This is a genomic window from Lentzea sp. NPDC005914, from assembly GCF_040629405.1.
GTDB lineage: Bacteria > Actinomycetota > Actinomycetes > Mycobacteriales > Pseudonocardiaceae > Lentzea.
The window spans coordinates 230,687-288,357 of the sequence record NZ_JBEXVQ010000005.1 but is presented as its reverse complement, the minus strand read 5'-3'; the positions used below and the strand labels follow the sequence as shown (position 1 = coordinate 288,357).

Genomic DNA, 57,671 nt, shown 5'->3' with positions numbered 1-57,671 from the left:
CGCTCGAAGGCCTCCCACGCGGTCTCCAGCAGCAGGCGTTGCTGCGAGTCCGTGGCCAGGGCTTCGCGTGGCGACATCCCGAAGAACGCCGGATCGAACTCGCCCGCGTCGTGCAGGAAGCCGCCGAGCCGCGTCGCCGAGGTGCCGATGTCGTTGCCGGAGAACAAGGTGCCGAGGTCCCAGCCGCGGTCGGACGGGAACTCGGAGATCGCGTCGGTGCCGTCCAGCACCAGCTGCCACAGGTCCTCGGGCGTCGACACCCCGCCCGGGAACCGGCACGCCATGCCCACGATCACGATCGGGTCGTCGTCCGAAACAGTTCGCGTGGCGACGACCGAACCGCCGTCCGCGCCGAACAGTTCGTCACGCAGGAATGTCGCCAGAACATGCGCGGTCGGGTAGTCGAACACGAGCGTCGCGGGCAGTCGCAGCCCGGTCACCGCGGTGAGACGGTTGCGCAGGTCGACAGCAGTCAGCGAGTCGAAGCCGAGATCGCGGAACGCCCGTCCCGCGTCGAAGTTCTCCAATCCCAGCACCGCACTGACCTGTGCGCGGATCAGCTCGAGCAGCGCGTCGAGGCGTTCGCTGGAACCCAACGACCGCAGCTTCGCGGCCAGGCCCGTCGCCGTGTCCGATCCGGCCACTGTTCGCCGTGCTCGGGTCCGGATCAGGCCTCGCAGCAACGCAGGAACCTCACCCTGCGCTCGCAACGTCGCGAGGTCGAGCCGTGCGGGCAGCAGCACCGCCTCGCCGCTCGCGATCGCCGCGTCGAACAGGGCGGTTCCCTGCGACGGCGTGATCGGCGGCATTCCGGCCCGCACCAGGCGTTCCCGGTCGGCGTCGGTCAGCGACCCGGTCAGGCCGACCGTGGCTTCCCAGGTGCCCCACGCCAGCGACACGGCGTTCGGCCGGTGCTGGGCGAGGGCGTCGAGGAACGCGTTGGCCGCCGCGTAGTTGCCCTGCCCGGCGCCGCCGAGAATGCCCGCGGCGGACGAGAACAGCACGATCCTGGCGTCAGGCAACAACTCGTGCAGGTGCCACGCGGCGTCGACCTTGGGCCGCAGCACGGTGTCGAACTGCTCGGGCGTCAGCGACTCGATCACGCCGTCGTCCAGCACGCCGGCGGTGTGCACGACCGACTTCACGGTGTGCTTCTTCAGCAGTCGCTGCAACGCCTTGCGGTCGCTGACATCGCACTTGACGACCTTGACGGCCGCGTCCACCTGCCAGTCCGGCTTCTTGCCGCTCCGGCTGGCGAGGATCAGCTCCGTGACGCCGTGCTCGGCGACGAGGTGCTGCGCGATCACACTGCCAAGCCCGCCGGCGCCGGTAATCAGCACCGGGCTTTCCCAGACGGTCTCCTGCGCGGCCGCCGCACGAGTCAGGCGCGGCGCTTGCAGCTGTCCCTGCCTGATGCGCAGCTGCGGCTCGTCCGCCGCAAGTGCCTGCGGCAACACGGCGTCGTCGTCGATGTCGACCAGCACGAAACGGCCGGGGTGCTCGGTCTGCGCCGACCGCACCAGGCCCCACACCGCCTGTCCGGCCAGATCTCCTTCGCGGGTGACGAAAGCCAGCCGCTCGGCGCGTTCGCCGGAGATCCACTCCTGGAGCTTGGCCAGCACGCGCGACGTCAGCGCCCGTGTCGACTCGATGACGTTGCCGTCGCCGACGACGTGCTCTACAACGACGTTCTCCGCGGCGGCTTCGGGCAGTGCGACCGGCGTCCACTCGAGCCTGAACAGCGAGTCGCGCTCAACCTCGTTCCGTGGCGACGCGACCGGCCGCACGACGAGTGACTCGACCGTGGCGACGGGCTGTCCGGTGGTGTCGGCGAGCGCGATCTCCATCGCGTCGCCGTGGGAGCGCAACCGCACGCGCAGCTCGGTGGCACCGGTGGCGTGCAGGGACACGCCTTCCCACGAGAACGGCAGCCCAGCGCCCTCCTTTGCGAGCAATGCGGCGTGCAGCGCGGAGTCGAGCAACGCCGGGTGCAGGCCATATCCCGCCGTGCTCTCGGTCGTGGTGACTTCGGCGTACACGTCGTCGCCGTCCCGCCACACCGCCCGCAGGCCCTGGAACGCGGGCCCGTACTCGAAGCCCATCTCCGTGAACCGCTCGTAAGCTCCTTCAACGTCAACGCTTTCCGCGTTCGGCGGCCAGGTCGTCGCGTCGAAGTCACTGGCAGCACTGCCCTGCGAGAGGCTTCCGGAGGCATGCTCGATCCAGGGAGCGTCGTCGTCGGTGCGCGAGTAGATCACGACCGCACGACGGCCGTTCCCGTCCTCGCCCCGCACCGCGACCTGCAGCTGCACCGACCCGTCGAGCACCAGCGGCGCGGAAATCGTGAGCTCGTCGAGCTTCTCGCAGCCGACCTCGTCTCCGGCCCTGACCGCCAGCTCGACGAACGCCGTGCCGGGCAACAGAATCCTGCCGCCGACCGCGTGATCGGCGAGCCACGGGTGCGAGCGCGTCGACAGCCTCGACATGAACAGCGCGTCCTCGCTGCCCGCGACGCTGACAGCCGCGCCGAGCAACGGGTGCTCGACCGCGCTGAGGCCCAGCCCGGACGGGTCACCGCTGCGGACCTGCCCGGCGGGCCAGAACCGCTGACGCTGGAAGGCATACGTCGGCAGGTCGACCAGCTTGCCGCCGCTGAAGTCCCAGGTGACGTTCAAGCCGCTCACGTGGGCCTGGGCCAGCGCCGTGAGCAGTTGCTTGCGGCCGCCTTCGTTGCGCCGCAACGTTCCGAGCACCACGGCCTCGGTGTCCGCGGCCTCGGCGGTCTGCTCGACACCAATCGTCAGCACGGGGTGGGCGCTGGGCTCGACGAAGAACTGGAAACCGTCGCGCAGCAAGGCGTTCGTGGCGTTCTGGAACTCGACGGTCTGCCGCAGGTTGGTGAACCAGTAGGCGGCGTCCATGATCGCGGTGTCGACCGGCTCGCCGGTGACCGTGGAGTACAACGCGATCGCGCTGGTGCGAGGTTCGATGCCCTTGAGGTCGTTGAGCACCCGCTCGCGAATCGCCTCGACCTGCGGCGTGTGCGAGGCGTAGTCCACGGCGATCATCCGCGCCCGGACATCTCGCTCGACGCACTCGGCCACGATCTCCGCGAGCGCCTCGACCTCACCCGCGACCACCGTCGACCGCGGCCCGTTGACCGCCGCGACCGCTACCCGCTCCTCGTAGCGCGCGATCAGCGGCCGCACCTCGTCGACGGGCAGCGACACCGACAACATGCCACCGCGCCGCGACAACGCCTCGTCGACCGCCTGCGACCGCAACGCCACCACGCGCGCCGCGTCTTGCAGGCTCAACGCCCCGGCGACCGCCGCCGCAGCGATCTCGCCCTGCGAGTGCCCGACGACCGCCTGCGGCTCAACGCCGTAAGAGCGCCACACTTCGGCCAGCGACACCATGACCGCCCACAGCACGGGCTGCACGACGTCGACCTGGTCCAGTTCCAGCTCGTCCCTCAGCACCTCGACCAGCGACCAGCTGACGAACGGCCGCAGCGCCGCGTCACATTCTGCGATCTTGCTGGCGAACACCTCGTTGCTCGCCAGCAGTTCGCGCCCCATGCCGACCCACTGCGAGCCCTGGCCGGGGAACACGAACACGGTCTTGCCCGCGGTCGTGACCCGCCCGGTGACCACGTCGTGCCCGATGATCACCGCGCGGTGGTCGAAGCTCGCCCTGGCCGCCAGCGTGAACCCGATGTCGACCGGGTCGGCCTCGACCGCCCTGATCCGCTCGACCTGGGCTTCCAGGGCCTCCGCCGACTTCGCCGAGACGAGCCACGGCACGCCGTCACCCGCGAGATCACCGTCGCCCGCGAGGTCGCCAGCACCCGCAAGGTCGCCGTCACCTGTGAGGTCACCGGCACCCACGAGGTCGCCGTCGTCTGCGAGGCCACCAGCACCCACGAGGTCGCCGTCGTCTGCGAGGCCACCAGCAGCCGCGAGGTCGCCGTCGCGCACGAGGTCGCGGTCGCCACCGCTCTGCTGAATCGATCCGGGTTGGCTGGCCCCCTGGGGGGATCCACCCCCCATCCCAATCATCTCAGGCAGGTCTGACAATTCCGGACCGCCCGGAGCCTCCAAGATCACGTGCGCGTTCGTGCCCGAAACGCCGAACGACGAGACGCCCGCGCGGCGCGGGCGGGACACAGAAGGCCAGGCACGGGTCGAGGTCAGCAGCTCGACGGCGCCGGCCTCCCAGTCGACGTGCGACGACGGTTCGGTGATGTGCAAGGTGCGCGGCAGCACACCGTGGTGCAGCGCCTGCACCATCTTGATCACCGACGCGACACCGGCGGCGGCCTGCGAGTGGCCGATGTTCGACTTGACCGAACCGAGCAGCAAAGGCGATGGGCGGTCCTGGCCGTAGACGGCGAGCAGGGCCTGAGCCTCGATCGGGTCGCCCAGCGGAGTTCCGGTGCCGTGCGCCTCGACGGCGTCGACATCGGCGACCGACAGGCCGGCCGACGCCAGCGCCGCGCGGATCACCCGCTGCTGCGATGGGCCGTTCGGCGCCGTCAGACCATTCGAAGCGCCGTCCTGGTTGACCGCGGAACCACGCACGACCGCGAGGATCCGGTGGCCGTTGCGCACCGCGTCGGACTGGCGTTCCAGCACGACCTGACCGATGCCCTCGGCCCAGCCCACGCCGTCGGCGGAGTCGGAGAACGCCTTGGAGCGGCCATCCTCGGAAACACCGCGCTGCCGGGAGAACTCGACGAACGTCGACGGCGTGGACATCACCGTCACACCACCGGCGAGAGCGAGCGAGCACTCCCCCGACCGCAGTGACTGGATCGCCCAGTGCATCGCGACCAGCGACGACGAGCACGCGGTGTCGACCGTGACCGCGGGGCCCTCGAAGCCGAACACGTAGGACACGCGGCCCGACGCGACGCTGCCCGCGCTGCCCTGTCCCTGGTGTCCTTCCATGTCGCCGCCACCGACTACGGACTGGTAGTCGTTGTACATCAAGCCGGTGAACACGCCGGTCGCGCTGCCCCGCAACGAGGTCGGGTCGATGCCCGCGCGTTCCAAGGCCTCCCACGCGGTCTCCAGCAGCAGGCGTTGCTGGGTGTCGGTCGCGAGCGCTTCCCGCGGTGACATGCCGAAGAACGACGGGTCGAACTCGGCCGCGTCGTGCAGGAAGCCGCCCGAACGCGTGTAGGAGGTGCCGATGTGGTCGGGATCCGGGTGGTAAAGGCCTTCGAGGTCCCAGCCGCGGTCGGCAGGGAAGCCGGTGACCGCGTCGACCTCGTCCATCACGAGCTGCCACAACTCTTCCGGCGTCGTGACTCCACCGGGGTAACGGCAGGCCATGCCGACGATGACGATCGGATCGTCCGAAGTGGACACCAGCGCAGGCAGCGACTCCACCGGGGAAGCGGCGCCGAGCAGCTCGTCACGCAGGTAGGAGGCCAGCGCGGCCGACGTCGGATAGTCGAAGATCAGCGTCGCGGGCAGGCGGATACCGGTCGAGGCCGTCAGCCGGTTGCGCAGCTCGACCGCGGTCAGCGAGTCGAAGCCGAGATCCCGGAACTGGTGCGCCGGGTCGATCGCCTGCACACCACCGTGACCGAGCACGCCCGCGACCTCGGTGCGGACGACGTCGAGCAATGCCGCCACCCGGTCGGCCTCGGACAACGCCGACAGCCGCGCCACCAGCGTGACCGCGGTGTCGGAACCCGCCACCGAACGCTTCGACCGCGTCCGCACCAGGCCGCGCAACACCGGCGCCACCTCACCCTTGGCCCGCAACACCGCGAGGTCGAGGCGGAACGGTGCCAGCGCGGCGCCGCCGTGCGCGATGGCCGTGTCGAACAGCTCGATGCCCTGATCCACCGAGATCGGCGGCATACCGGCGCGGCGCATGCGTTCGACGTCCACTTCGGACAGATTCCCGGCCATGCCGCCTTCCCAGGCACCCCAGGCCAGTGAGACGGTGTTCGGGCGGCCCTGAGCGAGAGCGTCGAGGAACGCGTTGGCCGCCGCGTAGTTGCCCTGTCCCGCGCTGCCGAGCGTCCCGGCGACGGAGGAGAAGAGCACGAACCGGTCCAGCTCGCCGGCCAGCTCGTGCAGGTTCCAGGCGGCGTCGACCTTGGGGCGCAGGACGTTCGACACCCGCTCGGGCGTCAGCGACTCGATCACGCCGTCGTCCAGCACACCCGCGGCGTGCACGATCGACCGGACCGGGTGCTTCTTCAGCAGCTTCTGCACCGCCTTGCGGTCACTGACGTCGCATTTCGCGACGGTGACCCGCGCGTCCAGCTCGCCGGCCCACGTGGGCTTCTCGCCGCGCCGGCTGACCAGCACCAGCTCGTCAACGCCCTGCGCGACAAGATGTTTCGCGATGACGCCGCCCAGCCCGCCGGTGCCGCCGGTGATCAGCACCGGCCCCTGCCACGTGACCTCGCGCCGCACCGCGGTCGCCCGTACGAGGCGAGCGGCCTTCACGACGCCGTCGCGAATGATCAGCTCGGGCTCGTCGACACCCAGCGCCCGCGGCACGAGCTCGCCGGAGTCGGTGTCAATGATGCCGAACCGGCCGGGGTGCTCGGTCTGCGCCGACCGCACCAGACCCCGCACCGCCGCACCCGCCAGACAGCCCATGCCGGTGACGAACACGAGCTTCTCTTGCCGTTGTTCGGAAATCCACTCCTGCAGCCGCGCCAACGCTTGTGCGACAAGGGTGTGCGTGGCTTCGACGACCTCACCCTCGGCGACGACGTGCTCCACCACGACGTTCGAGGCAGGTTCTGCGGGCAGCTCCACGTCGGCCCAGTCGAGCTGGAACAGCGAGTCGCGGTCCACCGTGCTCAGCTGCTCGGCCGAGACCGCGCGCACGACCAGCGCGTCCACCGAGGCGACCGGCGCACCGGCGGTGTCGGCCAAAGCGATCGCGATGCTGCTCCCGTTGCGGATCAACTTGACGCGCAACGCCGTCGCGCCGGTCGCGTGCAGCGACACGCCTTCCCACGAGAACGGCAACCCGGCACCGTCGTCCACCAGCAACGCCGCGTGCAGCGCCGAGTCGAGCAGCGCCGGGTGCAACCCGAACCCGCCCGCGGCAACGCCCTCGGGCAGCGCGACCTCAGCGAACACGGTGTCGCCGTCCCGCCACGCCGTCCGCAGCCCCTGGAACGCCGGCCCGTACTCGAACCCGCTCTTCGCGAACCGCTCGTACGCATCCGCGACGTCGACCGGCTCCGCACGCGGCGGCCACTCGCCCACCTCGGCGATGTCCCCGCCGGATCCGAGCACACCGGTGGCGTGCTCCGTCCACGGCTCGTCGACCGCCGTCTCAGGCCGGGAGTAGATGGTGATCGAGCGCCGACCGTTCTCTGGGACACCCACGATCAGCTGGACCTGAACACCACCGCTCTCCGGCAGCACCAACGGTGCCGCGAGCGTCAGCTCCTCGACGCGATCGAGGCCGACCTCGTCCGCCGCCCGCACCGCCAGCTCGACGAGCGCCGCGCCCGGCACGAGCACCGCGCCGTGCACGGTGTGGTCGGCCAGCCACGACCGCCGCGACAGCCTCGCCGTGAACAGGTAGCCCGCTCCTCCGGCGAGCTCGACAGCCGCGCCGAGCAGCGGGTGCTCCACCGCACCGAGGCCCGCCGACCGGACGTCCGACTTCGTGGTGCTCTCCGGCCAGAACGACTGGTGGTCGAACGCGTAGGTGGGCACGTCGACTCGTCGACCGCCTGTATACAGCTGTGTCCAGTCAACATTGATTCCGTCAACATGTACTTGACTCAATGCAGTCAACATTGATTCAACATCAGACTTGACGCGCGTCAACGTCGGAATCAACCCGTCAACCATCGCCGTCAACTGCGCATCCGGCCCCACCTCAAGCAAAGTCACGTCACCCAGCCGAGTGACGTTGTCGTGGAAGCGCACCACGTCACGCACGTGGTTGACCCAGTAGTCGACGGTGGCGACATCGCCGGATGTTGACATTCCGACAACCGGTTCGCGGAGTTCGATGTCCGCGATCGCCGCACGGAAGTCGTCCAGCATCGGCTCCATCAACGGCGAGTGGAACGCGTGGCTGACCTTGAGCCGCTTGTTCTTCCACTTCTCCGCGATAGCGAGCACTTCTTCTTCGACGCCCGCGATCACCACAGACCGAGGCCCGTTGACGGCGGCAATGGACACGCCAACAGTCAGGTGCGCGCGCACCTCTTCTTCGGACGCGATGACCGACACCATCGCGCCACCAACCGGCAACGCCTGCATGAGGCTGGCGCGTGCCCGGACGAGCTTCGCCGCGTCCGCGAGGCTCAGCAACCCGGCGACGTGGGCGGCCGCGATCTCGCCGATGGAGTGCCCGGCGACCTTCGCGGGCTTCAGCCCGAACGACTCCAGCAACCGGTACAGCGCGACCTGAACGGCGAAGATCGCGGGCTGCGTGTTCCCGGTCTGGTTCAGCGCCTCGGCGTCGTCACCCCACATGACCTCGCGCACGCCATCGAGGTGTTCCAGTACCTCGTCCAACGCCTGCGCGAATCCTGGGAACGCCTCATATAGCTCACGCCCCATGCCCAGCCGCTGCGACCCCTGCCCGGAGAACACGTAGGCCAGCGGCTTTCCACTCACCGCGCCCTGGGCGACGACCTTCCCGCCGAGCACCACAGCCCGGTGGTCGAACTGCGTCTTCAACGCGAGCGAGTACCCGATGTCCCGCCGGTCGCCAGCCAGCTCCAGCACCCGTTCGACCTGCGCGTCCAGCGAGACCGCCGACTTCGCCGACACCAGCCACGGCACGCCAACACTCGCGAGGTCACCGTCGCGCGCGAGATCTCCAGCACCCGCGAGATCGCCGTGGCCCGCGAGGTCGCCAGCACCCGCAAGGTCGCCGTCGCGCGCGAGGTCGCGGTCGCCGTCGCTCTGCTGAATCGATCCGGGTTGGCTGGCCCCCCGGGGGGAACCACCCCCCATCCCAATCATCTCAGGCAGGTCTGACAATTCCTGAAGGCCCGGAGCCTCCAAGATCACGTGCGCATTCGTCCCCGAAACGCCGAACGACGAGACGCCCGCGCGGCGCGGGCGAGAGACGGCGGGCCAAGAGGTGGCGGCGGTGACGAGGGTGATGTCTCCGGCCTCCCAGTCCACGTGGGTGGAGGGCTCGTCGACGTGGAGGGTCGCAGGGACCAGGCCGTGGCGCATGGCGTGGACCATCTTGATCACGCCCGCGACACCCGCGGCGGCCTGGGAATGACCGATGTTCGACTTGATCGAGCCGAGCAGCAGAGGCGACGGCCGATCAGCGCCGTAGGTGGCGAGCAGGGCCTGGGCTTCGATCGGGTCGCCCAGAGTCGTGCCGGTGCCGTGGGCCTCGACCACGTCCACATCTGACACGGACAGGCCCGCCGAGGCGAGGGCGGAGCGGATCACGCGTTGCTGTGACGGGCCGTTCGGCGCCGTCAGGCCGTTCGAAGCGCCGTCCTGGTTGATCGCGGAGCCGCGGACCACGGCCAGGACGGTGTGGCCGTTGCGCAGCGCGTCGGACTGGCGTTCCAGGACCAGCAGGCCCACGCCTTCGCCCCAGCCCACGCCGTCGGCGTTGTCGGAGAAGGACTTGCAGCGGCCGTCTGCGGACAGGCCGCGCTGGCGGGAGAACTCGACGAACGTCGACGGCGTGGACATGACGGTCACGCCGCCGGCCAGGGCGAGGGAGCATTCGCCGTTGCGCAGGGCCTGGGAGGCCAGGTGCAGGGCGACCAGGGAGGACGAGCAGGCGGTGTCGACGGTGACGGCCGGGCCCTCGAAGCCGAACGTGTAGGACACGCGGCCGGACGCGAACGTGCCGGCGCTGCCCATGCTCTGGTAGCCCTCGAACTCGCTGCCGCTGATCACGACCGAGTAGTCGGTGTACATGACGCCGGCGAACACGCCCGTCGCGCTGCCTCGCAACGAAACCGGGTCGATGCCCGCGCGTTCCAGGGACTCCCAGGCGGTTTCCAACAGCAGGCGCTGCTGGGAGTCAGTCGCCAATGCCTCACGCGGGGACATGCCGTAGAAGGCCGGGTCGAACAGCGGGGCGTCGTGCAGGAAGCCGCCGGAACGCGTGTAGGAGGTGCCGATGTGGTCGGGATCCGGGTGGTAGAGCGAGCCGACGTCCCAGCCGCGGTTCGTCGGGAAGTCGGTCACGGCGTCGACGCCGTCGACCACGAGACGCCACAGGTCTTCCGGCGACGACACGCCTCCGGGGTAGCGGCAGGCCATGCCGACGATCACGATCGGGTCGTCGGAGACCGCCGAACGCACCTCGGCGGACGGAACGATCGTGTCGGAGCCGAAGAGTTCGTCACGCAGGTACGAGGCCAGCACGCCCGCGTTCGGGTAGTCGAAGATCAGGGTGGCGGGCAGGCGCAGGCCTGTCACGGTGGTGAGCTGGTTGCGAAGTTCGATGGCGGTCAGCGAGTCGAAGCCGAGGGACTGGAAGGCGCGGCCGGGGTCGATCTCGTCGGTGCCCGCGTGGCCGAGGACCGTGGCGACCTGGCCGCGCACGAGGTCCAGCAACGCTTCCAGGCGGCCGTTCTCGTCGAGGCCGGCGAGGCGGCTGGTCAGCGAGACGGCCGAGGAGGAACCGGCGACCACGCGGCGTGGACGGGTCTTGATCAGGCCGCGCAGCATCGGCGGGATGTCGCCGCGGCCGCGCAGCACCGGCAGGTCGAGGCGGACCGGGACGGCGTTGCCGGCGCCGAGAGCCGCGTCGAAGAGCTCGACGCCCTGCTCGACGGTGATGCCCGGGATTCCGGTGCGCGCCATGCGTTCCGCGTCGGCGCCCGAGAGCATGCCCGCGATCCACGGGCCCCACGCGAGTGAGGTGCCGGGAAGACCGTTCGAGCGGCGGTGTTCCATCAGGGCGTCGAGGAACGCGTTGGCAGCCGCGTAGTTGCCTTGACCGGCGGTGCCGATCGTGCCCGCGACGGACGAGAACACCACGAACGCGTCGAGGTCGGTGGTCAGCTCGTGCAGGTGCCAGGCGGCGTCGACCTTGGGGCGCAACACGGTGTCGACGCGGTCGGGCGTCAGGGACTCGACGATGCCGTCGTCGAGAACGCCCGCGGTGTGCACGACGGCGCGGACCTCGTGCCGCGACAACAGCGATTCCAACGCCGATCGGTCGGAGACGTCGCACGCCTCCACGATCACGCTGGCGCCCAACGATTCCAGCTCCGCGACGTCGGCCTCACCGCGCCGGGAGACGAGCAGCAGGTCACGGACGCCGTGGGTGGCGACGAGGTGGCGGGCGATCACCAGGCCGAGCCCGCCGGTGCCGCCGGTGATGAGAACCCTGCCCTGCCAAGAGAATTCGTCAGCGGGAGCCAGACGAGCCAGGCGTGGCACGAACGCTTCACTGTCACGCCACCGGATCTGCGGCTCGTCCAGCGCGAAGATCTTTGCCGGGACGTCGCCGTCCGACTCGACCAGCACGAAGCGACCGGGGTGCTCGGTCTGCGCTGACCGGACCAGGCCCCACACCGCGGCCGCGCCCAGGTCGCCGGGGCGGGTGACGAAGGCGAGACGGTCCTGGCGCTCGTCCGCGATCCACTGCTGCAGGCGCGCGAGGGCCTGCGACGTCAGGGCGTGCGCGGACGCTACCGGCGAGCCATCGGAAACGACGTGCTCCAGCTCGACTTCGGTGGTCTCGGTGGGCAGCGCGACGGGCGTCCAGTCGACGTGGAACAACGCCTCGCGCGCGATGCTCGAGTCGTCAGTGGGAATGGGGCGGGTGACGAGGGAGTCGACCGACACGACCGGCGTGCCGCTGGGGTCCGTCGAGGCGACCGCGAACGACTCGCCCTGGGGACGGATGCGTACTCGCAGCTCGGAAGCACCCGTCGCGTGCAGCGAAACACCCTGCCAGGCAAAGGGCATGCCGCCCTCGGACGTGCTGAGGTCGGCGGCGTGCAGGGCCGCGTCGAGCAACGCGGGGTGCAGACCGTAGCGGTCGGTGTCATCCGCGATGGCGACCTCGGCGTAGACGTCGTCGCCGAGCTTCCACGCCGCGCGCAGGCCCTGGAACGCCGGCCCGTACGCGAAGCCGTTGTCCGCGAACCGCTCGTAGAACCCTTCCAGCGCAACCGCTTCCGCGCCGGCGGGTGGCCAGACCGTGGTGTCGAAGCCGGAAGCGGCTCCAGACGCGAGGAAACCTGTGCAGTGCTCGAGCCACGGCGTGTCCGGGTCGAGACGCGAGTAGATCGCGATGGAGCGGCGCCCAGTTCCGTCGAGCGCGCCCACGGCGACCTGGAGCTGCACCGGCTCGTTGAGGACCAGCGGCGCCGACAGCGTCAGCTCGTCGAGGCGGTCGAGGCCCAGTTCGTCGGCTGCCCGCAACGCGAGCTCGACGAAAGCCGTGCCGGGCAACAGAACCCGGCCGCCGACGACGTGGTCCGCGAGCCACGGCTGCGTCGTGACCGACAGCCTGCTGGTGAACAGCACGCCCTGCCCGCCGGCGAGCTCGACCGCCGCGCCGAGCAGCGGGTGACCGACCGCGGTGAGGCCGAGGCCGGACGCGTCGGCGTTCTTCGCGGTCGAGGGCCAGAAACGCTGCCGCTGGAACGCGTACGTGGGCAGGTCGATCCGGGAGGCGCCTGCGTAGAACGGCGTCCAGTCGACGCCGGTGCCTTCGACGTGCAGGCGGGCGAGCGCGGTGACGAGGGCCTGAGGTTCGGGGCGGTCCTTTCGCAGCGTCGGGATGGCGCCGCCGACCAGCGCCGACAGCACGCCGTCCGGGCCGATCTCGAGGAACCTCTTGTCTCCCAGGCTAGTGACGGTGTGGTGGAAGCGGACTGTGTCGCGGACGTGACGGACCCAGTACTCGGCGTTCGCGACGTCACCCAGGCCGGGAATGGCTGGAGCGTTGAAGGTCAGGTCGCTGATCGCGGCGCGGAAGTCGTCCAGCATCGGGTCCATCAGCGGCGAGTGGAACGCGTGGCTGACCTGGAGCTGCTTGGTCTTGCGGTCTTCGAAGTTCTTGACCAGCGCGCGGGCTTCGTCTTCCGCGCCGGCGATGACGAGCGAATCGGGTCCGTTGATGGCCGCGATGGAGATGCCTGGTGTGAGGTGCGGTCGGACTTCGGCTTCGGTGGCTTGGAGTGCGATCATCACGCCGCCGGTGGGCAGGGCCTGCATGAGGCGGGCGCGTTCGCGGACGAGCTTTGCGGCGTCTTCGAGGCTGAACACGCCCGCGATGTGCGCGGCGGCGATCTCGCCGATCGAGTGGCCGGCGAGATGGTCGGCCTTGACGCCGAACGACTCGAGCAGGCGGTAGAGGGCGACCTGCAGCGCGAAGATCGCGGGCTGCGCGTGGCCAGTCTGGTGCAACGCTTCGGCGTCGTCGCCCCACATGACCGCGCGCACGTCCAGGTGCTGGGCGACCTCGTCGAACGCCTGGCGGAACGCCGGGAACGCCTCGTACAGCTCGCGCCCCATGCCGAGCCGCTGCGAACCCTGCCCGGTGAACAGCATCGCCAACTGCTTCTCGGCCGCTGTGCCTCGCGCGATCTCCGCACCGTCGAGCACCACCGCACGGTGATCGAACAGCGTGCGCGCGGCGAGCGAGTACCCGACATCCCTCGCATCCGCCGACACGTCAGCAAGCTGTGCGATCTGCGCGTTCAGCGCCGTCTCGGTCTTCGCCGACACCAGCCACGGCACGCCACCGCCCTGAATCGATCCCGACTGGGGGCCCCGGGGGGAGACCGAGGTCCCCACTCCAAGCGTCCCACGGAGGTCTGACGATTCCGGACCGGCAAGATCGACAACTGTCGAGTTGTCCACAGGCGCCGAGCTGTCCACAGATTTCGGCGAGCCCGGTTGGGGCGGGCTCGAAGTCGATACGCTGGAAATCGGGGGGATCCCCGGCGCCTCCACGATCAGGTGCGAGTTGGTGCCGGAGACGCCGAACGAAGAGATGCCGATTCGGCGCGGCCGATCAACGGACGGCCAGGAGGTGGCCGAGGTCAGCAGGGAGACGGAACCCGCGGACCAGTCGACGTGCGAGGAAGGCGACGTGACGTGGAGGGTGCGCGGCAGGACGCCGTGCTGCATCGCCTGCACGACCTTGATCACTGAGGCGACGCCCGCCGCCGCCTGCGTGTGACCGATGTTCGACTTGACGGAGCCGATGTAGAGCGGGACCGCGCGGTCCTGGCCGTAGGTCGCGATCAGCGCGGCGGCCTCGATCGGGTCGCCCAGCGTCGTGCCGGTGCCGTGCGCCTCCACCGCGTCGACGTCGGACGGAGCCAGGCCGGCGGAGGCCAGAGCCGCGCGGATCACGCGTTGCTGTGAAGGGCCGTTCGGGGCGGTCAGGCCGTTCGAGGCGCCGTCCTGGTTGACCGCCGAACCGCGCAGAAGGCCGAGAACGTGATGACCGGACGCGACGGCGTCGGACAACCGCTCCAGCACCAGCATGCCCGCGCCCTCGGACCAGCCCACACCGTCGGCCGAGTCCGAGAAGGCCTTGCAGCGGCCGTCGGCGGCGAGACCGCGCTGCAGCGTGAACTCGATGAACGAGTTCGGCGTGGCCATGATCGTCACGCCGCCGGCCAGCGCCAGAGAGCATTCGCCGGAACGCAAAGCCTGCATCGCCAGGTGCATCGCGACGGACGAAGAGGAACAGGCGGTGTCGACGGAGACCGCGGGGCCCTCGAAGCCGAACGTGTAGGAGAGACGGCCGGAAAGCACGGACGCGATGAAGCCGGTGGAGGCGTGCCCGTCGCCGTCCACCGACACCAGATCCGCGTAGTCCTGGCCGTTCGTGCCCACGAAGACGCCAGTGGAGGAACCCCGCAACGAAGCAGGGTCCAGGCCCGCGCGCTCCAGGGCCTCCCACGTGAGCTCCAGCATCATGCGCTGCTGCGGGTCCATGCCGAGGGCCTCGCGCGGCGAGATGCCGAAGAAGTCCGCGTCGAACGAGGCCAGATCCGCCAGGAACCCGCCCTCCTGCGCCAAAGAGCTACTGCGCAACGACGACAGGTCCCAGCCGCGGTCCGCCGGGAACGGGGAAACCAGGTCCCGTTCGGAGACAACGGCGTCCCACAGCTGCTCGGGAGTGACCACCCCACCGGGGAGGCGGCACGACATGCCCACGATCGCGATGGGCTCGCTGTGCTTCTGCTCCAGCTCGAGGACGCGTTCACGAGTCCGGCGCAACTCGACCGTGACTCGCCTCAGGTAGTCGGCAACCTTGTCCTGCTGCTCTTCCTGCACTGGTCCGTCCTCATTTCGTGCGGGCAACACGGCTTCTACGAGAGGTCGAGCAACTCGTCGTCGATGATGTTCAGGAGGTCCTCGACGGAGACGTTGCGGATGTCGTCGTCCGAAGTGGACACAGGCTTCTTCAAACGCCCGAGCAGCTTCTCCAGCCGCTCGCGGATCACCTCGTGGTCGTCGGAGGAAGCCGACGCCACGGCGGTCTCGAACCTGGTCAGCTCGGCCAGCGCGGAGCCGTCCACCGACGAGGACAGGCCGGACAGCAGGTGTTCGGCGACCAGACGCGGCGTCGGGTAGTCGAAGACCAGCGCGGACGGCACGGGCAGTCCGGTCGCGGACTTGAGGCGGTCGCGCATCTCCACGGCGGTCAGCGAGTCGAAACCCTGGTCGCGGAACGCTTTCTCCGCGTGGATCGACTCGACCCCGGAGTGCCCCAGCACCGCCGCGGCCTCGGAACGCACGAGGTCCAGCAGCACGCGCGACCGGTCAGCCTCGGACAACCCGGCGAGCTTCTCCTGCAACGCCAGCTCGGCACCGGCGACGTCCCCGTCCGAGGCGAGAGCGGCCACGACTTCCGGGATCGCCGAGAACAGCGGCGACGGGCGCGACGCGGTGAAGCCCGGCGCGAAACGGGCCCAGTCGGTGTTCGTGACGGTCAGCACCGTCTCGCCGTCGGACACCGCCTGCACCAACGCGGTCAACGCCAGCTCGGGGTCCATCGGCAGCACTCCGTGGCGGCGCAACTGGTCGTAGGCCTCCGGATCGGTCGCCATACCGGCCTCGGCCCACGCACCCCACTGCACGGACGTCGCCACCAGGCCCTGGCCACGGCGAAGCTGAGCCAGGCCGTCCAGGTAGGCGTTCGCGGTCGAGTACGCGGGCTGTCCGCCGCTGCCCCACGCCGCCGCGCCCGACGAGAACAGCACGAACGCGTCGAGGTTCCCGGTCAGCTCGTGCAAATGCCGCGCCGACACCATCTTGGCGCGCAACAACTCCCCGAGCTGATCAACAGTCAGATCGACCAACGGCGCGTCACCACTGTCGACCCCTGCGCAATGCACAACAGCCGTCAGATCAGGAAAACAGCTCAACAGCTCCTCGACAGCAGCGCGATCAGCGACGTCGCAGGCCTCGACCGACACCTCGGCACCGAACCCTTCGAGCTGCGCCACGAGGTGCTCGACGCCAGGAGTCAGCGGACCTCGGCGCGAGGTCAGAACGATGTGCGAGGCGCCACGAGCAGCAACGGACCGCGCCACGAAACCGCCCAGAGCACCGGTACCGCCGGTGATCAGGACCGTGCCCGAGGGCGCCCAGTCCTCGCCGTGCTCACCACGCGGCGCGGGCACCAGACGACGGGCGAAGACACCGTTGCCGCGCACCGCGATCTGGTCCTCGCCCTGCGAGTTCACCAGCGCCGCCTGCAAACCCTGCGCGATCTGGGTGTCCACGCTGCCCGGCAGGTCGATCAGCCCGCCCCACCGGCGTGGCAGCTCCAGAGCGGCCACGCGGCCCATGCCCCACAACGCTGTCTGCACCGGCGACGTCACGACGTCCCCGTGGCCCGTCGACACGGCGCCCCGCGTCACCGTCCACAACGGAGCATCGATGCCTTCCAATGCCTTCAGCAGCGACAACGTCCCGGACAACGGGTACGGCACGTCATCCGAGTCGTCCGCGACGCCCAGCAGCGACACGACGCCGGTGAACTCCCGGCCGGCCAGGGAAGCGACCTTGTCCAACGGGACCGCGACCCCGCCGAGGATCTCCACGACGTCGCGCGTCCACGTGTCCTGCTCCCCCGGCGGCACGACGACCAACCAGGACCCGAAGAACGCGCCGGACAGCGACAGCCTGGTCCACGACTCGCGGAACCGCCACGAATCCACAATGGACTGCGACCGCTGCCGAGTCCGCCACGACGACAGAGCGGGGACGACGGCGGCGGCCACCTCGGGATCGAGATCCAGCACCGAAGCCAGCTCGTCGTTCTCCACCAGCTGCCAGAACGCCGCGTCCAGCGGATCCGCCTTGCCGACCGCGACCTCGGGCTCGGGCCAGAACCGCGAACGCTGGAACGCGTAGGTGGGCAGGTCGACGCGAGCCGCGCCGGTGCCCTCGAACAGCCGGGACCAGTCCACCGGCACACCCACGACGTGCAGGCGCGCCAACGCCGACACCGCCGAAGCCTCCTCTGGCCGTTCGCGGCGCAGCACCGGCACCACAGCGGCGTCCAGCGGCACCGCGCCCGTCTCGGTCATCTCCGCCACCAGCGCCGACAGCACGCCGTCGGGGCCGAGCTCCAGGAACGCCGACACACCCTGACGGCCCAGCGCCCGCACGCCGTCGGAGAACCGCACGGCCTCACGCACGTGCCGCACCCAGTACTCGGGCGAGGTGAGTTGTTCGCGCACGGCGAGCTGCCCGGTCACGTTGGACACGACCGGGATCTGCGGCTCGGAGAACGACAGGCCCTCGACGACCGCGCGGAACTCGTCCAGCATCGGGTTCATCAAGGGCGAGTGAAACGCATGGCTCACCGTGAGACGCTTAGTCTTGCGGTCCGCGAACCGATCCACGACCGCCAGCACCGCCGCCTCGGTACCCGCGACCACCACCGAACGCGGCCCGTTCACAGCCGCCAGCGACACCTCGGGACCGAGCAGCGGCACCACTTCTTCTTCGGTGGCCTGCAGCGCGACCATCGCGCCACCGGAAGGCAGCGCCTGCATCAACCGCGACCGCGCGTCCACCAACCGGCACGCGTCCTCCAGCGAGAACACCCCGGCCACGTGCGCGGCGACGATCTCGCCGATCGAATGCCCGCCCACGAAGTCCGGCCGCACACCGAAGGAAGCGGCCAGCCGGAACAGCGCCACCTCGATCGCGAACAACGCCGGCTGCGTGTACCGGGTCGCGTTCAGCGCGTCGGCGTCGTGGCCCCACATCACGTCCCGCAGCGCCACGTCCAGGTGCTCCAGCACCGCGTCGAAAGCCGACGCGAACAACGGGAACCGCTCGTACAGCTCACGTCCCATGCCGAGCCGCTGCGACCCCTGCCCGGAGAACAGCACCGCCAGCGGCCGCTCGGACGCCACCCCGCGCGCGATCTCGACGCCGTCGAGGAGCACCGCGCGGTGCTCCAACTGCGCCCGCGTCGACACCAGCGACGCGCCGATGTCGAGAGCCGGTGCCTCGACGGCCCGGATCCGCCTGATCTGCGCGTCCAACGCCGTCGCGGACTTCGCCGACACCACCCACGGAATCGATCCCGATTGGCCGGCCCCCTGGGGGGATCCACCCCCCATCCCAATCATCTCAGGCAGGTCCGACAATTCCTGAACGCCCGGAGCCTCCAAGATCACGTGCGCGTTCGTGCCCGAGACACCGAACCCGGACACCGCCGCACGCCGTTCCCGCGGCACCGAGGGCCAAGGCTGATTCGACGTCAACAGCTCGACCCGGCCCGTCCCCCATTCGACGTGCGAGGACGGCGAGGTCACGTGCAGCGTGCGCGGCAGAACACCGTGCCGCAAGGCCATCACCATCTTGATCACGCCCGCGACACCGGCAGCGGCCTGCGTGTGGCCGAGATTCGACTTCACCGACCCCAGCCACAGCGGCCCAGGGGAATTGGATCCGGTCCGGCCCTGGCCGTAGGTCGCGAGCAACGCCTGCGCCTCGATCGGGTCGCCCAGCGTCGTGCCGGTGCCGTGCGCTTCGACCGCGTCGACGTCCGAAGTGGACAGACCGGCGGACGCAAGCGCTTGCCGGATCACTCGCTGCTGCGACGGACCGTTCGGCGCGGTCAGGCCGTTCGACGCGCCGTCCTGGTTGATCGCCGAGCCGCGCAGCACCGCCAGCACGGTGTGCCCGTTGCGGCGAGCGTCCGACAACCGTTCCAAAACCACGAGGCCGGCGCCTTCGGACCAGCCGGTGCCGTCAGCGGAATCGGAGAAAGCCTTGCAGCGGCCATCGGCGGAGAGCCCGCCCTGCCGCGAGAACTCCACGAAGGTCTGCGGCGTCGACATGATCGTCACACCACCGGCCAACGCGATCGACGACTCACCGGAACGCAACGACTGCGCCGCCCAGTGCAAGGCGACCAGCGACGACGAACAAGCCGTGTCCACGGTGACGGCCGGCCCCTGCAGACCCAGCGTGTAGGCGACGCGACCGGACACGACACTGCCCGCCGTACCGGTCGTCCAGTACCCCTCGGTCCCGGCGGGCGCGTCCAGCAGGCCGGCGCCGTAGTCGTGGTACATCACACCGGCGAACACGCCGCCGTTGGTGCCGCGCAACGACGCCGGGTCGATGCCCGCCCGTTCGAGAGCCTCCCACGACACCTCCAGCAGCAACCGCTGCTGCGGGTCCATCGCGAGAGCCTCCCGCGGTGAGATCCCGAAGAACTCCGCGTCGAAGTCGGCGGCGTCGTGCAGGAAACCGCCCGAGCGGGTGTGCGAGGCGCCGTCGAACAGCTTCTCCAGGTCCCAGTTGCGGTCTGTGGGAAACGACGACACGACGTCCGCGCCGGACATCACCAGCCGCCACAGGTCCTCCGGCGACGCCACCCCACCGGGATAACGGCAGGCCATGCCGACGATCGCGATCGGCTCGTCCGGCAACGCCCGCACGACCTCGGGCGCCACGGCCGCGCGCTCCCCCAGCAGTTCGGCCCGTAAATGACGCGCCAGCACAACAGGAGTGGGGTAGTCGAACGCGACCGGCGCGGACAGGTGCAGGCCCGTCGCCGCGGTCAGCCGGTTGCGCAGGTCGACCGCCGTGACCGAGGTCAGGCCGAGCTCGCGGAACGTCTTCTTCGACTCCGCCCGCTCGGCGCCGGTCAGCCCGAGCACGCCCGCGACCTCGGTGCGCACCAGGTTGAGCAGGAAGATGTCCTGCTCCTCCGGCGACATCGCCACCAGTCGCTGACGCAGCGCGGACAGGTCGCGCTCATCCGGCGTGGCGAGCCGCGCCGACACGTCGATCAGGCCGCGCAGCAACGCCGGCACCTCGGTCGACGACGTCTGTTCGCGGAGAGCGGCACTGTTGATCCGCATGATCACGGCCTGCGCCAGCCCCGCGGACGTCGCCACGTCGAACATCGCGGCGAACTCCTGCGTCGACAGCTCGCCCACCCGCGACGCCGTCGTCGGCGCGTCCGTCGAACCGACAGCGAGGAACGTCGCGGAAAGCTCGCGTTTGCGGCGGTAGCGGGCCAGCGCGTCCAGGAACGAGTTCGCCGCCGCCTGCTCCCCCGACCCGACCAGGCCGAGTGCGCCCGCGACCGTGCAGAGCATGACGAACGCGGTGACCTCGCCGCTCTTCGTGAGCTGGTGCAGGTTCACCGCACCATCCACAACGGACCGGAACACGTCCGCCCGAGGAACGTTCGGCGACGGTTTCGCCGGGTGCTCGCCCTCACCGTGGATGACGGCGGTGATCGGCCGCTTCAGCTTGCCCAGCACCTCGGCCAGCGCGGCGCGGTCCGCCACGTCGCAGGCCGCCACCGCGACCCGCGCACCGAGCTCCGACAGTGCGGACTCCAGGTGCGCGGTCGCCTCGTCGGCCCGGCCGCGCGAGCTGATCAGCAGCAGGTGCCGTGCACCGTACGCGGCAACGAGATGCCTGGTCAGAGCCGCGCCCATCGTGCCGTCCGCGCCGGTCACGACGACCGTGCGCTTGGGGTCGATGCGCAGCACCTCGTCGCTGTCCACGGACGCCGACACGCGCTTGAGCCGCGGCGTCAACGCGATGCCGGAGCGGATGGCCAGCTGTGGTTCGCCCGCGGCGACCGCGAGCGGCAGCACCCCGGCGGACGGGGGCAGGTCGTCGATGTCGATCAGCGTGAACCGGTTCGGGAACTCGACCTGCAACGAGCGCAGCAGCCCCCACACCGGCGCGTGCACGAGGTCGCGCACGTCCTCGACACCCGCCGCGACCGCGCCCCGGGTCAGCACGACCAGCCGGGAGTGCGCGAACCAGTCGTCGTTCACCCACGTCCGCAGCACGCCACCGACCTTGCGCAACGCCTCCTGCGCGGCCGTGGTGAGCTTGCCTCCGGTGTCCATGTCGTCCGGGCAGCACAGCACCGCCACGTCCGGGGCCGGTTCACCGTCCACAACGGACACGTGCAGCGACGCGGCGTCCACGTGCGTCGCCACGTGCACACCGGCGGACACAAGAGAAGCAGTCAGGCCGAAGGCGTCCGGGCCGACGACCGCCCAGCGCTTGGCCAGTTCGAGCGACGCCGTGCGGACCGACGACATCGGCGCCCAGTCCATGCGCAGCAACGACTCGTGCTGCCCGCCGCTCGCGGCCCGAAGCCGGGCCGGACGGTCGAGCAGCACGTGCCGCGTGATCTTGCCCGAGGTAGTGCGCGGGATGTGGTCGATCTCGTACAGCTCTTCGGGCACCTTGAAGTTCGACAGCTGCTCGCGGCAGGCGTCGTACAGGCGCACGGGATCGAGGCCCTGCTTGCCGGGCACGACGAACGCGATCGGCACCTCGCCGAGGATGTCGTGCGGCTTGCCGACCACCGCGGCGTCGGCGACGCCGGGGACCTTGAGCAGCACCTCCTCCACCTCGCCGGGGTGGATGTTCTCGCCGCCGCGGATGATGAGCTCCTTGACGCGGCCGGTGATCGTGACGTAGCCGTAGAGGTCGCGGCGCGCCAGGTCGCCCGTGCGGTACCAGCCGTTCGGCATCGCCTGCGCGGTCGCCTCCGGCTGGTTGTGGTAGCCCGTCATGAGGCTCGGGCCGCGCACCCAGACCTCGCCCTCGGCCTCCGCGTCGACGTCGACGCCGGTGTCCGGATCGACCAGCCGCACCGCGAGACCCGGCACCGGCAGGCCGCAGGAGCCGGGAACCCTGGTGCCGTGCGCCCAGTTCACCGCGATCAGGCCGCACGTCTCGGTGCTGCCGTAGCCGTCGAGCAGCGCGACACCGAACAGCGCCTCGAACTCGACGCGCAACGCCGGCGGGCACGCCGACCCCGCGGTGAGGCACCGGGTCAGCGCGCTCGACGGAACCTCGCGTGTACGCGCGACTTCCAGAAGATGGTGGTACATGGCGGGAACACCGCACATGAACGTGTAGTCGTCGCCTTCCAGCGCGGCCAGCACCTCGTCGGCCGCGAACCCGTCGAGGATGCGAGCGGTGGCGCCGACCGCCGTGACACCGACGACACACAGCACGTGCGCGAGAGAGTGGTGCAACGGCAAGGGCCACAACACCTTGTCGTCGTGGTTCAACCCGATCACCGGGGCGTAGCAGGCGGCGACCGACCACAGGCACGCGCGCTGCGTCGACAGCACGCCCTTCGGCTTGCCGGTGGTGCCGGAGGTGTAGAGCATGAACGCCACGTCGTCGAGGCCCTGGTCGTCGCGCGCGGGAACGGCCGGGTCGTTCGTGGTCAGTTCCTGGTACGACACAACGGAACTGCCGCGCGGGAGAGGTTCGTCGCCGCTGACGACCACCTTGAGATAGGGGCGGCCCGGCAGCAGCTTGCGGACCTGGTCCAGGTGCGCGAAGTCGGTGATCACGACGCGGGCGCCGCTGTCGTCCAGCACGTAGGCGAGCTCGGCGTCGGCGGAATGCGGGTTGAACGGCACCGCGACCGCGTTCGCGCGCGTGACACCCAGGTAGCTCTCGATGATGTCGACGCTGTTGCCCAGGAAGATCAGCGCACGGTCACCCGGTTGCAGCCGCAGTTCGGCGAGGTGCCCGCCGAGCCGTCCGGTGCGCTTCTCCAGCTCCGCGTACGTGACCGTGCGCCGCGAGTCCGCGAACGCGACCTTCTCCGGGACGTTGGCCGCGTGGTATCGCAGCAGGTCGGACAACGGCCGGATCAGTTCGGTTCGAAACATCCCGACGGCGCTCCCTAATTACTGGCGACGTGGCTTGCACCTCGAGCGATGCTAGCCTCGGCATCATCGGTCCAGTAAGTAGGAAATCCCCTAGCACCCCCCTAGGACCCCCCTATCATCCCGCCCGAAAGTGCTTTCCCCGGCGGAGCAGTTTTGCGGAGCGCGCCCAGTGGCTAATCTTTGATCACCGGCCCGGAAGAGAAGCTCGAAACAAAAGCCCGATCTCATTCCGCAAAACGTTTCACCTACTCCTCGGAGGGGCATTCCCATGACTCAGGCGCAGCAGAAGGTGAACCTCCCCAGCTCGGTGTTCACCGGCCTGACCGAAGTCAGCAACGTCGCGGCCACCGGAAACGTTCTCGGAGTCATCAACTACACCACCGAGTGCACCGACCCGCGCGTGGAGAATGGTCTTCTGACGCTGGACCTGCACATGGCGGCCGACCTCGGCGAGGCATTCGCGGAGGTGTGGACGACCGGGCGCGAGGTCGAGACCGGGGAGCACCACGGCGTCGTTTACGCCCACGACGGCGAGTACCTCCTCGTCGCGGGCCGCATCGCCCCGACCGGCCGCTACACCGAGGACACCCGCGTGGCCTACGTCGCGGCGCTGGACCTGATGGACACCCTCGGCTACAAGAACTGCTTCCGCATGTGGAACTTCATCAACGACATCAACGCGGACAACACCGAGGGTCTCGAGATCTACCGGGACTTCTGCAAGGGCCGCGCGGAGGCGTTCGAACTCTTCCACTTCGGTGACAAGGAGGTGCCGAGCGCGACCGGAATCGGGTCGCAGGGCGGCGGGATCGCGTTCTACTTCCTGGCCTCCCGCTCCGCCGCGCTGACGTCGGTGGAGAACTCCAAGCAGATGGCCGCCTACCACTACCCGAGGCAGTACGGCCCGCGCCCGCCCAAGTTCGCGCGGGCCACCTACCTCGCCGCCACGCACACCGACCGCAGGTCAGGGCAGATCTACGTGGCCGGGACGGCCAGCATCCGCGGGCACGAGACCCTGCACGACGGCGACATCGCCGCGCAGGTGAAGTTGTCACTCGACAACATCGAGCACCTCATTTCCGACGAGAACCTGGCGGACTACGAGATCACGCAGGGCAATTCCTTGCTGAACCTCGACAACATCAAGGTCTACGTCCGTCACCGGTCCGACATCCCCGTCGTCCGCGCGATGTGCGAAGAGCGTTTCTCCCCGAACGCCCGCGTCCAGTACCTGAACGTCGACGTCTGCCGTGCCGATCTCCTCGTGGAGATCGAGGGCATCGTCGCCTGAAACGTCCAGCCGAACCAGAAACAGGAGTGAGCACAATGCCACAGACGGTGAAGCTGACGGAGTTCACGTACACGCAGACCGCCGCCCCGTGGATGACGTTGCCGGCCACGCAGCAGCCCCACTGGCACCACCACCCCGAGTACGACCTGATCGAGGCGGAACTGTCCGGTGCACTCCCCCTGGTCGCACATTCCGAAATTCGCGAGGCGAAGCGCGCGCTCGGTCTCGCCGCGCTCGGTGAGGCGCGCGTGCTGCAGCTCGGCGACTGCGCGGAGTCCTTTTCCGACGTGGATCCGCTGACAACTTCCCGAAAGGTACGGAACATCCAGCGCGTGGCCGCCCGCATGGCGGAACGGTCGGGTCAGGAGGTGGCACGTTTCGGACGGATGGCGGGCCAGTACGCTAAACCTCGTTCGAGCAACTTCGAAACTGTCGGCGGGATCGACGTGCCGTCGTTCCGGGGTGAGCTGGTCAATTCGTTCGAGGCCGACAATGTCGCCCGCCAGCACGACCCCGAGCGAATGCTTCAGGCCTACGACGCTTCTTCCGCCGTTATCCGAGAAGTGCGCGCCCATTGGGCGGGAAGTGCCGAGGAACTCTCCGGTGGACCGTGGGTAGCTCACGAGGCATTGGTGCTGGATTACGAGAACGCGCTCATCCGCACGGACGAGCGCACCGGCGAGCAGTTCCTCACCTCGACGCACTTCCCGTGGATCGGCGAGCGCACCCGCCAGCTCGACCACGCGCACGTCTCGATGTTCTCCGCGATCTCGAACCCGATCGGCGTGAAGGTCGGCCCGACCGCGGACCCGGAGACCGTCGTCCGCCTGTGCCAGCTGCTCGACCCGCACCACACGCCGGGCCGGCTGACGTTGATCATCCGCATGGGCCGTGAGGACATCCACGTCGCGCTGGCGCCGATCGTGCGGGCCGTGCAGCGCGCCGGCCACCCCGTCGTCTGGATCTCGGATCCCATGCACGGCAACACGGTCAGCACCGAGACTGGGCGAAAGACTCGACTTGTCTCCCATATCATCGAGGAGGCCACGGCGTTCCGGCACATCCTCGAGACCGAGGGCGCGCACGCGGCAGGCCTGCACCTGGAAGCGGCCGCGACCGACGTGACGGAGTGCGTCGGCGGGCCTGTCCCCGACGAGAAGGCTCTCTCCGAGCGCTACGAGACCCTCTGCGACCCGCGGTTGAACCCCGAACAGGCGCTCGGAGTGATCGACTCGTTCTTCTGATCCCTTCGCAGACAGGGAAACCGATGGCGTCTCCTTCCTCGGCCGACCGGGCCGCAGCTCTGACCGCCGACGTGGCGGTCGTCGGCTGCGGCCCGGTCGGCCTCGTTCTGTCCATCCTCCTGGCGCACAAGGGATGGCGGGTCGTCATCCTGGAGAAGTACCGCGGCCAGTACCCGTTCCCGCGCGTCGTGGCGTTCGACGGCGAGACCGCGCGCTCGTTCGCCTCGGCCGGCATCGGCGCTCAGTTGATGGAGCTCGGCGAACCCCTGGGGCAGTACATGTTCCAGAACGCCGAGGGCCGCGAGCTGTTCTCGTTCGAGGCGCCGTACGAGCCGGGCCGTGACGGCTGGCCGATCGCGACCGTGATGCACCAGCCGACGTTCGAACGTGCGCTGCGCGAGCACGTGCTGACCTTGCCGAACATCACCACGTTGTTCGGGCACAAGGTGGAGGCGATCACTGATCACGGCTCTCACGTGTCGCTGACCGCTCCGGGGCCTGATGTCTCCGGTGACGTCACGGCTTCCTGGGTGATCGGCTGCGACGGCGCGAACAGCTTCGTGCGCGACGTCATGGGCACGCGCATGATCGACCTGAACTTCAAGCACGACTGGCTGCTGGTCGACGTCGTCTTCCACGAGAAGCGCGCGTTCCGCCCCAACGACGTGCAGGTGTGCGACCCGGCCCGCCCGACGACGATCGTCGCGTCCGGGCGCGGGCACCGGCGGTGGGAGTTCATGCGGCTGCCCGGCGAGTCGATCGAAGAGATGTCCACTGTGGAGCGCATGTGGGAGCTTCTCGCGCCGTACGACGTCACGCCCGCCAATGCCGACCTGACGCGCAACATCGTCTACACGTTCCAAGCCGCGATGGCCGACAAGTGGCGAAACGGACGTCTTCTGCTCGCCGGGGATTCCGCGCACCTGATGCCGCCCTTTGCCGGGCAGGGCATGTGTTCCGGTATCCGCGATGCCGCCAACCTGGCGTGGAAGCTCGATCTCGTGCTGCGGGAGCTCGCTTCCGACGCCCTGCTGGACGCTTACCCGGCCGAGCGCGCCGTGCAGGTGCGGCACACGATCGAGATGTCCATCGAGGTGGGCAAGATCGTGTCCGAGCTCGACCCCGTCGCCGCCGCTCGCCGCGACGCGTTCCTGATGGCGATGCAGGCCAAGCCCGAGGGAGTCGACCTGGCTCCTTCGGCTTACGCGCTGGAGGACGGTGTTGTCCGCCGCGGTACCGACGGGATTTCGTTGCCGGACGGTGAACTGTCACCGCAGGGTGTGGTGGCGCGCGGAACCGTGCGGGACCGGTTCGACGAGGTCGTGGGGCGCGGCTGGCAGCTGATCACCACGCTGGATCCCTACGAGGCGCTGGGTGAGGACGAGCTCGAGTTCCTCAAGACGCTGGGCGCGCAGCTGGTTCGGATGATGCCTGCCGGGATTCCGCCGAAGATCGCTCGCGCGCACGAGGTCGTGGACGTGGAGCGGTTGTACCTGCCGTGGCTCGCCGGGCACAGGAAGGTGGCGGCGCTGGTGCGGCCGGACTACTACGTGTTCGGGTTCGCGAAGGACCGCGCCGACCTGCCTCAGCTGGTGCGCGATCTGAAGGACCAGCTGCCGCTGCTCTGACCGCAGCGCTGACCGCCGAGCTGACGCAGGGGTCCCCCGGCCAGGGGTACCCCTGCTTTCAATTGTCCCAGCCGGGTCTGACAGTCCGCGTTGCCGCAGGTCAGGCCGTGCTCGGCAGGTACGAGTGCAGATCCGCCGGCAGGTCCTTCCGGTACTTCACCTTGAGCTTCCGGTACACCCTCGTGAGATGCTGCTCGATCGTCGAAGGCGTGATGTACAGCTTCGACGCGATCTCCCGGTTCGTGTACCCGACAGCCGCCAAAGCAGCCACCCGCCGCTCAGCGTCCGTCAAAGTGGCGATCGGATCGACGGGCTTCTCCTCCGCCGGCGCGTCCTCCGCGTCAGCCTTGCCCCGCGAGGGCAGCAACTCCTCGCACAACTCGGCCGCGTCACACACGTTCGCGACGTGCCAGGCCCGGCGCGCCACCGTCCACGCCCGCCGATGCTCCCGCAAAGCCTGATGCGCCTTGGACAGGTCGGCCAGGGCACGGGCGAGCTCGTACTGGTCCCCGTACTCCTCCAGCACGACCACCGCGTCCTGCAACAGCTGCGGCCTGTTGTGCGGCTGGTTGGTGGCGGCCAGCAACCGCAACGCCACCCCGCGAGTTCGAGTCCCCTCAGGTCCCAGCCGCGCCAGCTGTTCGTTGATCAGCCGCTTCGCCTCGTCCCGGTTCGCGCCGTGCAGCAGCCAGGCCTCCGCCGCCGACGTCCGCCACGGCACCACGCCCGGCTGGTCCACGCCCCAGGACGTCATCAGCTCGCCACAGGAAAGGAAATCCGCCAGCGCCGCGTAGTGCCGCGACGTGGCCAGGTAGTGGTGCCCGCGCGCGTACAGGTAGTGCAACCCGTACCGCGACTGGAACATCGCCTCGGGCACCGGCTGCTCCAGGAACGTGGCCGCGTCGTCGTGCCGTCCCATCTTCGTGGCCGCGTTGATCAGGATCCCCAGCGGCATCCCCAGGGCCACACCCCACCCACCGGCGGGCATGAAGTCGAGAGCGTTCTGTGCGTGCTCGAAAGACGAAGTCAGGTCGCCGCGCCGCAACGACACCTCGGCCCGCACGCACGAGAAGAACGCCCGTGCTACACCGAGGTTCTTGACCCGTGCCTCTTCCAGCAGCCGGTCGCACCACTGCGCGGCCACGTCGAGCCGGTCCGCGTACACCAGGGCCTGCAACGCCAGCATCGCCGACTCCGGGCCCCACGACCCGCTGTCGGACGGCCGGGCGGCTTGCAGCACGTGCTCGGCGTCGGTCGCCGACGCGTCGCTGGGCCCGTAGGTCAGCACGTTCGCCAACGCGGTGACGGCCTTGATCATCGGGCCGGACGTCAGGCTCACCATCCGGGTCTTCGGCGACTCCGGTGCGGTCGTGGTGCGCCGGGCCAGCGTCGGGTGCGAGCACGCGAGCCACAGCTCCATCGCCCGCAGCCCGGTGCTCGACGTCGCGGCGCGCCGCACCCGTTCCAGCGCCTCGGTGGCCTCGTCGACCTGGCAGTTCCACAGCATCGGCTGCACGAGTGAGTTCACGTCGCGGTCCGACAGCTGTCCCGCCCGCATCGCCGGCACCACCGTGGCCAGCCGGCGTCCTGCCGCGGACGGGTTGACCCGCCACTCCACCCGCACGAGCTTGGCCGCGATCGCCGCCCGCCCGTGCACCTCGACGCACGCCCGGTGCGCCAGTTCCAGATACCGCAACGCCGTGTCGATCTGCTCGTCGCGAAGAGCGTGCTCGGCGGCCTCTTCGAAGACCGGCACCATCCACGGGTTCTCGGAGTGGTCCGCCATCACCAGGTAGGGAGCGACCTCGGTGGCGGGCGCGCCCTCGTCGTGCAGCAGCAGAGCCGCCCCGAGGTACATCTCCTTGCGGTCCTGGGCAGACAGGTCGTCCAGCACGGCACCGCGGGCGGCGGGGTCGCGGAACCAGCCGTCGTGCAGCAACCCGGCCTCGTTCATGACGTCCAGCGCGGACGCGACCGTCTCGGTGTCGGCGCGGGCCAGGCGTCCCAACGACTCCCGCGTCGCGCCCTCGCCCGTCACGGCCAGGGCACGGGCGACCGGCAGCACGTGGTGATCAGAGCGGTGCAGGCAGCTGACCAGGGCACGCCGGTAGCTCGGCCCGATGACCAGGCCGCCGTCGTCGCGCGGCTTGCACAACCGTTGGTCGTCGAGCAAGGACCGCACGAGCAACGGGTTTCCTCCCGTCAGCACCATCGCGTCCTCGGCATGCGGCTGCGTCTCGAAGATCTCGTCCAACGCACCCAGCGGCGCCAGCTGGACGTCGCGGCAGTGCGGGTGCCGCAACAGCTCGGTGTGCAAAGCCGTGTGGGCCGCCCGCGGCGACGCGGTCTCGCTCAGCATCAGCAGCACCTTGACCTGACCGAGCCGCCGGATCAGGTACAGCAACCAGTGCAGCGACGACGAGTCGGCGTGCTGCACGTCGTCGATGCCGATCACCAGCGGCGTCTCGGCCGTCAGGTCCATCAACGCGATGCACAACGCGTGCAACTGCCGTGCCGAAGGACCGTCGGCGGATCGCGCGGCCGCGTCGAGCAGCTCGCCGACCTCGTCGGGTGCGTCCAGGGGGTGGAAGATCTGGCCCACCACACCGAAAGGCAGGTCGCGCTCGAACGCCGAGCAGGTCGCCTTCACGAAGTTGACGCCGCAGGCCTCGCCAAACGCGTGCAGCAGCTCGGTCTTCCCGCTCGCCACCGGACCCGTGAGCAGCGCGACCCTTCCGGATCCTGACAGAGAGTCCGTCAACAGTGTCTCCAGGGCCGCCCACTGGTCGTCGCGCTCGATGAGACCCGCGCGTCGTGCCCTGCTCATGCTGTTGTCGGACGTCCCGGTCATGATGATGTACCTCTCGCCAGGAAGCCGCCGTGCCGCAACGCGGTGAGTGGTGATGAGGCGCCACCGCGTGTCCCCCAGGATCGCGGGCACGACGAGTCGACACCGAGGGTGTCAGCTGAGCACGTCCTCAGGAAAACGATACGTGCCAGTTCTAGGTGTTCTCCTGGACCTGGGGTGCGTTGCAACACTAGGGCTTCTTCTGGAGAAGACTGTCTCCCCGGGACACACCACCGCGCCGTCCGGCAGGCTCGCCGTCATTAGGCGTCAGCCCGAAGGGTGAAGTCCATGAGCCAGCGGCCGATCCTGTTCGTCAGTCTGCCGGAGAGCGGCCTGCTGAACCCGATGCTCGTGCTAGCGGAGGAACTGTCGCGCCGCGGTGTCGAGAACCTGTGGTTCGCCACGGACGACAAGGGCCGCGAGGAGGTCGAGGCCGCCGCGGTCGGCTCGCCGATCGAGTTCTTCTCGCTGGGTGAGGTGATCCCCGAGATGTCGTCGGTGACGTGGCCCGACGACATCTACGCGAAGGTGACGCAGCGCTCGCGGTTCAAGGCCCGCAAAGCCGTCATCGAACAGACACATCGGCCCTTGCTGCGCATCCCCAAGTACCGCAGGCTTTCCGAGCTCGTCGACGAGATCGAGCCCGCGCTGATGATCGTCGAGTCGATGTGCATGTTCGGTTACGAGGTCGCGATCACCAAGGGAATCCCTTACGTGATCAGCAATCCGTTCGTGCCGTCGAACCTCGTGACGTCCGCGGTGCCGATCGGCCCGTCCTACACGCCGAAGGACTTCCCGCGCCCGCACACCGGCCTGCCCGCGGACATGACGTTGACCCAGCGCTGGGCCAACAGGCTCTTCGGGTGGCGCACGCTCGCGATGGCGTTCTCGAAGCAGAACAAGGAACGCAACGCGGAGAACGAGAAGGTCGTCGCCGAGCTCGGCATCTCCCCCGAGGCGCGCGGCCAGTTCGCACGGGTCGAGAAGTCCGAGCTGGTGCTGTGCTACTCGATCCCGGAGATGGACTACGAGTTCGACATCCCGGACAAGATCCGCACGGTCGGCGCGCTGGTGCCGCCGCTGCCCCAGGCCGAGCCGGGTGCGCTGGGCGAGTGGCTGGACGCGCAGAAGTCCGTGGTCTACATGGGTTTCGGCACGATCACCCGGCTGACCCGCGACCAGGTCGAGGCGTTCGTGCAGGTCGCGTACCGGCTGGAGGGCAAGCACTCGATCCTCTGGAAGCTGCCGCGAGACCAGCAGAAGTTCCTGCCGGCCACGCTGCCGCCGAACCTGCGCGTCGAGACGTGGGTACCTTCGCAACTCGACGTGCTGGCACACCCGAGCGTCAAGCTGTTCTTCACGCATGCGGGCGGAAACGCTTATACCGAAAGCATCTACTTCGGCAAACCGATGGTGTCGCGGCCGCTCTGGGTCGACTGCTACGACCAGGCCGTGCGCGCCACGAGCTTCGGTGTGGGGCTGACGCTGGACAAGCCGCACACCGTCGACCCGCGGGACGTCGTGGACAAGCTCACCCGCGTCCTGGACGACCCGGAGTTCCGCGAGAACGCCGAGCGCCTCGCCGCGCTCCAGCACGCCGCCGGTGGCCGCAAGACCGCCGCGGACCTGATCCTGTCCCTGCCCGCGCTCGCCTCGAAGTGAGTTGATGATGAGCTACCGCTACCCCGTGTCGATGCCTTCGCTGCGCGGCAACGAGCTCGAGTACACGACGAAGGCCGTGACGGACGGCTGGATCTCCTCGCAGGGCCCGTACGTGCCGCAGTTCGAGGAGGCTTTCGCGGCCTACAACGGTGTCCGGCACGGCGTCGCCTGCTCGTCCGGCACGACAGCGCTGACGCTCGCGTTGCGCGCGCTGGGAGTCGGGCCGGGCGACGAGGTCATCGTGCCCGAGTTCACGATGATCGCCTCGGCGTGGGCCGTGACCTACACCGGTGCGACGCCCGTGTTCGTGGACTGCGGCGACGACCTGAACATCGACGTCACCAAGATCGAGGAGAAGCTCACCCCGCGCACCAAGGTGATCATGCCGGTGCACGTCTACGGCCGCCAGTGCGACATGGAGCCGATCCTCGAACTCGCCTACGAGTACAACCTGCGGGTCGTCGAGGACTCCGCGGAGGCGCACGGCGTCAAGCCGACCGGGGACATCGCGGCGTTCTCGCTGTTCGCCAACAAGATCATCACTTCGGGCGAGGGCGGCATCTGCGTCACCAACGACCCGCACCTGGCCCGGCAGATGGCACACCTGCGCGGCATGGCGTTCACCAGAGACCACAGCTTCCTGCACAAGAAACTCGCCTACAACTTCCGCATGACCAACCTGCAGGCGGCGGTCGCGCTCGCGCAGACCGAACGCCTCGACGAGATCATCGCGACGCGCGCCCAGATCGAGAAGCGGTACGACGAGGGCCTGCGGGGCATCGAAGGCATCGCTCTCATGCCGCCGCGCGACGTGTTGTGGATGTACGACCTGCGCGCGGAACGCCGTGAGGAGCTCATGAGGTTCCTCGCGGAGAAGGGGGTCGAGACCCGGCTCTTCTTCAAGCCGATGAGCAGGCAGCCCGGCTATCTCGACCCGGTGTGGCCGTCGCTGAACGCGAACCGGTTCGCCGAGGACGGGCTCTACCTCCCCACCCACGCCGAGCTGACCGAAGACGACCAGGACTACATCGTGGGGCAAGTCCGCCAGTTCTACGAGGTATGACATGACGAGCACTGACGCCGACCTAGTCCCGTTCATGATGCGCCGCCCCGGCGCGCCCTTCCCTCCCCCCGAGTACGAGGAGTTCCGCACCAAGCCCGGCCTGGTGAAGGCCGCGCTGCCGTCCGGTGAGATCGTCTGGCTGGTCACGAGGCACGAGGAGGTGCGCGCGGTGCTCACCGACCCGCGCATCAGCTCGAACCCGAACCACGCCGGCTTTCCACGTCCGTCACGCACCGTGGGCGCGCCGTCCGCGGACGACGTGCCCGGCTGGTTCGTGTCGCTGGACCCGCCCGACCACAACAGGTTCCGCAAGGCGCTGATCCCCGAGTTCACGGTGCGCCGCATCCGGTCACTGCGCCCGGCGGTCGAGGAAATCGTCGACCGTGCAATCGACCAGATGCTGGCGAACGGCAACACCGCCGAACTCGTCGAGGACTTTTCGCTGACAGTGCCGTCGCTCGTGATCTCCTCCCTGCTGGGAGTGCCCAAAGTGGACCGCGACTTCTTCGAGGAGAAGACGAAGGTCCTGGTGACGCTGAAGTCGACCGACGAGGAACGGGACAAGGCGTCCGAACACCTGCTCCGCTACATCAACAGGCTGATCACGATCAAGTCCAAGCGCCCCGGCGACGATCTGATCAGCAGGCTTCTCCAGTGCGGTCTGCTGACGCCCCAAGAGCTTTCCGGCGTCTCGATGCTGCTGCTCATCGCGGGTCACGAGACGACTGCGAACAACATCTCGCTCGGCGTCGTCACGTTGCTGCAGCAGAAGCAGTGGATCGACGAGGACGGCATGATCGAGGAACTGCTGCGCTACCACTCGGTGGCCGATCTGGTGGCGTTGCGCGTGGCGATCGAGGACGTGGCGATCGGCGGGCAGCTCGTCCGCGAGGGCGAGGGGATCGTGCCGCTCGTGGCCGGCGCGAACCACGACCCGGAGATGTTCGAACGGCCGCACGAGTTCGACCCGTCCCGCTCGGCAACGGGACATGTCGCGTTCGGGTACGGCGTGCACCAGTGCCTCGGCCAGAACCTGGTGCGGCTGGAGATGGACGTCGCCTACCGCGGCCTGTTCCGGCGGATCCCGGCCCTCGAGGTCGCGGTTCCGCTGGAAGAACTGCAGTTCAAGTACGACGGAGTCCTCTTCGGACTCCACGCACTCCCCGTGCGTTGGTAGAAAGGGACGTCATGGCTCGGATCAGTGTGGACACCGGCAAGTGCATCGGCTCGGCTCAGTGCGTGCTGGCCGCGCCGGACGTGTTCGACCAGGACGACGACGGGTTCGTCACCCTGCTCGACGACAGCCCGTCAGGTGAGGCGGAGACGTCCGCGCGCACTGCTCGGGGCATCTGCCCGGCGCAGGCGATCACCGTCCACGACTAGCGGCCGCCGCGGCGGGGTTTCGCGCGCTTGGCGGGCTGCTTCTTCTGCTGAGGCGCCGGGCCCCGTCGCTGCTGCTGCTTGGGTGCTTGCTTCTTGACCGGCTCCGGGCCGCGGGTGCTGTTGACCGTGCGGCCACGGACGATGCCGATCATGTGCTCGACCAGCTCGGGGTTCTCGTCGCGGATCGGGAACGCGAGCGCCACCCGTGACTGCGGGGCGTCGCTCAGCGGCACGTACTTGAGGTCCTTGCGGTGGTGCAGCCGCGCGAGCGACTGCGGCACGACCAGCAGGCCCACACCGGCGGCGACGAGCTCGATCGCGTCCGCGGTGGTCTGCGGCCGTTCGACGGGCGGCTGACCAGGCATCGCGTCCCAGTCGAGAGGGTCGTCGAGCGGCTGCCACAGGACGTGCGGCTTCAGGTCCTCAAGGGACAGTTCGTCGGCCGCCGCGAACTCGTGGTCCTTGGGGAACACGACGACGCTGACCTCGGTGTAGAGCGGGATCGCGTGCAGGTCCTCGCGGTCGCCGGGCAGCCTGAGCAGCGCGGCGTCGGCCTCGCCGGACCGCACTTTGCCAGCGGCTTCGGCGATGGTCACCTGTACGAGGGTGAGCTCGGTCTCCGGCAGGCGTTCCTGCCAGACCCGTGCCCACTTGCCCGGCGTCACACCTGGGACGAACGCGAGCGTGAACGATCCGGTCACGTGCTGAGGCTACCGGACGAGCCGGTTACTCTTTCTCGCATGAAGTCGCAGCAGACCATGAAGCCCGCCACCGCCGCCAAGAAGCTCGGCGTGTACCTCGAGGCCACGCCCGAGGAGTTCCAGGCGGGGGTCGTGTCGCGCGACGAGCTGAACGAGCTGCAGGCCAACCCGCCGCAGTGGCTGGCGGACCTGCGCCGCAACGGCCCGCACCCCAAGCAGCTCATCGCGCAGAAGCTGGGCATCTCGACGTCGGCCCTGGTACGCGCCGGCATCACCGAGGCGCTCACCACCGACCAGATCAACGCGATCAAGGACGAGAACCCGGACTGGCTGGTCCACGAGCGCACCACGTACAAGGAGTTCAAGGCCGAGGAGGCGCGCCTCGCGGAGAAGGCGCGCCTCGACGAGCAGGAGTGACTCAGCAGCGCTGTTCGGTCTCGCCCGCCCAGGTCACGTCGCCGCCGACGCCGGCCGCGCCGTAGCCCCTGGTGCACTTGTCGACGGTGGCGAGACCGTCGGACCACACCTCGCGGTCGTTCGCGCGGTCGACGTTGTAGCCCTTGAGGACACCCTCGACGTAGAGGCCGGCGCCCGCGGTGAAGCCGCGGTGCGTGCTCGCCCACGATTCCCAGACCCAGGTGTAGCCGTAGTTCTTGTTGCAGCCGAGGAACTGCTTGATCGACATCACGGTGTTGCCGTGGTTGTCCTTGACCTGCTTGGTCGCGCCGATCTGCGTGACGCGCGCGCAGCCCGGTGCTGTCTCGGCCATCGCCGGGGTGCCGCCCAGCAGCGCGATACCGGCGGCCAGTCCGACGGTGAGCACGACGCTCTTCAACTTCGTTGCCATGGTTGAGCACCGTGCCAACGCGCGCTGACACGGTGCTGACAGGTGACGGCGGTCACCAGGTGAGCGGAAACTTCTCCAGTCCGCCTGCCAGGCGCCCGCCGGGGTGCGACTCGAGCTCGGACTCCGGTACCGCGAGCCGCAGCGTGGGCAGGCGTTCGAACAGCGTGGTGAACGCGACGGCGAGGATGATCCGCACGAGCGGCGCGCCGGTGCAGTGCCGCATGCCGTGGCCGAACGTGAAGTGGTGGTTGGGCGAGCGGGTGACGTCGAAGCGGTGCGGGTCGTCGAACGCGCGCGGGTCGAAGTTGGCGAGGCTGAAGTCCAGCATCACCAGGTCGCCCTCCTTGATCGTGACGCCGCCGACCTCGATGTCCTCGCTGGCGTAGCGGGGCAGGACGGGCGAGCTGATCGTGGCGCGCATGACCTCGTCGACGGCCTGGGCCATGACCGCCGGGTCGGCCATCGCCTTCTCGCGCTCCTCGGGGTTGCGCAGGAACAGCAGTACGCCGAAGTCGAGGTGGCTGGCGAGGCCCGCGAGGCCGGTGAACAGCAGCGTGACGACGTGGAGCCCGATCTCCTCGTCGGACAGGCCTGCCTCGACGAAGCGGGAGATGACGTCGTCGCCGAGGTCGTCGCGGCGGCGTTGACCGATCTCGGCGGCGAAGGAGAACAGCGGGTCCATGCCGGCCTCGGCGGACTGCTGGTCGGACGCGCCGACCGTGTCCATCATCTCGAGCAGCTTGGCCCGGTTCTCTTCGGGGATGCCGACCATGTCGCACAACGCCTGCTGCGAGTAGTCCATCGAGTAGGCGTCGTGCAGGTCGACGGGCGGGCCGGCGGCGATGATGGCGTCGAGCTTGGCGTTCGCGATGGCCTCGACGCGGACCTTGCGCTCGATGACGCGGCGGGCGGCGAAGCTCTTGGTGTAGAGGACGCGCTTCTTCTCGTGACGCTCCTTCTCGACCTCGATGTCGTCGCTGGTGACGAGCATGTCGAGCATGGGGTTGCGCATGAACCGCGGCGCGCTGGCGGGGTCCTTGTGGCTGCGGCCGAGCTTGTTGTTCTGCAGCAGCGACTTCACCTCGGCGTGGCGGGTGACGAGCCAGCCCTCGTCGCCCGCGGGCGTCCGGATGCGGCACACCGGCGCCTGCTCCTGCAACCGCAGCCGGAGTTCGCTGAACGTCAGGATCGACGGCAGTTCGACCCCGATCAGGGGCAGTTCCTGGGACGTGGTCATCGGGCGCCTTCCAGTTTCTCGATACGGGAGCCGAGCCAGTCCTCCATGACTTCGGCGACAACGCCCGCGTCCTCCTTGACCATCGCCATGTGGTCGGTGGCGACGACGCGGATCTCGTCGGTGGGCACGTCGACGTCCTGGTCGGTGGTGACGAGGTCGGTGCCCTTGACTTCGTTGGCACAACGGATCAGCAGCTTCGGGACCGTCGTGTGGAGGCCGGTGTCGATGATGAGCGGGAACCAGTGCGCCATCGCCGACAGGCGGGTGCTGTTCATGTTCACCGCGGGCGAGTCCATGGTGGTGAAGTAGTTCGTCGTGACGGCGTCGAAGTCCATGCCCTCGCTGGAGTTGTAGTTCATGCTCAGCGTGTCGAGCATGATCACCGCTTCGGGCGTGATCCCCCACGTCTGCTCCAGCACGGCCGCGGCGAAGTAGGCGAGGGTGCCGCCGGACGAGTGTCCTACCAGGACGAACGGGTCGCCGTCGGTGCCGTTGAGGATGCTTTCCGCGACGAACCTCGCGGCGGCCTCGGTGGTCCTGGGCAGTGCCTCGCCGTCGCCGAAACCGATGAGCGGCAAGGCACTCACGTGTCGCTTGCCGCGCAGGTGGGCGGCGAGCCTCGCGTACATGTGCACGCCGGCCGTGGCTCCCGGGGCGCTGACGCAGACGAGCTTGGGGAGCTTGGGGCCGTCCGCGAGGGTGACGGGGACGGGCAGGTCCTCGAGCTCGGCCGGGCTGTCGAACATCGGGCGCAGGTTGGCGACGGCCTTGAGCATCCGGAGGCCTTCGACGACCTTGCCGCTGCCGACGCTGTCCATGAACAGGCCGAAGACCGTGTCTTGTGCGTTGGCCGCGCCGATGGTCTTGCCGGGGCCGCTGATGGTGCCGAGCTCGGCGTCGACCTTCTCCGCGAACGCCGCGGGGGTGCCGCTGTCGAACACCGCGCTGCCGGGGAGTTTGAGGGCGAGCATGTCGTTGATCTGGTTGCGCAGCTCGACGGCGATCAGCGAGTCGAAGCCGAGTTCCAGGAAGTTCTTGTCCGCGTCCACTTTGGACACGTCGTTGTGGCCCAGCAGTGCGGCGCAGGTGCCGAGGACGAGCTCGCGGACCTGGGTAGCGCGCTCGTCGCCGTCGAGGCCGCGCAGCTTGTCGAGCACGGTGACCGCGGCCAGCTGGCTCTGCTGCGGGAGTGCCTGCTCGTCGACGATGTCGCGCAGCAGCGGGGCGACGCGCTGCTGGTTGCGATTGACGTGCATCGGGATGACGACTCGTTTGTTCTCGGCGAGGGCGGCGTCGAACAGCGCGAGGCCTTGTTCGGCGGCCAGCGGGGGCATGCCGGAGCGTTGGATGCGGTCCATGGCGGCGTCGCTGAGGCCCGCGGTCATGCCTCCGTCCTGCGCCCAGGGGCCCCAGGCGAGGCTGATGGTGTTGTCGCGGGTGTTGGCGAGTGCGTCGAGGTAGGCGTTGGCGGCGGCGTAGTTTCCCTGGCCGGCCGCGCCCATGACGTTGGCGACCGAGCTGTAGAGCACGAGCAGCTTCAGGTCGTGCTGGGCGAGCAGGTGCGCGGCGTCGACCTTCGGTGTGAGGACGCTGGTGAGGCGGTCCGGGGTGAGCGCGTCGACGAGGGCGTCGTCCAGCACGCCGGCCGTGTGGATCACGGTGGTGAGCGGGCGTTCCGTGGCGGCGAACAGGGTCTGGACGTCGTTCGGGTTCGAGATGTCGGTGGCCGCGATGGTGACGGTGGCGCCCTTGTTCTCCAGTTCCTTCTTGAGGTTCTGGGCGCCGGGTGCCTCCTCGCCGCGGCGGCTGGCGAGCAGCAGGTGCTTCACGTTGTGCCGGGTGACGAGGTGCCTCGCGAGCTCGGCGCCGAGGCCGCCGGTGCCGCCGGTGATCAGGACGGTCTCGTCCTCGTCCCACTCGTGCCGGGCGTCGGGGTTCTCGGGGAGTTCTTTCAACCGGGCGACCTGGGTCTTGCCCTCACGGACGACGACCTGGGGTTCGTCGCCGTTGACGAGCTCGGTGAGCAGGGCGCCGGAGACGTCGAGGCCGTCGCTGTCGACGAGCAGGAACCGGCCGGGGTTCTCGGCCTGCGCGGTGCGGACCAGGCCCCACACGGCCGCCGCGGCCAGGTCTTGCCCGCTCGCGGCGCCGCGGCTGACGAAGACGACGCGGGAGTTCTCGAAGTTCAGCGCCTCCTGCAGGATGGCCAGGGCGCGCTGGGTGCTCGCGTGGACGCTTTCCGGGGTGTTCTCGCCGGTGACCGCCACGACGAACACGTCGGGAATGCTCGACTGGGCGGCTTCGGTGAGGGTTTCGCCGTAGCCGCTGACGGACTGGCCCGCCGCGTACAGGACGTGGGCGAGGTCGAACTCGTCGCCGCCGATGATGGCCCACCTGGCGCCCGTGATGGCCGGGGCGTCCACAGTGGACTTGACCCAGTTCAGTTCGTAGAGCGCGGGGCGACTGGCGTTGGGCTGGGTGCCCGGTGCCATGGTGCTCTGCGGCCAGAAGCGCTCGGTGTCGAACGGGTAGGTGGGCAGGTCGATCCTTGTTCCGCTCTTCGGCCAGCTGATCTTCGTGCCGGTGGTGTAGAGCTTGGCCAGGGCGGTGATGAACGCCGTGACCTCGTCCTTGTCCTTGCGCATCGTGGGGATGGCGCGGTCGACCAGTGCGGCCAGGACCGCGCTCGGGCCGATCTCGACGAATGTGGCGTCGCCGATCTCGTTCACGTTGTCGGTGAACCTGACCGTGTCGCGGACGTGGCTGACCCAGTAGTCGGATTGTTGAACAATCCCACGAGTGACCAGTGGAATTGTCGGATCGTTGAACGATATACCCGCGATGGCGTGGCGGAAGTCGTCGAGCATGGGCTCCATCAGTGGCGAGTGGAACGCGTGGCTGACCTGGAGCTGCTTGGTCTTGCGGTCGTTGAATCGTTCAACAATCCTACGAGCCTCTTGTTCAACACCGGCGATGACGACCGAGTCCTCGGCGTTGATGGCGGCCAGCGAGACGCCGTCGGTGAGGTGCGGGGCGACCTCGGCCTCGGTGGCCTGGATCGCGAACATCACGCCACCAGCTGGCAGCTGCTGCATGAGGCTCGCACGCACTGTGACGAGCCGGGCGGCGTCTTCGAGACTCAGCACGCCGGCGATGTGGGCGGCGGCTATCTCACCGATGGAGTGGCCCGCGACCTTGTCGGCTTTGAAGCCGTAGCTCTCCAGCAGCCGGTACAGCGCGACCTCGAACGCGAACAGCGCGGGTTGCGTGTACCCGGTCTGGTCGAGCCTGGCCTCGTCCTCCCACATGACCTGCCTGAGGTCCGCGGGCAGGTGCTTCAGTGCCTCGTCGAGCGCATCCCGGAAGACCGGGAACACCTCGTACAACGCCTTGCCCATGCCGACGCGCTGCGCACCCTGACCGGAGAACAACGCCGCGACCGGCTTGCGCTGGACAGTTCCGGTGGCGATGACCTCGCCGTCGAGCAGCACCGCGCGGTGGTCGAACGTTGTCGGTCGCGTGGTGAGCAACGAGTACGCGATGTCCTCGGCATCACCCTCGATCGCCTTGACCTGCTCAACGCGTGCCTTCAGCGCACTCGCCGACTTCGCCGAGACGACGAGCGGATGCCTGCCCGCCAGCCCCGCCAGCCCCGTCAGTGCCTGAATCGATACCGACTGGCTGGCCCCCTGGGGGGAATCGCCCCCCATCCCAATCGTCTCAGAAGGGTCTGACAGTTCCGGCGCCTCTTGGATGATCACGTGGGCGTTGGTGCCGCTGACGCCGAACGACGAGATGCCCGCCCGGCGCGGTTTTCCGTTGCGCGGCCAGGGAGTGGACTCGGTGAGGAGTGAGACGTTGCCCGCGGACCAGTCGACATGGGAGGACGGCGACGTGACGTGCAGCGTCGGCGGCAGGGTGTCGTGACGCAGCGCTTCGACGATCTTGATGACGCCCGCGACGCCCGCCGCGGCCTGGGTGTGACCGATGTTGGACTTGATGGCGCCCAGGTGCAGCGGGGTCGCGCGGTCCTGGCCGTAGGTGGCGAGCAGAGCCTCGGCCTCGATCGGATCTCCCAGCACGGTGCCGGTTCCGTGGGCCTCGACAGCGTCCACATCGGACGCCGACAGGCCCGCGGAAGCCAGTGCCGCCTTGATCACCTCGCGCTGGGCGGGGCCGTTCGGGGCGGACAGGCCGTTGGAGGCGCCGTCCTGGTTGACCGCGCTGCCCGCGACCACCGCGAGCACCGGATGGCCGTGGCGTTGCGCGTCCGAGAGCTTCTCGACGAGCAGCACACCGATGCCCTCGGCCCAGCCGGTGCCGTCCGCGTCGTCCGAGAACGCCTTGCACCGGCCCGAGGTCGCGAGACCACCCTGACGAGTGAATCCGGCGAAGTTCGAGGAAGTCGCCATGACGGTCACTCCGCCGGCCAAGGCGAGCGAGCACTCGCCGTTGCGCAAAGCAGCAGCAGCGAGGTGCAACGCAACGAGGGAAGAAGAGCAAGCCGTGTCGATCGTGACGGCCGGGCCCTCGAAGCCGAACGTGTAGGAGATGCGCCCGGAGATGACGCTCGCGGCGGTGCCCATGCCCGCGTGGCCCTCGACGTCCTCCTGGGAGGCGATCAGGACGTGGCCGTAGTCCTGGCCGTTGGTTCCCACAAACACACCGGTTCGGGAGCCGCGCAGCGACGTCGGGTCGATGCCCGCACGCTCGACGGCTTCCCACGTGGTCTGCAGAAGCAGTCGCTGCTGCGGGTCCATCGCCAGGGCTTCGCGCGGCGAGATGCCGAAGAAACCGGGGTCGAAGTCGGCGGCGTCGTAGAGGAACCCGCCCTGCAGCGTCGCGCTGGTGCCGCCGGCGAGCGTGCCCAGGTCCCAGCCGCGGTCGGTCGGGAACCCGGTGATGGCGTCGCGGCCTTGCGCCACCAGGTCCCACAGGTCCTCCGGAGAGCGGACGTCGCCGGGGAAACGGCAGGCGATGCCGACGATCGCGACCGGCTCGTGTTTACCGGACTCGGCCTCCTCGAGGCGCTGGCGGGTCTGGGCGAGATCAGCGGTGACCCACTTCAGGTACTCAACGAGCTTCTCTTCGTTCGGCATCGCCGGAAACCTTCCGTCTGCTGGAGTGGGGTCAGCGCTCGGTGCGTCGGCCAAGTTCGTTGTCGATGAAGGCGAACACGTCGTCCACGCTCGCGGATTTGATGCGGTCGTTCACCGCTTCTTCGCTCTTTCCGCTGCCGTACTGGGCAAGCAGGTTGCGCAGCCGGGCGGCCACACCGTCACGCGCGAGGTCATCGGCAGAGCTGGCAGCGAGTGCGGCCTCCAGCCGGTCGAGCTCACCGCCGATCGACGGCCCGGCGTCGTCGCCGAGCAGCTCGCCCGCGAGGTACGCGGCCAGTTCGTCCGGCGTCGGGTAGTCGAAGACCAGGCCGGCGGGCAGTTTCAGACCCGTGGCGGACGCGAGACTGTTGCGCAGCTCCACGGCGGTCAGCGAGTCGAAGCCGAGGTCGCGGAACTGCTTGTCGTTGTCGATCGCGGCCGGCGTGGCGTGTCCGAGGACACCTGCCGCGTGACCGCGCACGAGATCGACCAGGTACTTGCCGCGTTCCTCCGCGGGCAAGGCGTTCAGCGTGGCCGAGAGGTCCACAGTGGACGCCTCACCGGAGCCCGCCGCGCGCTTGCCGCCCTTGACGAGGCCCCGCATGATCGCCGCAACCGGTCCGTTGGCGCGGCCGGTGGTGATGCGGGCGGGGACGAGCACCGCATCCTCGCGGGACGTGGCGTCGTCGAACAACCGCATGCCCTGGCGGACGGACAGCGGCGGCATTCCCGTGCGGCCGATGCGGTCCATCGCGCCGTCCTGCAGATGTGCCGTCATGCCAGCGGTTTGAGCCCACGGGCCCCACGCCAGCGAGGTGGCGACGAGCCCCTGTGCGCGCCGGTGTGCCGCGAGGGCGTCGAGGAACGCGTTGGCCGCGGCGTAGTTGCCCTGACCGGCGCTGCCGAGCACGCCCGACACCGACGAGTAGAGCACGAACGCCTTGAGCTTCTGCTTCTTAGTGGCCTCGTGGAGGTTCCACGCGCCGTCGACCTTGGGCTTGAAGACCGCGCTGAGCCGCTCCGGCGTGAGGGAGGCGATGATGCCGTCGTCGAGCACACCGGCCGTGTGGATGACGGCGGTCAGCTTGACGCCCTTGATGACCTTCTTGACCGCCTTGAGGTCGGCGGTGTCGCAGGCGGCGATCGTGACGTCGGCTCCGTGCGCGGTCAGTTCCGCCTGCAGTGCAACAGCATCCGGTGCGTCGCCGCCACGCCTTGAGATCAGCAGCAGGCGCTTGACGTTGCGTTCGGCGACGAGGTGCCTGGCCAGTTCAGCACCGAGACCACCAGTGCCGCCGGTGATCAACACCGTGCCTTCCGGGTCCCACTCGGCCGTTTCGACCGTGCCGGTGACGCGGGCGAGGCGAGCGACGTAAGTCTGGCCCTCACGGACGCGGACCTGGGTCTCCCCCGCGTCGAGCAGGCCGGTGGGCAGCGGGGCGCTGCCGTCGGTGTCGACGAGCAGGAAGCGTCCGGGGTTCTCCGACTGCGCCGTGCGAACGAGGCCTTCGACGGTCGCGCTCGCCAGGCCGCTCGTCACGAAGGCCAGCCGGTCGTCGGACTGCACCAGTTCCAATGCCTTCGCCGCGAGCTCGTGTGCCTGCTCGACGGTGTCACCGCTGAACTGGACCTCGCGAACGTCCTGCGCCGGCTGGGTTTCCGGAGCGGGCACCCAGTCGAGGCGGAACAGCGAGTCCTGGTGTTGCTGCGCGGCGAGCGGTGCCCCGAAGACGATGTTCCGCGCCGAGACAACGGGTGCGCCGCTCTTGTCGACCGCGGCGAACCCGCCGTCGCTCAGCTTCACCCGCAGCGTGTCGGCGCCGACCGCGTGCAGACTGACGCCGTGCCATTCCAGTGGTACCTGGGTTTCCTCGGTGATCCTGGTGGCGCAGTCGAGCAGGGCCGGGTGGACGCCGTAGAACTGGGCGTCCGAGGTGCCTTCCGGCAGCGTGACCTCCGCGTAGACGGCGTCGCCCGCCTGCCAGATCTGCTCGTCGATCGCCGTGGCACCCTTCGGCGGCCACTCGCTGACCGTGAAGCCGGCCCGGTACTCGCCTTCACTCAGGACGCCTTGGGCGATCTGGACGAACGGCTGCTCGTCGTTCGGTCGCGTGTAGACGGTGAGGGAGCGCTTTCCGTTGTCCGGCGCGCCGATCCACACCTGCAGCACGCCGGGTGTGAGCGGCGCGGTGATCGTGAGCTCCTCGACAGTGCCGTACCCGACCTGGTCAGCGGCCCGGAACGCGATCTCGGCGAACGCCGTCTCCGGGAACGCCACCGCGAGCCGGTTCGTGAACACCACCGCGTCCTGCTGTGCGACGGTCATCGCGGCGCCGAGCAACGGGTGGTCGGCGGGCCCGAGTCCGAGCCCGGACGCGTCGGCGGCCTGGGCCATCGGGGTCGGCCAGTAGTGGTCGTGGTCGAACGCGTAGGTGGGGATGTCGACGCGCTTTGCCCCGGTGCCCTCGAACGCTTCCGCCCAGTCGACGTTGGTGCCCTGGACGTGCAGCCTCGCGAGCGCGGTGAGCCACGCCGCCGTCTCGTCGCGGTTCTTGCGCAGCGCGGGAATCGCGCCGTCGACGAGCGCGGACAGAACACCGTCCGGCCCGATCTCCAGGAACGCGTTGACGCCCGCCGCTACGAGTGCCGCGACACCGTCGGCGAACCGCACGGTCTCCCGGACGTGCCGCACCCAGTACTCGGGTTCGGTCAGTTCGGTGCCCGCGACGCGGCCGGTCAGGTTGGACACCACGGGAATGCGGGGCGCGGCGAACTCCAGCGCCGTCACGACGGCGCAGAAGTCCTCCAGCATCGGCTCCATCAACGGCGAGTGAAACGCATGGCTGACCGGCAAACGCTTAGTCTTGCGGCCCTGCTTCGCGAACCCGTCAGCGATCTGTTCGACCGCTTTCTCCTCGCCCGCGATCACCAGCGCCCGCGGCCCGTTGATCGCCGCGATGGACACTGTGTCGGTAGTGGTGACTTCGTCTTCCCGCGCCTCGATCGCGATCATGGCGCCGCCCGCGGGAAGTGCCTGCATCAACGCGGCTCGCGCGTTGACGAGCTTCGCGGCGTCTTCGAGGCTGAGCACGCCGGCGACGTGCGCGGCCGCGATCTCGCCGACCGAGTGCCCGCCGACGTGGTCGGGCTCGAGGCCGAACGCCTCGGCAAGCCGGAACAGCGCCACCTCGACCGCGAACAACGCCCGCTGCGTGTTCGCCGTCTGGTCGAGCAGCTGCTCATCGTCGCCCCACATGACGTCGCGGACGTCGACGTGCTCCAGCACCGCGTCGAGCGCCTTGCGGAACGCGGGGAACCGCTCGTACAGCTCACGTCCCATGCCCAGCTGCTGCGACCCCTGCCCGGAGAACAGCACCGCGAGCTTGCGCCGACTCGCCTGCCCCTGCGCGACCTCCGCACCGTCGAGCACCACCGCCCGATGCTCGAACCGCGACCGCTTCAGCAGCGAGAACCCGACGTCGAACGCGTCCGCGTCGACCGCTCGCACCCGCTCGACCAGAGCGCGCAGCGAAGCGGGGGACTTCGCCGAAAAAACGAGCGGGGCCCCCTTGGGGGGACGCGAGGTCCCCACTCCAATCGTCGCACGGGAGGCCGACGATCCCGGGCCGGCAAGATCGGCAACTGCCGAGTTGTCCACAGGCGCCGAGTTGTCCACAGATTCCGCGGCACCCGCTTGACCAGCATTTTCACCCGGTACGCTGGAAATCGGGGGGATCCCCGGCGCCGCCTCCAAGATCACGTGGGCGTTGGTGCCGCTGATGCCGAACGACGAGACGCCCGCCCTGCGCGCGCGGTCCGCTGACGGCCACCGGGTGTTCTCCGTGAGCAGTGAGATCGAGCCCGCGGTCCAGTCGACGTGCGACGAAGGCGCGGTGACGTTGATCGTGCGCGGCAGCAGACCGTGGCGGAGCGCCATCACCATCTTGATCACACCAGCCGCACCCGCGGCGGCCTGCGTGTGCCCGATGTTCGACTTGATCGAGCCGAGCAGCAAGGGCGACGGGCGGTCCTGACCGTAGGTCGCCAACAGGGCCTGCGCCTCGATCGGGTCGCCCAAAGTCGTGCCGGTGCCGTGCGCTTCAACGGCGTCGACATCGGCGAACTTCAATCCCGCCGACGCCAGCGCCTGACGGATCACCCGCTGCTGTGAGGGCCCGTTGGGCGCCGTCAGGCCGTTGGAAGCGCCGTCCTGGTTGACCGCCGAGCCACGCACGACAGCAAGAACGTCATGCCCAGCAGCGACAGCGTCAGACAGACGCTCCACCACGAGCACACCGATGCCCTCAGACCATGCGGTGCCGTCGGCAGAATCCGAGAACGGCTTGCACCGGCCGTCGCGCGCGAGGCCGTCCTGCAGCGAGAACTCCATGAACGCGCCGGGAGCCGACATCACCTGCACACCACCGGCAAGCGCCAACGAGCACTCACCGTTCCGCAGCGCCTGCAACGCCAGATGCAAAGCGACCAGCGCCGACGAGCACGCCGTGTCGATCGTCATCGACGGCCCCTCGAGCCCCAGCGCGTACGACAACCGGCCGGCGATCACGCTCGGCGAGGTCCCAGTGCCCGAGTAGCCCTCCAGCGCCTGCTCCGACGCGAGCATCAGGTGCGCGTAGTCCTGCCCGGACGCGCCGACGTAGACACCGGTCCGCGACCCGCGCAGCGCCAGCGGGTCGATTCCCGTGCGCTCCAACGCCTCCCACGACGTCTCCAGCACAAGTCGCTGGTGCGGGTCCATCGACACGGCCTCCCGCGGCGAGATCCCGAAGAACGCCGGGTCGAACGCCGCGATGCCCTCGATGAACCCGCCCTGCCCTGTCACGGACTGCCCGGCGCCGTCGCCGACGAGGTTCTCGTCCCAGCCGCGGTCCGCCGGGAACCCGCCGATCGCGTCCCGCCCGCCCAGCACCAGCTCCCACAGCTCCTCAGGCGACGACACGCCACCGGGGAACTTGCAGGCGATACCGACGATCGCGATCGCCTCGTCGCTGACCCGCACGGAGTCCTCGACCTCGGCGGAACCGCCGAACAACGAAGAAACCAGGTGCTCCGCCAACGACTCGGGCGTCGGGTAGTCGAACACCAGCGTCGCGGGCAACGTCAGCCCCGTCGCGGTGCCGAGCCGGTTGCGCAGCTCCACCGACGTCAGCGAGTCGAAGCCCAGCTGCCGGAACTCGCGGTCCGCGTCGATCGCGTCAGCCGACGAGTGGCCGAGCACCGCGGCCGCCTCACCGCGCACCAGGTCCACCAGCGTCCGCAGCCGCTCCGCCGGGCGAACGTCCTGCAACCCCTGCAGTACAACGGTTCCTTGCGCACGAGCTGCGGTCCGGCGCCCGCCGCGCAGGAGGTTTCGCAGCAGCGGCGGCACCATCGTGGTACTGGCTCCGGTGATGATCCGCGCGGGAACGACGAGCGGCTCGTCGACGCATACAGCAGCGTCGAACAGCGCCAGACCGTGCTCCAGCGAGATCGGCGGCATCGACGACTTCTCCAGTCGCTCCAACGCGGGCGCGTCCATCGTCTTGGTCATGCCGACATCGGACGTCCAAGCGCCCCAGGCCAACGACACCGCCGGCAACCCTGCCGAACGCCGGAAAGCCGCGAGGGCGTCGAGGAACGCGTTGCCCGCCGCGTAGTTGCCCTGACCAGCCGTGCCCAGCACGCCGGACACCGACGAGTACAGCACGAACTGCGCGTCGGGCACGAGCGTGTGCAGGTTCCAGGCGGCGTCCACCTTGGGCCGCAACACCTTCGCCAGCCGATCCCGCGTCATCGAGGCGATCACACCGTCGTCCAGCACACCGGCCGTGTGCACGACAGCAGTCACATTATGTCCACCGAGGACAGCAGCGAGCGCGTCCCGGTCAGCCACATCGCAAGCCGCGATCGTCACGTCCGCGTCCAGCGCGGCCAGTTCCGCCGCACCCGGCGAGTCGAGGCCACGACGGCTGAGCAGCAACAACTTCCGCGTGCCCCGCGCGACGAGGTGCCGCGCCAGTTCCGCGCCCAGACCACCGGTGCCACCGGTGATCAGCACAGTGCCGTCGGGATCCCAGCCCGCGGGCACGGTGATCACGATCTTGCCGACGTGCTTGGCACGACTCATGAACCGGAACGCGTCCCGTGCCCGTCGCACGTCCCACGCGGCGATCGGCAGCGGCTCCAGGACGTCGCGCTCGAACAGCTCCACGAGCGCGACGAGCATGCGCTGAACGTGGTCGGGGTGTGCCTCGCCGAGATCGAACGGCCGGTAGAAGATGCCCGGCACGTCCTCCCGCAGATCGGTCTTGCCCATCTCCAGGAAGCGCCCGCCCTCGCCGAGCAGCCGCAGCGAGGCGTCGATGAACTCGCCGGTCAACGCGTTGAGCACGACATCGACCTGCGGGAACTTCTGCTCGAAGCTGGTGTCGCGCGAGTTGCCGATGTGCGCGTCGTCGAGGCCGAGGCCGCGCAGCACGTCCCACTTGCCCTCGCTGGCGGTGGCGAACACCTCCGCGCCGAGGTGCGTCGCGACCTGGATCGCCGCCATGCCGACACCACCGGCGCCGGCGTGGACGAGGACCTTCTCCCCCGGCCGCACGGTGCCGAGCTCGATCAGAGCGTAGTAAGCGGTGAGGAACACCAGCGGGACGGATGCGCCCTGCTCGAACGTCCAGCCGTCCGGAAGCCTGGTCAGGTAAGGCTCTTCGATGACGCCGACCGGTCCCATACCGCCGAACAGCATGCCGAACACCGGGTCACCGATCTTCAGCTCGGTGCACTCGGGCCCGAGCTCCGTGACGACACCCGCGGCCTCCGCGCCGAACGAGCCCGCCTCGCCCGGATACATGCCGAGCGCGTTCAGCACGTCGCGGAAGTTGAGGCCCGCCGCCCTGATAGCGATCCGGACCTGCTTGCCCTGCAACGGCTCCGGCGTCCACGGTGCCAGTACGAGGTTGTCGAGGCTGCCCTTCGCGGTGGTGTCGAGGCGCCACGGCGTCGCGGTGGGCGGCACGAGCGTCGGCCCGGTCTGCAGCCGCGCCAACCGTCCAGCGTGGACGGTGCCGTCGCGGACGATCAGCTGCTGCTCCTCGGTAACCAGCATGCCGGGCGTCAGCGAGCTGTTCTCGTCGAGGTCGACGAGCAGGAACTGGCCGGGATTCTCGGCCTGCGCGGACCGCACGAGGCCCCACGCGGCCGCCGCTCCAAGATCGGTGATCGGTTCGTCGCCGATCGCAGCCGCACCGCGCGTCACGAAAACGACGCGTTCTTCCGCGGTCTGCAGGATTTCCAGGACTCGCTTCGTCGTCGCGTGCACAGCCGCCGCGTCCGGACCGCCTGTCAGCTCAACGACCTGCGCATCGATCTCGCTCGCCTCGCCGACCTGCACGGGCACCCACTCGACGCGGAACAGCGACTCCGCAATGGGATTGCTGGGCGCGCTCGTGGACGGCGTCCTGACGACCAGTGACTTCACCGACAGCACGGGCGCGCCTTCGACGTCGACGGCGGTGACCTCGACAGCGTCACCTCCCGTGTGCTTCAACCGGACCCGCAGCCGCGACGGCCCGATGGCGTGCAGGGACACGCCGTTCCACTCGAACGGCAACCCCTGCCCGGCCCCGTCGACGAACGTGATGGCGTGCAGCGCCGAGTCGAGCAGCGCGGGGTGCACGCCGAACGTGGCGGCGTCGTCCACGCTGTCCGGTAGCGCGACCTCGACCAGTACTTCGTCGCCTTTGCGCCACGCCTTCTGCAGCCCGCGGAAGATCGGTCCGTAGACCAGTCCGCCTTCCGCGAGCGTGTCGTAGAACGCTTCCAGGTCAAGCTCTTCGGCGTTCGCGGGCGGCCATTCGGTGGTGTCGAACTCGGCCTGGTGCGGCCCCTCGGCGAGAGTTCCACTGGCGTGCTGGATCCACTCGTCGGAGTCCGGCAGCTGCGAGTGGACGTTGACGGGCCTGCGACCGTGATCGTCCGGCGCGCCGACCCTCACCTGGACGGCGACGGCGTCCCTTTCCGGCAGCACCAGCGGGATCACGATGGTGAGCCCGTCGACGCGGTCGCAGCCGACCATGTCGCCGGCGCGGATCGCGAAGTCCAGGAAGCCGGTGCCGGGGAACAGAACCGCGCCGCCGACGACGTGGTCCGCGATCCACGGGTGCGTCGCGAGGCTGAGGCGTCCGCTGAGCACGAGCTCGTCGGTGCCCGCGACCGCGATGGCCGCGCCGAGCAACGGGTGCCCGCCGGACCTCAGTCCGTACGCCGCGGGGTCTCCCGCGCGGCCACCGACCGTGGCCTTGGGCCAGAACCGCTCGTGGTCGAACGGATAGGTCGGCAGGGTGACGAGCCGGCCGCCCGTCAGCCACGGCCCCCAGTCGACGTTGATCCCGTCGACGTGCAGCTGACCGAGCGCGGTGGCGAGCGCGGCTTCCTCGGTCCTGTTCTTCCTCAGCGTCGGGATCGCGCCGTCGACAAGTGCGGACAACACCCCGTCCGGTCCGACCTCGAGGAATTTGGTGGCCGGGATCTTCACGACGTTGTCGGTGAACCGCACCGCGTCCCGAACGTGGCGGACCCAGTACTCGGGGTCGGTGACATCGCCCGTCGCGCTGATCGGGATCTTCGGCGCGTTGAAGGTCAAGTCTTGGATCGCGTTGCGGAAGTCGTTGAGCATCGGCTCCATCAACGGCGAGTGGAACGCGTGGCTGACCCGCAGCCTCTTGTTCTTCCACATCTGCGCGATGGCTTCGACTTCTTCTTCGTCGCCCGCGATCACGACACTCGTGCGCCCGTTGATCGCCGCGATCGACACCTTGCTCGTGAGGTGCTTGCTCACCTCTTCTTCGGTCGCCTGCACGGCCACCATCGCGCCCGTCTGCGGAAGCGCCTGCATCAGGCTGGCGCGCGCACTGACGAGCTTCGCCGCGTCTTCCAGGCTGAGCACTTGCGCGACGTGTGCCGCCGCGATCTCACCGATCGAGTGACCCGCGAGGTGGGCGGGCTTGATCCCGAACGCCTGCAGCAGCCGGTACAGCGCCACCTGGAACGCGAACAACGCCGGCTGCGTGGTGCCGGTCTGGTTGAGCCGCTCCTCGTCCTCGCCCCAGATCACGCTCTTCAGCTCGGGGTCGAGATGCGCGAGCACGTCGTCGAACGCGTCCGCGAACTGCGGGAACCTCTCGTACAGCTCGCGGCCCATGCCCAGCCGCTGCGAGCCCTGCCCGGAGAACAGCACCGCGAGCGTGTGCTCCGCCGCCACTGCGCTGGCGACCTCCACGCCGTCGAACAGCACGGCCCGGTGCTCGAACAACGCCCGCGACCTCACCAGCGAGTAGGCGATGTCGGCGTCTGCGGCTTCGACCGCGCGGATCCGCTCGATCTGGGCTCGCAATGCGTCCGGCGACTTCGCCGACACGGGCAGCGGCACCGCACCACCACTCGACGCCGCACCACCCCCCGGCACCGCACCGCCACCCAGTACCGCACCACCGTTCGGCACCGCACCGCCAACCGGCAGCGCCCCGCCGACCGAGTCAGCCGCGCCGCCTGGCACCGCCCCGCCGTTCGGAATCGATCCGGATTGGCTGGCCCCCTGGGGGGATCCACCCCCCATCCCAATCATCTCAGGCAGGTCCGACAATTCCTGAGCACTCGGAGCCTCCAAGATCACGTGCGCATTCGTGCCCGAGATGCCGAACGACGAGACGCCCGCCCGCCACGGCCGGTCCACGGAAGGCCACGGGGTGTTCGACGTGAGCAGCGAGACCGCGCCCGAAGTCCAGTCGATGTGCGACGACGGCGACGTGACGTGCAGAGTCTGCGGCAGCAGACCGCGCTGGAACGCCATCACCATCTTGATCACGCCCGCCACACCGGCCGCCGCCTGCGTGTGGCCCAGGTTCGACTTCACCGAGCCCAGCCACAGCGGGTCGACGCGATCCTGCCCGTACACGGTCAGCAGCGCCTGCGCCTCGATCGGGTCGCCCAGCACAGTTCCGGTGCCGTGCGCCTCGACAGCGTCCACATCGGACGGCGACAGGCCACCGGACGCAAGCGCTTGCCGAATCACCCGTTGCTGCGACGGACCGTTCGGGGCGGTCAGACCGTTCGAAGCGCCGTCCTGGTTGAACGCCGAACCGCGCACCACCGCGAGCACCGGGTGCCCAGCGGCGACGGCGTCGGAAAGCCTTTCCACCACGAGAATTCCGACACCCTCGGACCACCCCGTGCCGTCAGCCAACTCGGAGAAGGCCTTGCACAGTCCGTCCGGTGCGAGCCCGCCCTGCCGTGAGAAACCGGAGAACGACGTCGGCGTCGCCATTACCGTGACACCACCGGCCAGCGCCAGCGAACACTCACCACCGCGCAACGCCTGCGAGGCGAGGTGCAGCGCCACCAGGGCGGACGAGCACGCTGTGTCGATCGTGACCGCCGGACCCTCCAGCCCCAGCGAGTACGAGATGCGGCCGGAGATCACGGACGCCGCGAGCCCGGTGCCGGCGTGGCCTTCCAGGTCCTCGTTGGAGGCCATGACGACGTGCTGGTAGTCCTGCCCGTTCGTTCCGACGAAGACGCCGGTCCGCGACCCGCGCAACGACGAAGGATCGACACCCGCGCGTTCGACGGCCTCCCACGAGGTCTCCAGCAGGAGGCGCTGCTGCGGGTCCATCGCCAGCGCTTCCCGCGGCGAGATGCCGAAGAACGCCGGGTCGAAGTCGGCGACGCCGGTCAGGAAGCCGCCGCGCAACGTCGAGCTCTGCAGTGATGCCAGGTCCCAGCCGCGGTCGGCAGGGAAGTCCGACATCGCGTCCCCGCCCTCGACCAGCAGCCGCCAGAGGTCTTCCGGCGAGTCGATGCCGTTCGGGAAGTGGCAGGCCATGCCGACGATCGCGATGTCGTCGGTGGTCTGCACGACCGACACGTCGTCAACGTCGCCGCCCTCGCCGAGCAGCTCGGACAGCAGGTGCTCGGCCAGCACGCGTGGTGACGGGTAGTCGAACACCAGGCCGGCGGGCAGCACTAGGCCGGTGATCTCGGTGAGGTGGTTGCGCAGCTCGACCGCGGTCAGCGAGTCGAACCCGATGTCGCGGAACGCCTTGTCGCTCGCCACCGCGTCCTTGCCGGAGTGGCCGAGCACCTGGGCGGCGTGCGTCCGGACCAGCTCCAGGACAGGCTCGATCCGTTCCGCGGCGGGCAGTTCACGCAGGCTGCGACGCAGTTCCGCGGCGGCCGACTCGCTGTCGCGCCGCTGAGCCGCCAGCTCGTCCAGCACCTCGCGAGCGCCGGGAAGCTCAGCCAGCACCGGCGTCGGACGCAAGCTCAGCAACGCGCTGAGCAGCTGCGGGTGGTGGATGTCCGCGATCACGGCGGTCGGCGAGGTCTCCGCCACCACGCCCCGCATCGCCACTACCGCGAGTTCCGGGTCCAAAGTGGACGCGCCGACGGACTTGATCGTCTGCGCGACGCGTTCGTCGCCCGCCATGCCGTCCCCGGTCCACGCGCCCCACGCGATCGACGTCGCGGGAAGGCCGAGCTCCTTGCGCTGCGCCGCGATGGCGTCGAGCACGGCGTTGGCGGCGGCGTAGTTGGCCTGGCCGGGGTTGCCGATCGCGCCCGCGACCGACGAGAACAGGATGAACGCGCCGAGGTCCAGCTCGCGCGTCAGTTCGTCGAGCAGGAACGCCGACGTGACCTTCGCCTGGAAGACGTCCGTGAACCGCTCAGGCGTGAGCCCGTCGAGCACACCGTCGTCCAGCACGCCGGCGGCGTGGACAACGGCCTTCACGTCGGACGTCAGCACCGCGGCCAGCTCGTCGCGTTTCGTGACGTCGCACTTGACGACCTCGACACCCAGCTCTGCCACGATCTCCGCCGCGCCCGGTGCGTCCATGCCGCGCCGGCTCAGCAGAACGACCTTCTCCGCACCGCGCGCAACCAGGTCGCGCGCAACGTGCTTGCCGAGCGCGCCCGTGCCACCGGTGATCACCACCGTGCCGGTCGGCTGCCATTCCTGAGATGCCCGCGGCACAACGAGAATCCGCCGCCCGAACACCCCGGACGCCCTCACCGCGACCTGGTCCTCTTCACTGGTCAGCGCGGCCACGAACCGTTGCGCCGCCCGCTCGTCCAGTTCGACGGGCAGGTCGGCGAGTCCGCCCCAGCGGTTCGGGTGCTCCAGCGCGGCCACCCTGCCGAGCCCCCACACGCCTGCCTGCCAGGGGTTGCTGACCGAGTCCGCACGTCCAGTCGACACCGCACCGCGCGTCACCGCCCACAACGGTGCCATGACACCGGCGTCGCCGAGCGCCTGAAAGAGCGCGGTCGTACTGGTGACCGGCGCGATCTCCTCGAGGTCGTCCAGTGCCAGCAACGACACCACACCCGTGAACGGCGCCTGCGCAAGCTCCAGGAGCTGCCCCGCCAGGTGCTCGCGGTCCGCCCACGCGACACCGAACTCCATGACGTCCCCGAGCGCGTGGACCAGCGTCCGGACCCACGCGTCCTCGGCCACCTCGGTCGGCACCACCACCAGCCACTTGCCGGGCTTGGTGGTGATGCCCGCGACCGGTTGCCAGTTCTCCCTGTGCAGCCACGATTCCACTGTGGACTGCGCCTTGCGCTTGCCGCGCCACGCCGACAACGCAGGCAGCACACCCGCCAGCGTCTCGCTGTCGAGGTCGAGCGTGGCGGCGAGCGAGGTGACGTCGTCCTGTTCGACCGCCGTCCAGAACGCCGCGTCGGCCGGGTCCGCCGCCACCGCGCCGGTCGCCGCCTCGGGCCAGAACCGCTCGTGCTGGAACGGGTACGTCGGCAGATCGACGCCGCGGCCGCCCTGGTAGAAGCTCGACCACTCGACGTGGACGCCGCTGACGTGCAGCCTCGCGAGGGCCGTGAGGAACGTCCTGTGCTCGCCCCTGTCCTTGCGCAGTACCGGGATCGCGGCGTCGACGAGTGCCGCGAGCACCCCGTCCGGCCCGATCTCCAGGAACGCGCTGGCCCCCATTTCTTCAAGCCGCGCGACGTTGTCCGTGAACCGGACCGTGTCGCGGACGTGCCTGACCCAGTACTCGGGGTCGGTGACGTCGCCCGTGGTCGCGATCGGAATGTGCGGCTCGGTGAAGGTGATGCCGCTGATCGCCGCGCGGAAGTCGTCGAGCATCGGCTCCATCAGCGGCGAGTGGAACGCGTGGCTGACCTGCAGTTGCTTGCTCTTGCGGCCTGCGAACCGGTCGGCGACCGCGCGAGCTTCGCTTTCTACGCCCGCGATGACCAGCGAGTCGGCCGCGTTGATCGCCGCGATCGACACACCGCTGGTGAGGTGCGGGGTGATCTCGTCCTCGGTGGCCTGCAGGGCGATCATCACGCCGCCCTCTGGCAGGTTCTGCATGAGCTCGGCGCGGGCCTTGACGAGCTTCGCCGCGTCTTCGAGGCTCAGCACCCCGGCGACGTGCGCGGCCGCGATCTCGCCGATCGAGTGCCCGGCGACCAGTCGCGGCGTGATGCCGAACGACTCGGCCAGCCGGTACAGCGCCACCTCGACCGCGAACAGCGCGGGCTGCGTGTTCCCGGTCTGGTTCAACGCCTCGGCGTCGTCACCCCACATGACCTCGCGCACGCCTTCAAGGTGCTCCAGCACCTCGTCCAACGCCCGCGCGAACACCGGGAACGCCTCATACAGCTCGCGCCCCATGCCCAGCCGCTGCGCCCCTTGCCCGGAGAACAGCATGGCGAGCGTCTTCCCCGACGCCTCACCACTGGCCAGTACATCGCCGTCCAACAACACGGCCCGGTGCTCGAACAACGTGCGCCGATGCAGCAACGAGTACCCGACGTCGAGCGCGTCCGCCTCCACGGCCCGAATCCGCTCGATCTGCGCTTCCAACGCAGCTGCGGACTTAGCCGACACCACCCACGGAATCGATTCCGCCTGGGCCCCCCAGGGGGAGACCGAGGTCCCCACTCCAAGCGTCCCACGCGGGTCTGACATTTCCGCGCCCGCAAGATCCACAACGTCTGGGTTGTCCACAGGCGCCGAGTTGTCCACAGATGTCGGCGAGCCCGGTTGACCAGCGGTTTCAGCCGGTACGCTGGAAATTGGGGGGATCCCCGGCGCGGCCTCCAAGATCACGTGGGCGTTGGTGCCGGAGAGGCCGAACGACGAGACGCCGGCGCGGGCCGGGCGATCGGTGGCGGGCCACGGCGTGTTCGAGGTGAGCAGGGAGACCGCGCCCGCGGACCAGTCGACGTGCGACGACGGGGTCGTGACGTGCAGGGTCCGGGGCAGCAGGCCGTGCTGGAAGGCCAGCACCATCTTGATGATGCCCGCGACACCCGCGGCCGCCTGCGTGTGGCCCAGGTTCGACTTGATCGCGCCCAGGTAGAGCGGGGCGCCGGACCGGTCGCGGCCGTAGGTGGCGAGCAGCGCCTGGGCCTCGATCGGGTCGCCGAGCCTGGTGCCGGTGCCGTGCGCTTCGACGGCGTCGACGTCCGAAGTGGACAGTCCGGCGTTGGCGAGGGCCTGGCGGATCACGCGTTGCTGGGCGGGGCCGTTCGGGGCGGTCAGGCCGTTCGAGGCGCCGTCCTGGTTGACCGCGGAGCCGCGCACTACGGCCAAAACGGTGTGACCGTTGCGGACTGCGTTGGACTGGCGTTCGACGACGAGCACACCGACGCCCTCGGCCCAGCCGGTGCCTTCGGCGTTGTCGGAGAAGGCGCGGCAGCGGGCGTCCGCCGCGAGACCGCCCTGGGCGTTGAAGCCGGCGAAGTTCATCGGCGTGGACATCACCGTCACGCCACCGACCAGCGCCAGCGACGACTCGCCGGATCGCAGCGACTGCGCGGCCAGGTGCAAGGCCACCAAGGACGAAGAGCAAGCGGTGTCGATCGTGAGCGCGGGGCCTTCGAAACCGAACGTGTAGGAGAGGCGGCCGGAGATCACCGCGGCGGCGAGGCCCGTCGAAGCGTGGCCTTCGATGTCGCCGCGCGCCCGCAGCACGAGGTTCGTGTAGTCCTGGCCGTTCGTGCCGACGAACACGCCGGTCTTGGAACCGCGCAGCGTCGCGGCGTTGATGCCCGCGCGTTCGACGGCCTCCCACGAGACTTCGAGCAGCTGGCGTTGCTGCGGGTCCATCGCGAGGGCTTCGCGTGGCGAGATGCCGAAGAACGCCGGGTCGAACTCCGCTGCGCCATAAAGGAAACCGCCCTCGACCGTGCCGCCGACCGCCAACGCGTCCTGTTCCCAGCCGCGGTCGGTCGGGAAGCTCGCGATCGCGTCGGTGCCGTTGGCCAGCAGCCGCCAGAGGTCCTCTGGGGTCGAGACGCCGCCGGGGAAGCGGCACGCGATGCCGACGATCACGATCGGGTCGTCCGCGTCGGCCACGTCCTGCGCCGACACGTCCAGGTCCGCGCCCTCGCCGGTCAGCTCGGCCAGCAGGTGCTCGGCCAGGACGAGCGGCGACGGGTAGTCGAAGATCAGCGTGGCGGGCAGCGTCAACCCGGTGGCGAGAGCGAGGGCGTTGCGCAGCTCGATCGCGGTCAGCGAGTCGA

16 protein-coding genes (2 of these 16 running past the window's edge) are annotated in these 57,671 nt (G+C 69.3%); 8 read left to right on the top strand and 8 right to left on the bottom strand.

The annotated features are described in order from the left end of the window. A protein-coding gene (locus ABZ345_RS09670; RefSeq protein ID WP_359844805.1) for a type I polyketide synthase crosses the window boundary here: on the bottom strand, positions 1 to 15,248 show its 5' portion. It extends 12,835 nt beyond the left edge of the window; the window shows 15,248 of its 28,083 coding nt (coding positions 1–15,248); it begins with the start codon at positions 15,246 to 15,248; the stop codon falls past the left edge of the window. Between the two features lie 35 nt (positions 15,249 to 15,283). Continuing rightward, entirely contained in the window at positions 15,284 to 23,122 is a 7,839-nt protein-coding gene (locus tag ABZ345_RS09665; RefSeq protein WP_359844803.1) for a type I polyketide synthase, read from the bottom strand. A 268-nt stretch (positions 23,123 to 23,390) separates the two neighbouring features. Between ABZ345_RS09665 and ABZ345_RS09660 the strand changes: the two genes are divergently transcribed. The 3 genes from ABZ345_RS09660 to ABZ345_RS09650 are packed head-to-tail and all read left to right on the top strand — an operon-like array spanning position 23,391 to position 27,285. Beyond that, on the top strand, positions 23,391 to 24,413 hold the full coding sequence (locus ABZ345_RS09660) for an FkbO/Hyg5 family chorismatase (protein ID WP_359844802.1): 1,023 nt from the start codon (positions 23,391 to 23,393) through the stop codon (positions 24,411 to 24,413). A gap of 35 nt (positions 24,414 to 24,448) precedes the next feature. Further along, positions 24,449 to 25,657, top strand: a complete 1,209-nt coding sequence (locus ABZ345_RS09655; protein WP_359844800.1) for a 3-deoxy-7-phosphoheptulonate synthase — start codon at positions 24,449 to 24,451, stop codon at positions 25,655 to 25,657. Between the two features lie 23 nt (positions 25,658 to 25,680). Next, positions 25,681 to 27,285 (top strand): bifunctional 3-(3-hydroxy-phenyl)propionate/3-hydroxycinnamic acid hydroxylase, encoded by a 1,605-nt coding sequence (locus ABZ345_RS09650; RefSeq protein WP_359844799.1) that lies wholly within the window; start codon positions 25,681 to 25,683, stop codon positions 27,283 to 27,285. Positions 27,286 to 27,385: 100 nt separating this feature from the next. On the opposite strand, the gene ABZ345_RS09645 is transcribed toward ABZ345_RS09650, so the two are convergent. Then, on the bottom strand, positions 27,386 to 30,136 hold the full coding sequence (locus ABZ345_RS09645; RefSeq protein ID WP_359844797.1) for an AAA family ATPase: 2,751 nt from the start codon (positions 30,134 to 30,136) through the stop codon (positions 27,386 to 27,388). A gap of 285 nt (positions 30,137 to 30,421) precedes the next feature. On the opposite strand from ABZ345_RS09645, the gene ABZ345_RS09640 reads away from it, so the two are divergent. Genes ABZ345_RS09640 through ABZ345_RS09625 form a run of 4 tightly spaced genes read left to right on the top strand, consistent with a single transcriptional unit; the run spans position 30,422 to position 34,241 of the window. Further along, a complete protein-coding gene (locus tag ABZ345_RS09640; RefSeq protein WP_359844795.1) occupies positions 30,422 to 31,795 on the top strand; it encodes a glycosyltransferase in 1,374 nt (457 codons plus the stop codon). 7 nt (positions 31,796 to 31,802) lie between these two features. Beyond that, a complete protein-coding gene (locus tag ABZ345_RS09635) occupies positions 31,803 to 32,858 on the top strand; it encodes a DegT/DnrJ/EryC1/StrS family aminotransferase (protein ID WP_359844793.1) in 1,056 nt (351 codons plus the stop codon). 1 nt (position 32,859) lies between these two features. Beyond that, a complete protein-coding gene (locus tag ABZ345_RS09630) occupies positions 32,860 to 34,035 on the top strand; it encodes a cytochrome P450 (RefSeq protein WP_359844791.1) in 1,176 nt (391 codons plus the stop codon). Between the two features lie 11 nt (positions 34,036 to 34,046). Next, a complete protein-coding gene (locus ABZ345_RS09625; protein ID WP_359844789.1) occupies positions 34,047 to 34,241 on the top strand; it encodes a ferredoxin in 195 nt (64 codons plus the stop codon). On the opposite strand, the gene ABZ345_RS09620 is transcribed toward ABZ345_RS09625, so the two are convergent. Further along, a complete protein-coding gene (locus ABZ345_RS09620; RefSeq protein WP_359844787.1) occupies positions 34,238 to 34,942 on the bottom strand; it encodes a LysR family substrate-binding domain-containing protein in 705 nt (234 codons plus the stop codon). The two genes, ABZ345_RS09625 and ABZ345_RS09620, sit on opposite strands and share 4 nt — an antisense overlap. 57 nt (positions 34,943 to 34,999) lie before the next feature. Here ABZ345_RS09620 and ABZ345_RS09615 point away from each other — a divergent pair, with 57 nt between their 5' ends. After that, a complete protein-coding gene (locus tag ABZ345_RS09615; RefSeq protein ID WP_359844861.1) occupies positions 35,000 to 35,359 on the top strand; it encodes a DUF5997 family protein in 360 nt (119 codons plus the stop codon). A gap of 1 nt (position 35,360) precedes the next feature. Here ABZ345_RS09615 and ABZ345_RS09610 read toward each other — a convergent pair whose 3' ends face one another. The 4 genes in view from ABZ345_RS09610 to ABZ345_RS09595 are tightly spaced (at most 52 nt apart) and all read right to left on the bottom strand, a layout consistent with a single transcriptional unit that may run on beyond the window. Next, positions 35,361 to 35,789 carry a hypothetical protein gene (locus ABZ345_RS09610; protein ID WP_359844785.1) on the bottom strand — a complete coding sequence of 143 codons (429 nt, stop codon included), beginning with the start codon at positions 35,787 to 35,789 and terminating at the stop codon, positions 35,361 to 35,363. Positions 35,790 to 35,841: 52 nt separating this feature from the next. Continuing rightward, complete coding sequence (locus ABZ345_RS09605; RefSeq protein ID WP_359844783.1) at positions 35,842 to 37,026, bottom strand: cytochrome P450; 1,185 nt, start codon at positions 37,024 to 37,026, stop codon at positions 35,842 to 35,844. Beyond that, positions 37,023 to 42,125 (bottom strand): type I polyketide synthase, encoded by a 5,103-nt coding sequence (locus ABZ345_RS09600; RefSeq protein WP_359844781.1) that lies wholly within the window; start codon positions 42,123 to 42,125, stop codon positions 37,023 to 37,025. Before ABZ345_RS09600 ends, ABZ345_RS09605 begins: the two co-directional genes overlap by 4 nt. Positions 42,126 to 42,156: 31 nt before the next feature. Next, positions 42,157 to 57,671, bottom strand: the 3' portion of a protein-coding gene (locus ABZ345_RS09595; RefSeq protein ID WP_359844779.1) for a type I polyketide synthase. 4,777 nt of this gene lie beyond the right edge of the window; the window shows 15,515 of its 20,292 coding nt (coding positions 4,778–20,292); its start codon lies beyond the right edge, outside the window; its stop codon occupies positions 42,157 to 42,159.

Coding starts and splice junctions, on each gene's coding strand:
- ABZ345_RS09605 (WP_359844783.1), bottom strand. CDS start 37,026: ATGACCACGTCCCAGGAACTGCCCCTGATCGGGGTCGAACTGCCGTCG.
- ABZ345_RS09615 (WP_359844861.1), top strand. CDS start 35,000: ATGAAGCCCGCCACCGCCGCCAAGAAGCTCGGCGTGTACCTCGAGGCC.
- ABZ345_RS09600 (WP_359844781.1), bottom strand. CDS start 42,125: ATGCCGAACGAAGAGAAGCTCGTTGAGTACCTGAAGTGGGTCACCGCT.
- ABZ345_RS09625 (WP_359844789.1), top strand. CDS start 34,047: ATGGCTCGGATCAGTGTGGACACCGGCAAGTGCATCGGCTCGGCTCAG.
- ABZ345_RS09640 (WP_359844795.1), top strand. CDS start 30,422: ATGAGCCAGCGGCCGATCCTGTTCGTCAGTCTGCCGGAGAGCGGCCTG.
- ABZ345_RS09645 (WP_359844797.1), bottom strand. CDS start 30,136: ATGACCGGGACGTCCGACAACAGCATGAGCAGGGCACGACGCGCGGGT.
- ABZ345_RS09660 (WP_359844802.1), top strand. CDS start 23,391: ATGACTCAGGCGCAGCAGAAGGTGAACCTCCCCAGCTCGGTGTTCACC.
- ABZ345_RS09650 (WP_359844799.1), top strand. CDS start 25,681: ATGGCGTCTCCTTCCTCGGCCGACCGGGCCGCAGCTCTGACCGCCGAC.
- ABZ345_RS09610 (WP_359844785.1), bottom strand. CDS start 35,789: ATGGCAACGAAGTTGAAGAGCGTCGTGCTCACCGTCGGACTGGCCGCC.
- ABZ345_RS09635 (WP_359844793.1), top strand. CDS start 31,803: ATGAGCTACCGCTACCCCGTGTCGATGCCTTCGCTGCGCGGCAACGAG.
- ABZ345_RS09665 (WP_359844803.1), bottom strand. CDS start 23,122: ATGTTTCGAACCGAACTGATCCGGCCGTTGTCCGACCTGCTGCGATAC.
- ABZ345_RS09655 (WP_359844800.1), top strand. CDS start 24,449: ATGCCACAGACGGTGAAGCTGACGGAGTTCACGTACACGCAGACCGCC.
- ABZ345_RS09630 (WP_359844791.1), top strand. CDS start 32,860: ATGACGAGCACTGACGCCGACCTAGTCCCGTTCATGATGCGCCGCCCC.